The sequence below is a fragment of the Mycoplasmopsis sturni DSM 22021 genome (assembly GCF_000701485.1).
Classification (GTDB): domain Bacteria; phylum Bacillota_I; class Bacilli_A; order Mycoplasmatales; family Metamycoplasmataceae; genus Mycoplasmopsis; species Mycoplasmopsis sturni.
Genome location: NZ_KL370785.1, coordinates 299971 through 357641 on the forward strand (window position 1 = coordinate 299971; position 57671 = coordinate 357641).

The following is a 57671-nucleotide window of genomic DNA, read 5'->3' on the forward strand; positions in this document are numbered from 1 at the left end:
AGCCAAATTTAGATTATGATTGCGATGGCTTTGTTATTAAAATCAATGAAATGCAATACTGAAATAAACTAGGTTTTACTGCAAAGTTCCCCCGCTATGCAATTGCTTTTAAATATGAAACTGAAGAAGCTATTACTAAAGTTATAGGAATTACTGCTGAAGTGGGTCGTACAGGTAAGATTACATATGTTGCTAAACTATCTCCAGTTCAGCTCAATCAAACTACCGTATCTAATGCCACCTTACATAATTATCAATTCATTCAAGATTTAAATTTAAATGTCAATGATGAGGTTAAGGTTATTAAATCTGGAGAAATCATTCCTAAAGTTATTTCGGTAGTGAACAAAAACAGTAATGATATTTTTCCTAAGGTTCTACATTGTCCTTCTTGCAATAGCTTGTTAAAACAATTTAATAATCTTGTTGATCAATTTTGTATCAACGACCAATGTCCCGAAAAAGAAATTCGAAAAATTATTCATTTTGCTTCTCGAGATGCTTTAAATATTGTTGATTTAGGTGAAGAAAATATTAAGCTCTTTTACCAAAATAATTTGGTTAAAAATATCTTAGATATTTACAAACTCAAAGACCAAACACAAGCATTATTAAAATTACCTAAAATCGGACAAAAGAAAGTTCTCAAATTAATAGCAAGTATTGAAAAATCTAAAAACACTACATTAGCCAAGGCTATTTTTGGAATCGGAATCAAAGGAATCGGGATTTCTTTAGCAGAATTATTAACTGATAAAATCCAAAAATTAATGGATTTAACCCAAATTAATCTTGATGATTTAGTTCAAATAAACACCGTTGGTGAAACTCTTATTCAAAATATCAAAGATTTCATTAGCTCTGAAGATAATGTCAATTTGTTGTATCGATTAGACCAAATTCTAAACTACCAAACCAGAAACACAACCAATAAATTAGCTAATTTAAACTTTGTAATCACTGGAACTTTGTCTAAGTCACGTGATTATTTTAAAGAACTAATTATCCAAAACGGGGCCAAAGTTAGTTCGAGCATTTCTAAAAATACATCATATCTTTTAGCTGGTGCTGAAGCTGGAAGTAAGCTAGAAAAGGCTCAAAAAATAGGAGTTCAAGTCCTAAGTGAAGAAGAATTTTGAGAAATGATTAAATAAAAATACACCATAATTGTGGTGTATTTTTTCTTTATTATTAAAGAATTTGTTCTGCATATCATTTTAAGAACTTGAGTCCAAAACCAAAAGAAAGAGGAATTTTAGAATTAATTGTTGTAATGTTTCTTTGAACTGTTTTGTTCAGAATATCAAAGATAGTATTTTGATCTTTAATATCCATATGAGGACCATCAAGAATATCCAAGATATTCTCAGCAAAAAGTTTTTCATCAAGAACTTTATCTATTGTAAATAATAATTGTGAAACATTATTCATTAAATATTTAGTAGTTGCTGATTTTTCTTTATCTCTAATAGCTAATTTGAATACATATGAACCAACGTTAGTGGTACGATCAAAGAAAAAGGTGTAAAACTCATTAATAACTTGTGTTCTTAAATCTAAAATTTGATTTAATAAAGTAATTTCATCTTGAGTAAGCCCCTCACGAGATACAACTGGTGCACTATAGCTTACTGGAATGGTCTTAAATTCTACTTTGGCATGAGTGTTACCTGATTCATCAACACTTTCGCTAACTTGGTAAACTTTAGTAAAAATATTTCAAGTAAGTTGTTCTTTCTTATCTTCAGAGAATTTCGCTTCTTCAGCAGGATTTACTGGAACTTTAGCAAAGAATTGATCAAGAATATCTAAATAAGGAGCGCTTCCTTTGACAGGTTGTAAAATAGGTTGAGCTTCCTCTTTTACAATATTAAGAGCTGTTAAAGCAGCAATAAAAGCATCCTTAACTTTTTTGCTTTCTTCAGTTTCTTGATAGTTTTCTTGATTATAAACTACTAATGATTTTGCGTATTTATCAAATAATTTAAATGATTCAGGAACCTTTAGTTGATACACTTGATCTTTATATAAAAAGTAATTTGAGAATTGAGAAACTTTTTCTTTTAGTTTTGCAAGATTTTCTTCATTTAATTGTTCTTCGCTTACTAATGGAGCTAAAGCAATAATGGCTTCTGAAAAGTTTCCTGATTGTTCAACCATTGAGTCAGCTTTTTCTTTTAATTTTGCATCAGTAGAAATTTTGATTAAAGCACTAGCATATTCATCAAATTGTTTTTGATATTCTTTAATTTTTTCTTCACTAAATTCTGTAGGGGCTACAACACTTTTAAATGATTTTAATTGTTCTGAAAGTTGAGTAAAGGTGGAAGTTCAATTAACTTCAGGTTGAGCCGTTTCTTGATTTTCATTTTCATCTTCTACTGTTTTTAAACGATCCATATACTGACTTGGTACGGTTAAAATTTGGGTAACTAATTCATTATTTTTAACTGACTCTGAGTATTGAAATTCTTTTTTAAGATTATCTTGTTGAGAGTTTTTTTCTTCTTGGGTTGTACATGATGCTAAAGTAGCAATAGCAGCAATACCTAAAGGAGCACCAACTAATGAAAAGATTTTTTTAAGTTTTTTCATCTTAATAAATTCCTTTCTTTCAGTTTTCAACTTCTTTTGGTGTTCCTAAAACGAAGTGATCATCATTAATTTTTACTCATTCTGGTTGGTTTTGAGCATCATATTTATGCATTGCAGGATTATAAACATAACCAATTAAACTTCCTTTGTTTGAGTCAATTGAAGGAACCGCATCAAGAAGTGATTTTGTATATGGGTGTAAAGAGTGATTAATGATTTCTTCTGTTTTACCAATTTCAAGTAAAGTACCTTTATTCATAACTGCAATCCGGTCAGAAATATATTCAACCATACGTAAATCGTGGGCAATAAATAAAATGGTAAGGTTAAGTTTTTCTTTTAATTCATTAAAAATATTAACAACCTGAGCTTGGATCGAAACGTCTAAAGCTGAAATAGGTTCATCAGCTACAAGAAGTTGTGGACGGAGAACAACTGAACGTGAAATCCCAATTCTTTGTTGTTGTCCCCCTGAAAACTCAAGTGGATAACGTCTAAGAACACTATTATCAAGCCCAACACTTTTAAGAACATCTCTTACAAGCGCTTTTTTACACTCACGTTCTGATTTTTGACCTTCTTGATCTCTAAATTCTTTTTCTTTACTTAAAAACGCAACTGCTTCTTCTTGGTTATGAGATTTTAATTTATCAAGAAATTCTTCATAAACAGCTTGGTATCCTTCTTCATTTAATTTACCAATTTTGCTAAAAAGATAATCATAATACTTTTTAGTAAAAACTGTTTTTTTAGCCTCTTGATCAATTAATTTATACGTTTCGATAATGCTATTTTGCTCAATATTGTACATATAAATAATACGAGCATTTTTAGTATTTTCAAGACCTTCTGAAACAACAGATTCAACGTTAATATGTGGATTTAAAGAGTTGGCAGGGTCTTGGAAAATCATTTGCACTTTATTAACCATAAAGTTTTCAAGTTTTTTGTACTCTTCAAGTTTTTTTCCAAATTTTAACCCTCTTTTAAGTTGTTTTTGAGGCAGGGTTTGATCTAAAAGTTTAATTTGACCATATGAATATGGAATTAATCCAACTAAGGCTTTTCCAGTGGTTGACTTACCTGAACCAGATTCACCAACAAGCCCAAGAACTTCACCTTTATAAATATTTAAACTTAAATCCTTAATAGCACGGAATGCTTTAGAACCTGAACCATATGTAACATCGACATTTCTTAAAGATGCTAAAACTTCTTGTCCAGGCTGGGGACGCAACATTTCTTCAGTTCCTTTTAATAAGTAACGAACTGAAGAGTCATTAAGAAAACCATATTTCTTATTATGATTAATAAAAACGGTATTTCCTAGTTGGTCGGTACCAAAATATGGATTATCCGAATTGACAGTAATTTGCGCATTTGCTACGTGATGACCAAATGGATGGTTCACTTTAAAATTTGAACTTGTTTTATTTTTCTTTTCCATGTTCTTTTGCAAATTCCTTTCATAATTTTTGGATAAGTTTTGGTGGTTCATATTTTGGTGCTCTCTCATCTAAAAGAGATGATTTAACACGATGGGTTTCAGAAACTCAGTAAAAATCAGGTTCTTGTACAAAGTCAATATCAAGGGCATAGTCGTTTCTAACCGCAAAAGCATCTCCAACAATATTATTAAGCGATGAAGGAACGCTTCCACGAATAGTTGCTAAACGATCTCCTTTGTTAACATCAGGCATACTTTGAATAAGTCCTCATGTATAAGGGTGTTGAGGATTTTTAAGAATTTCATCTCTTGTTCCTTCTTCGATAATTTGTCCAGCATACATAATTGAAATGTAATCACTAATTGAGGCAACAACCCCAAGGTCGTGGGTAATAAAGACAATTGAAAGTTTAAATTCTTTTTGTAATTCTTTAATAACATCCAGAACAAGTGCTTGAACAGTAGGGTCAAGTGCTGTTGTAGGTTCATCCATGACCAACACTTTTGGTTTTAAAGCTACAATAGCGGCAATAACTACCCGTTGAATCATCCCCCCTGACATTTCATGAGGATAAAGCTTCATAACTGCTTCAGGGTCATTAATTTTGGTTTTTCTTAAAAACTCAATAGCTCTATCATATGCTTCTTTTTTAGTTTTGACAACTTTATTTAAAAGCATACCTTCCATAATTTGTGGCCCAACTTTCATTGTTGGGTTAAGTGTTGACATTGGGTTTTGGAAAACTGCCGAAACAACTCTTCCACGGTATTTTGAACGTTCTCAATCTCTAAGGGTGAAAGTTTCAACATTATTATTATAAAGTTTTACTTCACCAGAATCAATCACTGCATTATCCCCTGTTAGTCCATATAAAAGGGAAGTAAGCACTGATTTACCTGAACCAGATTCACCAATAATTGAGTGAACTTTACCTTCATAAATTTGAATCGACGGTCCACGAAGAACTTTATTTTTTTCTCCTGGACGTGATGGATTTAAGAAACTAAGGTGTAAATCATTAATTTCAGCGGCGATTCTTAATTTGGTTCCATCTTTGAATTCTTTATAAGTTGCCTTTTGATAAAACTTATCCCAGTCAAATCCTTTTCCTTTTTCAAATGAAACATTACTTTGAGTCTTTTTTGGTTTGAATTTTCTTTTAAAAAGCATGTTTCTCCTATCTTTGTCTTCTTAATGCATCTTGTACACTAGCACCAATAAGTTGAACACTAGTAGTAATAAGAACTAAAATACTTGCTGGTACAAATACGTATCTTAAGTAAGTTGGGAAGACTTTTTGACCATCTGAAATAAGGTTTCCAAGTGTAGCAGTATTGTCGATGTTAAGACCAATGAAAGCAAGTGATGTTTCAGAAAGAATAACACCAGGAATGCTAAATACAAGTTGGGTAATTAAAATCGGAATAATAACTGGAACATAGTTTTTAAGGATTTTTCAAGTTGGTGTTCCAAGAACTCTTGAAGCTGCAACTCATTCAAAGTTTCTTGCTCTTTTTACTTGTGCCCGAATTTGGTTTGCCATTCCTGTTCATGAAGTAAATGAAAGGGCAAAAACAATAACTCAGAAACTAGGGTTAATAATAACAGTCATTAAAATTAAAATCAAAATAGTTGGCACAACAGAAATAACTTTAATTACAAAAGTCATGACCCTATCAAAGTAATCAAATTGACCCATGCTAATTCCAATTGTTAGGCCAATAGCTACTTCAATAATGGTAGTAGTGATTGCTAATAAAATAGAATATCTAAGTCCTCATCAAAGTCTTGCTCATAAATCACGACCAAGAGCATCTGTTCCTAAAATATGGAAAACTCCATTTGAATCAGTTTGATTAAAAGTTAAGTTTCTATTTGTAACATCAATTAAGTTCGGATCTAAAGTTGTAAAAGGAATGATTAAAGCAAGTAAAAATAGAACAACTAAAATTCAGAATCCAAAAACACCTCCGGTATTTCTACCAAAACGATTAGCAAACTCTTTAAATGGTTTGGTTTCGGCTCCTAAGTGTTGACTTTCGTTGTATTCAAAGGCGTTACCAATCATTTTTCATGCTTGGTAATTTAATGGTTGTAAGATTGGGTGAGGCGCTAAATCTTTAGTAGCTTCATTAACAGGCCCTAACGAAGTATCTTGTTTTGCACGCATTTTTGCAATTTGGGCATTAGCAGAAGATTTAATACGACTTCATAATGATTCTTGTGATTTATTTTGTTTCATTATTTACCTCTTCTACGGATTCTTGGGTCGATTGCTTCATAAAGAATGTCCCGTGTTGCGTATGATAATATAGTTAAAATTGCAAAAATGATAATTAAGAACAAGATAACGTTATAGTCTTTGGTTTGAATTGCTTGAAGCAAGGTTGCTCCAGATCCAGAAATAAAGAAGATTTGTTCGATAAAGATACTTCCTAAGAACGAACTAAAGATAACAGCTGGAAAGAATGTAGCAATTGGGAAAAGCGAAGGTTTAAGTGCGTGTTTTCAAACAAAACGGTTTTTTGACACCCCTTTAAGATAAGCGAATTTAGCATGCACTGAATTAAGCTCACGGTTAAGTTCTGTTCTAATATATTTAACATAAACAATAATACTTCCAAGCGAAAGCGCAAGTCCAGGCAAAATATATGTTAATAAATTTTTAGAGTCAAAAATATATGGTAAGTTGATTAAACGCCCTAAAAATACAAGGACAAGGGCAAAGATAATTGAAGGAACTGATGAGAAAATTGAAATAATCACCGTTGAAGCATTATCAATAAATTTTCCCGGGTTTTTTCCAACTCAAATTCCAAGTGGGATTCCGATTACAACGGTTAAAACAACACTAAAGATCCCAACATAAAATGAATTTAAGAAACGGTATCCAATTCAATCTGAGATTGCTTTCCCAGGGAAAAGCGATAACGAAACTCCGAAGTTAAAGTGGAATAATCCCACTAAATATCTTCCGAATCTTTCTAAAATTGGTAAGTTTAAACCGTATTTTTCTTCAATGGCTTTTCTTGCGGCCTCATCAAGTCCTGCAGTAATTGAGTTTGAACCAGGTACGGCATTAATTAAGAAGAAAGTAATAGCAATAACTAAAAATCCAATTACAAAAAACTCAAAGAAAATTTTAAATAATTTTCAAAAAGCTCTAATTACCGGTGAATCTACAGCAGTAAGTTTTTGAAAGAATTTCAGTTCGGTTAATCTTTTATTTGAAAAAGATACAACATTTCCTTGGTTAAGGTTATACAGCCTATCTCTACCTGAGTCACTAACATTAACTGTTTGTTTCATCTATCCTCCTATCTTTTTAGGTAACCCTGGTCTTGGTGGGTTAGTAATGTCATATGCATATTGAAGTGAGAATGTAAATAAACTCTCAACTCCACCAATTTTGGTAATTTCTCAGTTGGTATCAACTTCCATAAGCGGAACTAGTGGAGAACCATCACGAACAACTTTTTCAAGTAAAGCAATCATTTGGTAAATTTGATCGGTGTTGTTTCAACCTTGAGCAAATTCACTGTCTGTAAAGTTTCCAGTAAAGAATGCATTTAATCTATCTGTATATTCAGTAATGGTTTCTGAAGAAGATTCCTTAGTTGATTCATTGAATTTAAATTTGTAGTTTTTAAATGATAATTCTACAAATTTTCTTCAGTGCATAAGTTCACGCATTTTGTAATCAAGTAAGTATGAAGTTCTAACTTCATTATCATTATTTGCTAAAAGAGCATCATCTTCAATAGCTCTCATTTGGTTAACGTCTTTAAGGGCATTAATGTTTTCAATAAATTTTGTTTTTTGATCTTCACTAAGGTTTTTTAATTGAGAAATAACTGTAGTAAAGTAATTTCTAGCATCATCAATATCAGGATAAGGTGGAATGAATCCTCGTAATCTTGAAATAGTTTGGTAATTTGCTAGAGCAATTTTATCAGCAAAAGTAAATTGCACTTCTTTTTGAGCAAATGGATCAATTCATTTACTTTCAGGTGTTAAAGTTACACTAATTTCTTGTTCTTGTTGGTTTGAATTTACTACTTTGTCAGTTCAACTTAAGGTATTTATTTCACTAAGACTTGGATCGTTAAATGGTGTTAAACTTCAGTAGTAGAACAAGTAAATATCAGCTAACTTAGCTTCTCTTTGAGTAAGCAAGTTAGGAATACTCATGTTTTCACCAAGAGTTTTAATATAGCTAATCGCTGCATACTCTAATAAAGTTGAAGCGAATTCTTGATTTTGAGCTAACTCTTTTTCAAGTTCACTATTAGTTAATTTTTCTTTTAATAAAGCAGTAAAGTTTTTAAGCTGTCCTATTACAAATTCTGCAACAGTAGAAGGTGTATTAATTTCACTTACTACAAGAGGCCCTTTGTCTTGTTTAGTTTTAAAGACATCATTTTCTTTTAATATTTGCCCAGCTAAATCAGTATATTTTTTAAGCATTGCTGAAGCACTTTGTTGTTTCATGGTTGGTAAAAGTAAGTTAGTAATATATTTAGAATAAACTCATGAACCAACTGGATTATTTTTAAATCCAATACTTTTTTGACTAAGAGCATTAAGTTCATCGGTATTAAAGAATACAGCCACATAATCTTGAGCAGAGTTTCCACCTAATTTATCATAGTTTTGATAAATAATGTCATATTTACCTTGTTCAATAAATGAAGCGAAGGTATTTTCAGGTAAACTCTTGATTTCAACATTAACAAAGTCCTTTGAAATAGTCTGAAGAGTATTTTGTAAATATTGACCTGCTTTTCTTTGTTCATCAGTTGAGTTATTTAAGAATTTTAAAGTTATATTTTTAAGGTTTGGATATTTTGCTTTAAAACGATTTAAATAAAATTCAGCAGTTTTTGGAGCATAAAGTTGGTCATCACGTTGTGTTTTTTCAAATTGATATGATTTTGAAAGGTGAACTGAGTAATCATAGTTTTGTAATGGGTATAAAATACCATTTTTAGCTTCCACTTCTTGGCCATCAAAAAACATTTCTATGTTTACCCCTGTTGGGTTTTTATATTGACCAAAAGCGGTTCATGTATTAACAGGGAATGAGAAATCTCATCCTACAATTCTTAATAAAGCATCACGGTTAACTGAGTAATAAATGAAGTTTCTTAAATCTTCATCTTGTAGGTATCCGCTTCCATTACTTTGATCATCTAAGTTAAAACCAAAAGCAATAGTTCCGTATCCATTATTTTTATGAAGATATTTCTTCAACTCTTTATCTGATCAGTATTTTAAGATTCTATTTGCTGGAATATATGTTTGTGAAATATATCCATCTTCAAAGAAAGTAGCATTAATTGTTTTATCAGTTGAGAAAAGAATTTTGATTTTATTTGAAATGGTATTAGCCGCATCAAAGTAGTCTTCATTTTTAGTCAAAGTAATGAATCCTTGTGGACCAAGCACAACATCTTCCTGAGGATTTTCAATTTTGAAAGGTCCAGTAGTTAAAAATAATTTTGCATCATTTCCGTAAGTATCAATTCCTTGCGCTACTGTTTCAACATATTTTCTATTAATTGGATATAAATTATTAACAACACGGAACATTAAATAACTAATATCAGGTGTTTTGTTTTCATCAAAAATAATGCTAAAGCTATTTTCGTTTTGCGCTAAAGTAGGGATTTTTGATTGATAAGTTTTTTCATCTACTTTTTGATATGGGTTAGCATAAATGTTTTGAATAAAGTATAAGTTCGTATTTAAAGCAACTTGTTTTTTGTAATCTTTCAATTCATTAGCAGACATTTTTGAAGTATCTGCATTTAATAAAGCATTTAATTTCGAAATAACTTTAGGGTCAGTATAAACACGTCCATTAACTACTTCTGTTACATATTTAGCAGGTTGTTCATTTGGATCTTTTTGTTCTTGAGCACGTTGCTTTTCTTTTTCTTCGCGTTCTTTTTCTTCTTGTGATTTGTTTGCTTCAATTTCATCTAAAGTAGATTGTTTGGTTTCCCTAAAAGTTTGACCTGTAATGTTTTCTTCATTTAAAGCAATTTTAAAGTTTGGATGTTGTTTTTTATATTCCATTAACTCTTCATTAGAGTGATCTAATGTGAGTTGTCCTGTATAGAACCCAAAAGATAAGGCTGCTTTTTTAATTCTGTCAACTTCTTCTTGATCTTTATATCCGATAATTTTTTCATTTTTATCATCATAAATTGGGAATTGTGGGGTTCATGGTTCAAAGAATGGATCTTGAATTCAACTACCATCTAAAAGCTGCACGTAATTGTGTCTTCCTCATGGATTTTTGTATGCAATGTTGTATTTAGCAACATAGTCTTTTTGGGCATTAACAAATTCAGCTGAACCGGCAATCCCTCATTTTAAGATCTCATCAAGTTTTTGAGATCCTGTATTAATATCCAAAATATATTCTAAGTAATCACGAATATCTTGTGCAGTAATTGAATCCCCATTTGATCAAACATTATTTCTACCAGAGTTTAATTTTCCGGTAAATGCAGAAATATTATTAGCGTTTTTAGGGTTAGCAAAAAAGAACATAGATGCTTGAGCAGCCCCTCCGGTTCCACTTGGAATCCCAAGACCACCAAGCAACCCTCAATTATCCACGGTATAGAAACTTCCATCAATACCATAACTACCGGTTTCTAATGTTTTAGATGCTGATAATCCATTGTAGACTAAATCAAAATTTGATGAAACAACATTACCGTTACTTACCACAGCTAATCTAAAAGAGCTTGTAGGAATTAAAGTTTTAAGGTTAGATGATGGTCCACTTTTAGTATAACCAACCACAAGTGATGGTAAAACTCTGTCAACAGATTTATATTTAACATAGTTTAAGTTATTAATTGGATCAGTTGCCAAACCAAAATCATAGTTTTTGACATTTTCTTCTTGAACACAACTAAGCGCAGCTAGCGAAAGTGCTGGTGTTAACAAAGCACCAGAAAACAATAATTTTTTAGCTAGTTTTAATTTTTTCACACTGACCTCCTTTATTAGTTATTAACGTTGAATTGGTTTTGAATTTCGATTGTAGCTTTATTTTCTTTAACTACAAGTTCGTTGTTTTCGTATTCTGAATATTCTCTTGTAACTTTAATTGGTGCTTGAGAATTTTCTTTTCCGTTTTCTGAAATTGATGAAACTGGACCTAAATTAAATAAGGAAACATCTTTATCTGATACTTCTTTTTTGTAATATGTATGTCCATCGTTTTGAGCTTTTGTTTTTTCTTCATCAACAACAATTTTTTGTTCTTTTGTAAGAATGATATTTCCATCTTCATCAGCAAAATCAATTGTGTACTTATGTCCTGGTTTAAGAAGTGCATCACGATATTTACCCATTAATGCATAATCACTAATTCATGATGTATATCCTTCATCCTCAACAAAGTGTTTCGAGTTTCCGTCTTTTTGATCGGTTAAGTAGAAAATATTGTTATTTCATTTTAAGAATGAATTTAATTCGGTTTTGAGTGCATTAATTTCATCACTTAACACTTTTGATTCTTTATTGTATTCATTTTGAGAGATTTGAGAATTTGATAATTGATTATTTAAGTTAGCAATTTGTTTTTGTTTTTCAGCAATAAGTGCACGTTTGTTAACAAATTCTAAAATGTTATCTTGAATTCTAACAGGTAATTCGTATTTTTCGCTTTTATCGTTAACATCAGTAAAGACAAGTTTTTTAATTTTACTTGCAAATTCTACTGGCACAAATCCATAAAGCGCAACAGCATCAAGTTCTTTATTTCTAAAGACTCCAGAAAGTGTACGACTACCAACTCCATAGTTTTTAAGTTGTGAAATAAAGAATGCTTTTGGTCTTGAAGTAACTTTTTCACCATTAAAATCTACTGTTCTAATTTGTTTATCTTCTAATTCTAATCCAGTTGTAGAATCATAAAGTTGCATTCCTATTTCTTCTTTTTGTCATCTGTCTTTGAAATATCCATTATTTTGAGTGTTGAATTTTCCAAAGTATGAAGATTCTAAAGTAATTCTAGGAGATGAAAAATTATTAGAATCAAAGGCCAAGATTTGTGAGTCAAGAGCTTTTTGATAATCATTAGCTTGGTTAACCATTTCTAATTTAAGTTCAGCTTCTAGTGAGCTAATTTTAGCTTCGTAAAAATCAGATGTGAAATTTGAATTTTGTTCTTTTAAAATTTTGTATTCAGAATTTCATTTTGATAATTGCTCTTGAAGATTTTGAATTTTTTGATCATATTTATTAAATACTTCTAATCTTGCTTGATCAAGTTTTGTTCCATTTGCTGGTAATAAAAAGACTTTTTCAGCATTATTAATAATGGTTTCTTTTGAAGTTAAACGATCATTTCACACTTGCAATGCAGTAGCATCAACAATAAAGTTAAGTCCTGTATTGGTTTCATTAACATTTGTTAAGTATTTTGGAAGGTTTCCAAAATCTTGTTTACCAGTTACATATGTTGCTTGAACAAAATCTCTAGTGAGTGTTTCTGGTAAGCTGTAAATGTAGTCTGTAAATTTATCTCCAAGTAAACTTTCTGTTTTTGTTTTAAAGTAATTATTTGCATCAGCTGAAGGTTCACCATCTGTGAAGACATCTCTTACAATAGTCTCTAATTGAAGTGGATTTTGTCATGAATAAACACGATAATGATATCCTAATAAACCATTGTAAATATCAAATAAACTCAAGTTATCTTTGGCTTTTTGAGCCATTTCAACTCTAACTTTATTAACTTCCCCTGTGCTTTCTGATGTTTTTTCGTCAGGATATTGTGTTTGAGCTAAATCATCAATGCTTTTTTCAATAATCTTTTTAAATTGTTCAACTGTAAAGTTTCTTTGGGTTTTTCTGAATTTTTCATCGAAAATAAAACTGTTTGATATAGGTTTATTTTCTTGTAAGATTCCGTATTTATCACTAAATATTGCTTCTGATTTATTTAATTCATTTGCTTTGAAATCTTTTACAAACATGAACAATGGCGAAAGTCTAAATCTTCTCATTACCTCATTAGCAAGAGATTGTTCATCTTTAATAAGATCAACTAAATCAATGTTATCTTTTTCGTTTTCTTCAAGAGAAGCTTTAAATTTATCTAAGTTAAATTTAGTTTTAACATATTCAATATCTCAATTAAATAAAACATTGTTTTCTTGAATAACTTTTGTAGCTTTTGTAAAATCAATTGAAGCATAATCTACAAACTCATTTAAGCTATTAAAGGCAGGACCAGATTTAGTGATATCTTTATAGGTCATATCTTGTACTACATCATCTTTAAAAGCACCATATAGTTGGTTAGTTGCCTTATTATCAATTGATGAAGAGAAGAAGTTATATCCTATTCATTTAGGGCTAGTATCTTCGTTTAAATTTCCAGTAAATGCTCTAAATGATGATAAGGCTTCTTTGTTTTTATCACCAACAAAAATCGAAGTTGAAGCAGATGAATAATCTGGTTGATTTGAATTTAGATTTACATTTCTACCTGTTCCAGTAGCAAACCCACTAGCTTGCATAATTAAAGTTGGAAGATCTTGAGGAACACCAGGTGTTAAATTATTATTAGTTCCTACATTTGGTAAAAGATCACTTAGATCAAAACCAACTCTACCAAAGATTTGGTCATTTTTAACAAATGGAGATGTTGAAATTGTTGGAGCAAAGTAACTTGATAATTCTTGTGCTTGTTGATCTGAAGAAATAAATGTAAAAAGTGTACCAACGTTATAGAATGTTCCAATTCCACCTGTAAATCCATTTCCTTTTGCACTACCTCCAAAAGAAGAAACAAGTAATTGGTTCAAGCCTCTAAAAAGATTGTTATCATTTTGTGTTACATATCTTACTGAATATTTTCTTCCTGGTTCATACTGTTGTCCTGATTGACCTGCTGAATAACCGTTTTTAGTAGGATCAAGCGCATCTTCAGCTTTTTTATTTGCCAATCCATCAAAGAATAAACTTGGTGTTCCTGATATTGTTTCAGGACTGATTGATTCTGCAAGAATTTTCTTATCTCCATCGATACTACTTTGGCCGTTATTTCAACCTGATTCATAGTAATGAGTGTTAAATAATCTAAAGATATTGTTTGTAATTTCAGTTACTTGGTTATTTAAATAAGTTAAATCGCTTCCTGTAATTGGTTTGTTAAGTTCTAAATCAATAACAGGTGTTCCATCAGCCTTAAACATTAAATGTTTTGTAATAGTAAGGGCTTTTTTATCTTTATCTCAAGTATATTCAAATAATTTAACTGTTCTTTGTAAATCACTATTTTGTCCAGTGTCTCCAAAGTAATTATCTAGTTGTATAGGATTTCCTAAACCATCTTTAAATTCTTGAATAAGTTTTTCAGCAGTAATATCTTTATATTCTTGAACAGTTTTACCATCTTTGGTTTGAACAGTTTGAAGAACTTTTCCTTCACCAGTAATAAATGGGTTTAAAGTTCCAGAAGGTGTATCGAATGAGTTAGCAATAAATAAATCACCAAGACGGACTTTTCTAAGTCTTGCCGCTTCTTCCATTCCGTCAAAATCTTGAATAAATCTACGCTTTTTGTTTTTAAGTGTGTAGAAAATATCTTTTGATTTTGAACCTCAAATTTCATCATAAGTTTCTCAACCTAAATCTACTAAGTTTGAATCATTAAGATCTTTATTTTCGTAGTATCCAAATTGAATAAATGTTCCACGATCAGAAGGATTTCCAAGGGCATCAACTCTTCTTGCTTTAAGATTGGTTCTTGCTTCAAGGTAGTTATTTAAAGCTGTAAATGAATAATATGAACTATCAATAACCCCTGAACGCACGTTAATTCCACCAACAAGAACAGCGCTATCTTTATCATCAAGAGCTTGCCCTTTTTCAAGAGTATAGTGGTGTCCATATTCGTGAGCACCAACATATTTCAAGAAGTCAGTAGAAATTCCCTCATAATTTTCAATTGTTGTATCTAAAATAAGAGGAACCCCGATTCTAGTATCAGGTGTAATTCCGGTGTATTCACCATCTTCAATGGTATATTCATAAATACCTTGCTCATTAATCTTTTTAACAAGGTGAGGACCTGTTGCTGTTGTTTTTAAGAAAGGATATTTTTCAAGAACAGCATCAATTAACCCATCATAAGCATCTACATAAATTTGGTATTTTCTTGAATCAAGACCTTTAAGCTCTTCTCCTTTTGAATTTTTAAGTCCAAATTCTTCTGGACCAGCTGAAATTGTTCTTGGGACAATTGCTGCTTTGTATCCAATTGCATATTTAAAGTTATTAAATATTTCAAATTGATCTTTTAATTTGTTAAGTTCAGAAACTGATTTACCTTTATTTTTAGGAAGAGATTCTGGATCAATTCTATTTGCATCAAAGGCAAAAATTCTTTCTGATTTGTAGCCTTTGTTATTGGTTGAAATATTTTCAGCAGTAACATATAAAACTTTATTATTAACTTCGAATTTTTTAATTTTGTATTCAATTAATTTTTCTTCATCAAATTGAGCAATTTTAGTTTTAGCTTCAAGTCTACTACTGAAGAATTTTTCAATGTGACGTGATGTATCTTCATATAAGAAAACTTTATTATTAATATATTCGTTAGCATCAAAGAAGTCTAAGAAGTTAACAAATGTTTTTTGAACCATTGCAGCAAGTAATTCCTCTGCGTCAATTTGTCAAGGAGAACTTGCATTTTTATCAAGGACAAAACTTGGAGCATCTTCTAAGTCAAGGTTTTCTCCTTCTGGCATAACTTTAAGAGTCAATTGAGTAATATTGGTATTTGCGTTTTTAGTAGCACCGGCTTGAACGATAGTATATGTTTGAAGTTTATCAAAAGTAAGATTTTTAAAATGATCGCTGTATTGAGCATATTTTGCTTTTAGCTCTTCAAATTGTTCTGAAGTAATATCTTCAGGAACGATTAAATTGGTTTCAAAAGAACCGTATTTATTTTGGCTATCTTTATTTGCTTTTGCAATAAATCCTTTAACTTTTTGATTCTTAAGTTTTCCAGGAAAGACGATTGCATTAAAAGGACTTGTTTCCCCTATTGATGCATCATATCTATTATCTCCAAGAAGAGTAGCGTTTTTTAAAGCAGTTGCAATAGCAATGTTGCTTAAATATTTGTCAACATATTCTTTTGGTTGTTTATCTGTAAAAATATCAATAGAAAGCGAATCTTGTGCATTTCCTGCTCCCCTAATTCCTGATCAAATAGGTGCCGAACCAAAGAAAGCATCTGGGAAGAATTTAATTTCACTAAATTCTTTATGTAAGGTTGAGTGGTTTCCAAGAGTAATTGCATTCCCGTTGTGTTCAACTCCAGGGACAATTCTAAAGTTATCAAGAGTTAATAAATCTGGTCCTCAAGCAACATTGGTGATAAATCATTTTGTAAATTCTACGAATTGTTTTGGTTTTACAGCTACAACATATTCATTGATGAATTTGAAAGATCCGTATCTTACTTCTAAAATAAATGACTCTTTATATTGATCGTAATACTCATTAAAAAAAGTATTAAAATCAACAATTTTGTTATTTTTTTCAGCTTCTTCTAAGCTTTCGGTTCCTCATCAGAATTTAGATCCATCATCTGACATTGAAGCTACTTGCCCAGTTTTAAGTGGGTCCATAATTCAAAGTTGAGGAGTGAGTTCACCATTTTTATAAATTTGCTGGTAATCATTATTGAAAAGCTGCTTGTTAGTAGGAGAAAGCGAACCTTGTACTTCATCTGAGTTATTCGCGTATCCATACATTGCACCAACAGTAATCCCTGAACCAACAGCGATTGTTGATAATGCTAAAATACTTTTCTGCAATAATGATAATTTAAGTTTTTTTCTTTTCATAATTGCCTTTCTATTTAAAAGTCCTCATGTAATTTATGTGGTTAGTGGGTAAGTTAAATATATATAAAATATATATTTTTAAATTTTATCATTTTTTATTTTTTGTTTTAGTCATTAGTGTTGTTTAATTTTTATTAAAAATTATTTTTTGAAATTTTTTGTGCATTTTTTGCAATTTTTCTTAATACATATATGTATGAAAAAATGATGAATAAAATTAAGATATATATTAATAGGCCTTGCAATACTTGGTATAGGTATTGGTGGAACCTCTTACTATTTTTTAAGTACACAAAAGAAAAGTGAATTAAATTCTGAAATTCCAAAAGAAAGCGAAAATCCTAAAGATACAACAGAGAAAAACTTAGAAAATGAAACAATCAATAATCCAAGCAATACAAAAGATGAAAACTCTGTCGTGCTTCATAAAGAAGAAGTTCCTGTTGATAATTCAATGATGATTAAGTTAATTAACACCTTAGAAAATGAATACATTGATTCTCGAAATTCAGTATCAAAAATTATAAAAGAGTTTAAAAATATGAATTATTGATCATGATTGGACAAAAATCATTTCTTTGATTCAATAACTAATAATTATTATTTTGTTGTGTCGTTAGTTCAAAAGCTTTGAAATAAAAATTTAAAAATCAAGAATAAAATAGACAAAAGTTTTGATGATAATAATTTAAAATTTTTAATCTTTGATACAGCAAAATTATTAAGTTCAAAAGCAATACAAATTAGAGATTCTGTTGATATAGTTGCTCAAGAATTAAATATTAAAAATAAAGAATTTTTATCAATTATTAGTGAATGAAAACACTTAATTATTCAATTAAAACAAATAGAAGTTGTAATTTTAGAAACTAAAACTAACGATGAAGTTTTAAAATTGCTCGATAAATTAGTTGACAAAATTATTAAAGTTATGGGGTTTGCTAAATTTTGAGATGAATTAATTGATATGCTAATAATCTGAACACATTTTTATAGCGTTCATAGCAAAGAAAAGCATGATTACTTTAGTAGCAAATCAGAATTAATTAATGAATTTATCAAGAATGAAACTCAAATTCCAGATGTTTACCTTGAAAAAGCAATCAAATTTGAAGAAAATTATGATTTTTTGAAAAATTGAATGACTTCTCACTTATCTTATTTATTAGATACATATGAAATTCATAAGTTAAAATCTAAAATTAAGATGAATGAAAAATTATTGGAAAATACTAATTTATGGGCTTGATTAAAAGAACATATCAGCTCTAAAGCAATTGAACTTTTAAGAGACGAAATAGCAATTCAAAATAAAGATTTTAATTCAGAAATTAATTCTATAAACCTTGAATTAAATGATAAAGAAGAACAAATAGTTTATAAAATGCAAGAATTAAGTCGCCGTTTTAATGGCAGTTAATGATTATTTCTTTCGAATGAGTTCTGCACGACTTAAGGCACCTTTTACTGCACTAAGTTTTCCATAAAAGTCGACTAAATCAAATGGTTGGAATCCTTTTTCTCCATCATCAGCTGCTTTTTTGTAAATTGATAATTTGAAAATTGGATTTGCTTCGCCTTGGTTAGATGATTCTAACTCGCTTAAATTTCTTCTATTTTGATCGTCTCTAATGAAATCATAATAAGACTTCATAGCCTGTAAAAAGGCTGCTTTATTAGCCTCACTAGGCATTGTTGAAGCTTTGCTTTGTGCTAAAACATATGCCTCTTCTAATTTTGTAAATTCATTGTATGTTGAGACAATTTCTTTTTGTAGCTCCGGATCTGTATCTTGTTTTAAACTAGGTGGGAAAATTTTTGCAATACTTGTAAATAATTTATCTTTTAATAAATCATTATATATCCCTTGTGATGCATCGTATAAAGCTTTATCTTTTGTTTTGTAGTATTGACTTACTTGTTTTTCGTTAATTTCGTCTTCACTTTCTTTTAATTGTTGTCTTAAAAGAGCATAAATTTCTTGACCAGGAGCCTTAACATATAAAGCGGCACCTTCTTTTAGTGTATCTTCTAATTTAGTTATACGTCTTTGAGCATCATCAATTGAATCTTGTTCTGGGTACTCATAAGCCATATCTAAATCATCATAAGCATTTTTTCAAAGTTCATTATATTCATTTAAGAATTGCTTTGTTTCTTCTAAAGTAAGAGATTCAATTTTATTATAAGTTTCTTGATATTTATCTCAGGTTGCTTGATACTTTTTCAGTCCTGATATTGTTTTATCATAACTTTCTGCTTGTTCTGGCCCATAAACTCCACCAGCTTCAAGCGCTTTATTAATATAAGGTAAAGATTCTTTTAAAGCATCTAAATATTTTTTAATGAGTTTTTTATTTTCTTCAGCATTATCTGTTGGAACAACTAAACCTTCATCCCCAATTTGAGTTCTTTCTTTATGAACGGCAATAGCTTCTCAAGCTTTATGAGTAATTCATAAATCCATTTTCTCTTGGGCTTCTTTAAGATCTTTTTTAGCTTGGTCAATTTTAGCTTGAATTTTAGCCTTTTCATCTTCTGGCAATGAATCTTGAGAATATTTTAAAATTTCTTGTAATTGAGGATCTTCGATTGAATCAAATCCTGCATCAATGAAGAAGTTATACCCTTTTACAAGCGCTCTTAATTCAAATCAAAAACTATATAAAGCAACCATTTTATCAAATGCTTTCGACAGAGTATCTTCTTCCATGCTTTTTATTTTTGTAATCTTTGAATCATAATATTGTTTTACGTCTTGAAGATTTAGGTTTTTCTTAATCTTATCTTCAACATCATATTTATATGTTGTTCAAATAAATCCTGATTTTTGATCCCCATTTTCATAATATAAAGACTCAATATAACTCTTAATTCTACCTAAATCACTGTTTTTGGTTTTTAAACTTGTACTAATTAAGTTTTCAAGTAATAATTTAGTATCTTCAAAGAAAGTGTAAAATTCTTCTTTTGTTTGATAGTTTAGATATTTAAGGCCATTATCGGTAGGAATAACAAACTTATTAAATTCATCAAGGAATGCCTTGTAGTAGAATGAATTGAATAAATCTGCATATTCTGTATCTTTTTTCTTTTGAATATCATTTCAATATTCTTTAAGACTTTGGAATCTAATTTTTAATAAAGTAATGGTATTTTCATCAATAATTGCATTGTCTAGTGGATTTTGTGGTGATTCTAAAGAATAATTTCTTTCAATAAAACCATTAAATCTTCTTCCTTTTGATGGATCCGATGCTTCTGCTAATGGACTTTTAGCTGTACTATTAACTCAAATTAATGTAAAGTTATTTCTAATTGATGAAAGATAAATTTTTGGTTCACTTGAAGGTTCTGGTATATTTTTCATTTCATCTAAAAATTGAGGTAGAAAGTCATAATAAACAGCAACTTGATCAACAAATGTTTTAGCTTCAGATGAGCGTTTACTAATATTTTCTTTTAGAACTTCTAGTTGTTTTGCAACTAATGTCGAAGGTATTGATTCATGGGTTAAATTTGTTGTAAAAGTTTTTGGGCGTTTATTTAAATATTCTATAGCAGCATCAACACGTTGTATGAAATAACCAAAAAGAACGTCCATAAACTTTTCTGGTTGGGTAGCAAATGGCAAGATTGCTGGATGATTAAGTTGCTCAGAACCTTGAGCTGGAGATGAGTACTCATTTGAAAAATATCCATAATATGTTCCAAATTGACTTAAAGTTAATTCAAGTTCTGCTTGAAGATTTTTGTAAGTATTCTCTGTAACTTCAGTTTCATTAGTTGTTTGTAGTTTATTAGTAATGTTAGTAATGGTATTTCTTACAGAAGAAAGGTATACATGTTTTGGATTTGTTGCACTTAAAGTAGTATTAATATCTCTTAAATAAAGTAAAAATTGCGAAAGAGTAATAATTAAAGCGTCTTTTGGTGAAGCATGTCTTTTAATTGAGTTTGCTGTAATTTTATCGACCAAACGTTGAATTTCTGCTAATTGTTTATTTAAATTTTCAATAATTTTTAAATTGCTATCATTATCGCTATTGGCTTTTTGAATTTGATCTTTTAAACTTTCGAATCTATCAGCTAAATTTCCTGAAAGTTCTCCTCCATTATCCGATCCATCACTTCTTAATCCTAAAATACCTAGAACTTGTTCAAGGTCCTTTTTACTTTCAGAATCACCAGGACGATAAACAGCACTAGAAATAACAGCAATTGCTTTACGGTTTTGTAAATCTTCCAAGAACTTATTTAATTCTAATGCATCGCCTTTATCTTTAATTTCACTAAATTTTTTGTATCCTTCGGCATACCAATTACTTAAAATTGGATCACTTTTATTGATTTCCAATAAGTCATTAATTTTTTCAAGTGCTATATTTCTTGATTGATCTGATTGACTAGTAGCTTGATTGCTACATGCAATAGAAATAATAGAAGCGCTAGTAATTACACCTAAAATCAAAGGCATTTTCTTTTTGATTTTCATAATTATCCTTTCTATAAGAAAAGTACGCAAACAAATTCTTAGTTTTAAGAATCTGTTTGCGTACTTTTATTTTTACTTATTTAAAATTAGATTTTTGCAGCGGCTGCTACTTCTTCGGCAAAGTTGGTTTGAACTTTTTCAATTCCTTCTCCAACTTCAAATCTATAAGCTTTAACAAGTTTGCATCCGTGGTTTGCTAAGTATTTTTCTACAGTTAATCCATCGTCCATAACAAATGGTTGGTGTGATAATACAAATTCTGAAAGTTGTTTATTGTATCATCCTGAAACGATTTTTTCTTGTACACCGGCAGGTTTTGAATCAAATCCAGCTGGTTTTTCAAAACGAGCTTTAATTTCTTCAATTTTTTCTGCAGGCATATCTGATTCTAATGTGAATTCTGGGTTCATTGCTGACACGTGCATTGCAACATTACGAGCAGCTTCTACATTACTTCCTTCAACTTTTACCACAGCAGCAACTTGTTGGTTTGTGTGTACATAAATTCCTAAAACTTGGTTTTCAGTTGCTTGAATGTGTTTAATCCGTCTTAAAGTAATTTTTTCTCCAATAACAGCTGTTGCATCTGTTAAAGCTGCTTCAACTGTATCATTATTAGCAAGAGTAACTTTAAGAGCTTCTTCAAGTGTTTTAGCTCCAGCATTATAAATAGCAGGAGTTAAATCATTAACTAATTTGGTAAACTTTTCATTCTTAACAACAAAGTCAGTTTCTGAGTTTACTTCAATTAAAATTGCATTTTTTTCATCACCATAAGCAGCAACAACTCCTTCGGCTGCAATTCTTCCAGCTTTCTTAGCTGCTTTTACGATTCCATTTTCTTTTAATCATGCAATCGCTTTTTCCATATCATATTCTGTAGCTTCTAGAGCTTTTTTAACATCAACTAAAGCAGAATTTGTTCTTGCTCTAAGTTCTTTAATCATTTCAAGTTTATTAGCCATGATTTCTCCTTTAATTTTTTAGTATTTAATTATTTTAATTATTCAGCTGTTGTTTCTTTTTTAGCTGTTTCAAAAACAATATTTTCATCAGGTTGGTAAGCAAATAATTGTTTTTTCCCTTGTGCTTTAGCAATAGCATCTGCTAAAACGGTCATAATAAGTGAAATTGATTTTGTTGAATCATCGTTAGCTGGGATTCCAAAATCAACTGCATCTGGATTTGCATTTGAGTCAAGAAGTGAGATAACTTTAATTTTACGTTTCTTAGCTTCTAAAACTGCAATTTCATCTTCAATAGGGTCGGCAACAATCATAACTTGAGGTAAAGTTTTCATGTCTTTGATCCCATCAAGGTTTTTGTGAAGTTTTTCAAGTTTTTTGTCAAAATCAAGAGCTTCTTTTTTAGTATATCCTTTGTATCCGTTAGCTTTCTTTTCTTCTAACTCATACATTTTTTTAACGCTTGACATAATGGTTCTATTGTTAGTTAAAGTACCACCAAGTCATCTTTCTGATACGTAGAAAGCTCCAACTCTTTCAGCTGCTGCTTTAACAGCCGCTCTTGCTTGTTTTTTAGTTCCAACAAAAATAAATGAAGCATTTTTTGATGCTAATTTATTTACAAGTGAGTAAGCAAATTCTAAATATTTTTGTGTTTTAACAAGGTCAATAATGTGTGAACCTTTATTTTTCTTGTTAGGTACTAAAAATTCTTTCATTTTTGGATTTCAGTCTTTAGCTTTGTGCCCAAAGTAAGCACCTGCTTCAAGTAATTTTTCTTTTGAAACAATCGGAGTTGATTGTTTAGTTTGTTTTTGTTTCTGTTCCATGTTTTTTCCTTTTAGTTTGTTGTATCAAAATAATTATTTCTAACACCTAGCACCTAAATTATCGTCGGCACACCCAAGTGAATCCATAATTATTGTTAATTTTTATTAATTAATTACGCATATAAAATATAGAAATATACTCAATTATTTTACCACAATTTTTTCTTTTAATTTATTTTTCTTTGAGTTTTTTTCAAGTTTTCTAATCCATTGTTTGCTGCATATAAATTAGCTACAAAATTAACTAAATCATTAGGTTGAAATCCTTTTTGTGTTACTTCGCCTTTTTCATTAGTTACATCTTTATAATAGTCTCCTCAATCAAAGATTGCTCGTGTTGAACCACCACTTGAAGTTCTTAATTTCGCCAATAATTCACGATTATTTGGATCATTAATAAAGGCATAGTATTTTTTCATGGCATCTAAAAATTCAGCTTTTGCAGCTAACTTAGCCTCGGCTACTCCTGGTTTTCAAGCAGCGGTTCTTTGTTTTGAAGCCGAATCAGCTTGTGCTTGCATATAATTTCTTTCTAATTCAGTAAAGGTATCAAGAGCTTTTTGGATCTTCTGTTTCTCTTCACTAGTAATGCTTGAAGAAGTTGGAACATTTAAATCCCAATATCTTTGAGCAATTGCTGATTTTTTAAATTCTTCTGCAAATTTTTGAGTTGAATCATAAGCAACTCCATCACGTCGCTTGTTTGTTTTGGGATCGTTTTGGATATAGTAATTACTTAAAGCATTTTTTTCAATAGCATCTTTATTAAAGGAATAATATCTTCTTGCTAAAGCAGAAACTTCCTGAGCAGGGACATCTTTATAGTAAGATAATTTAACGGGAATAGCTTTTTTGGCTGCATCTGTAGCATCGGCAGCTGCGTTTAATTGCTCAATAGTAGGAATTTCTTGGTTTAATTTTAAGTTTGTTCATACTGAACTAAAAGTTTCATTTCATTCATTAATAAACTCTTTTGATTCTTCTAAAGTAATTTCTTCTTCATTTTGAAGTTTTTTACTAAATTTAGTATTTAGTTGATAAAGTTTTTTCAATTCATCTTGAATTGATTTAATTTGATCCTGATCAGGAGCATTTTTCCCATATATTCTTCCATTATTTGCTTCAGTAAAGGCAAATAAGTATGCATCAGCAAGAACTTTTTTGTAGTTTTTAATTAATTTTTTATTAGCTTCTAAATCATCACTTGGTTGGACAACTTCTGTATGATTAGCATCACTAAAGACATTGTAAATTTTAGAAACGCCTTTGACTACTCAAAAATCATATTTACTATATAACAAAAGATAATTATCAAATTCTTTTTCATATACATTGATTTTTTCTTGGATTTCTTCATCAGTAGGATCTGTTTTTGGATAATTTAAAATACTTTCAATTTCTTTTCAATCTTCTGAACCAGGTTTAAATCCTGCATCGCTAAAGAAATTAGCAGCTGTGATAAATCCATTAACTCTTTCGTAGACCATTTTAAGGAAAAGAAATTTATCATATGCTTCAGCAACTGTTGAATCTGCCATAGTATTTACATTGCTAGTTTCTTTATCATATCAATCCTTAATTTTTTGCAAAATTGGGTTATCCTTAATTTGAGTTTCACCTAATTTTGTTGATACAAGAGTTTGTAATTGCCCTTTAATAAAACCTTTTTCTCTTCAAAGTGCTTGAATTTGGCGTTTAATAGTTGTTAATTGTGTTGATTCTCCATCTTCTTGGTTTGTCGAATCGGTAACAACCTTGTTTTTAAACATTTTAAGTTTTCTTTGGATTTTACTAAAAAGATTATAAAAATCGCTTTCTGTTAATTCTGGCATATAAGCAACGTTATTTTTATCAATAGTTTTATACTCATTAAATGCATCTAATAATTTTCCGTAAAATGCTGAGTTAAATAATGGCGCTACCGCTTCATCTTTTTCAAATTCACTTAATTTATCTTGTAATTCGCTAGCAGCTTCTTTAATATCATTTAATCTTGAATCAGTAATTTCACCTCTAATTGGATTTTCAATTCAATAAGCATTTGGTAAAGCCACAAAATCATTGAGTTGAGAATTTCCATCTGGTCTTGAGTACCCTAATGATAGATATACTTTTCCATTATAACTAGTAGGAAGAAGAAACACAGCTGGTTCAGAAACTCTTGGGAATTGTTCAATTTCAAAGAAACGAATCATTGCATTATATGAGTTTATTTGGTCTAATAAATTTTGACTTTGTGTTATAGCTTGTTCTAATTGATCTTTGATAGCCCCAAGTCCTTTAAGATATTCTGATTTTGCGACATTATTTCTTGATTGATATTGAGCATCTGTTGCTTTTTCTAATGCATCAATAGCTGCATTAACTAATTCTAGTCTTCATTTTAATAAAATATCCATGTATTCTTGTTTTGGGCTTTGATCTGGCAAGATTGGACTTAAATTATCATGTTCTATTGAAAAAAATGAAAGAAGATTATTTCAAGTTCTTAAAGTTGAATCTAAAATATTTTGCAATTCTAGAACATTATTTTTTGTTAAGTTGGTTGTTTCAAGTTGTTTAATTGAGTTTTGATAACGAGTTATTACATTATTTTTTACCGTATCAAGTGTGCTATTATGTGCAGCATTTTCTGGTTTTTCTAAAATAGAAACAATTTTTTGTGCATATAAAAGAAGTTTTTGTTGTAAATCTAAAACAGCTTCTTTTGGTGAGTAATAACGGGCAAGAAGAAGAGCAGAAATTTTATCTACAAGAGCTTGTAAATCATTAATTTTACCTTCTAATTTGGTTAAATTTTGAAGTTCGTTGACATTCTTTTGTAAATTTTTAACTACCCCAGGTAGTCCGCCTTGAATTTCTACTTCATTATCTTGATTTGAATTTTGATCATTTAAACCCAAAAGACTACCAATTTTATTAATTTCCTCAGATATATTGGTTTCACTTTTACGATATACATCTGAAGATAAGAGTAAAACCATTTTTTGAGTTTCAAGGTTTTCTTTTAATTTTTGAACCATCGAATCAATATTTTGCCCTTGATCTTGAAGTTCTTTTAATTGCGCGTATTCTTCATATCCCTTTTTGTATCAGTTGCTTAAAACCGGGTTGCTTTGTTCATTGTCAAGTAAATTTCTAATAGTTTCTATGTTATTATTTTTGTTATTTTTTTGTTCTTCGGTAGAACCTTGTGAAACACAAGAAACTAGCGAAAGTGGAACTAATGGAGTTAGTAACAATAATTTAGAAAGTTTCTTCATATATTCCTTTCAAAATAAAAAGTGCATAGAACTATGCACTTTTTTAGTTATTTAATCAAATTTCTTAAAAAATCACTTAAAAAGTTAGCATGTTTTTCTGTTTTAAAAAAGTATTCTTGTAGTTAGCAATCTTATTGAAAAGTGAAACTGCAATAATGTTCATTTTAAAAATAGGCATAGCAAAAATAGCAACTGTCATTTTAGCAGTTGCTTCATAACCATGATTGAAATTCAATTTCTGGTTCATTTTTTGCTCCTTTGGTGAATCATCATTATGAATTATATATAAAAAACTTTTTTGGATTTAAAATTCAATTAAAATAAATTTCAAAAATAAATCAATAAAAAAGCGCATTTTTTGCGCTTAAAATAACTTTTTTTGAATATTTTAAATTAAAGTGAAATTTTTTTGTGCCCAAAGAAAATAAAAAATATCTAACAAGAGATATTTTAAATCAATCAATTACGCTTGAAAATTTGGCATTGCTTCTTTATTTTTATAAACATCCTCAAATGTTTTATAAAGTTGAAATCCATATAAAGCAAGGGAAATACATTGTCAAATTAATCCACCGATTAATTCAGGGGTTGATCCATATTTAACCATACTTAAAATTCAAAAAGTAATTCATGCAAGGTTATTAACTTCAAAAAGGGCAAACATCATCGGAGAAACCCCTTTTCAATTTTTTGTCTTAATTGAAGTATAAAGTTGTGGAGCAAATGAAAAAGTCGTAAATCCAGGTGCAACTAAAGAAAATACTACATTAGCCTGCGCTGAAATTCTCATTGTTGGAATTTTGTAATAAAGAATTGTAAAAATGATTCCGACAATTCAAGTAGCAATTACTCCGGCAGCAGCCCCTAATCTTTTAATTAAAAATTTTGGGTCATTATTAGGTTTGAATTTATAGTGGTAAAGAAGGTAAGTCATAACTCCATTAAGAAGAAGCGAAATACCATCAGCAATAACAATGTTTTGTAATTTTCAAGGGTTGGATTGTTCAGTTAAGACACCAAAAAGGCATCAAAGAAGAATTCCTAAGTGGAAAATTCAAAAAGAATAAAAATTAACTTTTTTTGTTTCTTTTTCTCTTAGAAGCTTATAAAGTTGCGGAATTGATAACGAAATCGTAATCACAACCGTGGCTCAACTGAATATTTCTAAAAATGTTTCTAACATACCTTTATAATTTTACCAATTTCAAGTAAAATTTTAAGTTTTTAAATTTAAGCGGTAAAATTGAAATATGTTTGATAATATTGCTGCTATTTCATCAGGAATGCATATGAACCAACCAATTTCAATTGTGCGTTTATCTGGTCCTGATGCTGTTGAAATAATTAAAAAAATTTATAAAGGTAAAATTGGAAGCGATCATCAGATTACTTACGGACACATTTGAGATTTTGCTAACAACCAAGTAATAGATGAAGTGCTTGTGATGTGATTTGTCGGCTCTAACAAGGACGGGAAAATTGTTTATAACAATTATGTTGGAGAGCCCTTAATTGAAATTAATTGTCATGGCGGAATTGTTGTAACTAATTTAATTTTGGAATTACTACTCAAAAACGGTGCTCGTTTAGCTGAACCAGGTGAATTTACTAAACGTGCTTTTTTAAATGGGAAAATGGATTTAGTTAAAGCAAATGCTATTCATGATTTAATTTTTGCACAAACCTCTTTACAAGCAAAAGGAGCGATTAACAAATTCAACGGAAAAACTTCAACATTAATTGATAATTTAACCAATGAAATTTCCTATACCATTGGTCTATGCGAAGTTAATATCGACTACCCTGAATATCTTGATCCAATTTACACATCTGCAACGGCAACCCAAGAAAGGATTCTTAAACGCTTAAAAGAACACGTAAATGCTTTAAATGAAATTGTTCAAGTCTCAGAAAGTGCTCGTTATATTTTTGAAGGTGTTAAAGTTGCTTTGGTTGGAAAACCCAATGTTGGAAAAAGTTCACTTTTAAATGCTTTACTTGCAGAAGATAAGGCTATTGTTACTGATATTGCTGGAACTACAAGAGATATCATCGAAGCATCTTACCAAATTAAAGGCATGCTCTTTAAATTGGTTGATACAGCCGGAATTCGCAAGACTAACGAAAAAATCGAAAGTTTAGGAATCGAAAAATCATTCCAGCAAATTGAACAAGCTGATTTAGTAGTTCACTTATTAGATCCAAATCAACCTTGAGATGACTTTGACTCTCAAATTCAAAATTTAGCTAATCAAAAAAATAAAATTTACTTACAAGTGATGAACAAGAGCGACTTAACAAATGAACGCCCTTTTGAAAATGCACTAACTGTTTCAGCCAAAGAAAACAAAATTGATCAACTTGAGGAAGCCCTAGTTAAAAATTTTGAACACATTAATTTATTAGACGAAAAAATCATTGCTAACACAAGGCAACTATCACTAATTAAGCAAGCACAAGAATTAATTCAAAATGCTTATGAACAAATGCAACTAGGTTTAACATATGATGTAATTATTATTGATTTATACGCAGCTTGAGACGCACTAAAAAATGTGACCGGAGATGCTAATCGAGAGGATTTATTAGACGATATGTTCAGCACATTCTGTTTAGGGAAGTAAATATGGGAAAAAAGAGAAATAAATTTGTCGACGCACACAATCATTTAACACAGGAATTTTATCCAGAATGAGTAATTGATGAAATTATCGATCAAGCTCAATTGCATAATATTGAATTTATGATTGTTAATGGAAGTTCACGAAAAAGAAATTTAGAAGTAATTGAATTAGCTAAAAAGCATTCAATTGTTAAAGCCGCTATCGGTATTCATCCTGAAGATTTGCAACACGAAGATGATTATAAATTAGTTGAGGAATTAATTTGCCCAGAAATTGTGGGAATTGGGGAAATTGGCCTTGATTATTACTACCAAGAAGGGCCAAACCGAGAATTGCAACTTAAAGCTTTAGAAAATCAGTTAAAGCTAGCGCAAAAACACAATTTACCAGTAGTAATGCACATTCGTGATAAAGAAGGATCTTGAGAAGCATATCAAGATGCCTTTGACTTATTAAGTAAATATAAAGTAAGATCAATGCTTCATACTTTTGCTGGTAATTTAGAATGAGCTCAAAAATTTATGCAATTGGATACTTATTTTTCATTTAGTGGAGTTGTAACATTTGGAAGTTCAGAAGAAACTAGAAAAGTAATTGACTTCTTGCCAGTTGAAAGAATTTTAACCGAAACAGATGCTCCATATTTACGTGTACACCCATATTCAGGACAAAAAAATGAACCTAATACCGTTTTATTTGTTGCATATTATATTGCTGGATTAAAAAAAATAGGGATGGATAAATTTGTAGATAGAGTCAATCGTAATTTAAGGAATTTGTTTAAACTATAATGAAGAAAGAAATTTATGCCAAAAAACATTTTGGACAAAATTTTTTAAATGACCAAAATGTTTTAAACAAAATTATTAATGTTTTTGATTTTACTAATTGTAATGTTTTAGAAATAGGTCCTGGTAGAGGTGCTCTTACTAAAAAATTGGTAGAAAAAGCCAAAAATGTTTTGTGTTACGAAATTGACTTAGATATGGTTAAAATCTTAGAAAAAGAATTTCTAAATCAAGAAAATATTCAAATTATTCATCAAGATTTTCTAGAAGCTAATTTAACTAATTTACCTAAATCTTACTTAATCGCAAACATCCCCTATTACATTACTACTGACATTTTGTTTAAAATTTTTGACCATAAAGATAAGTTTGATGGTGTACTTTTGATGGTACAAAAAGAAGTTGCTCAAAGAATGGCCGCAGCTAAAAATACCTCCGAATACTCTAAATTATCTGTTTCATGTCAATACTTAGCTCAAACAAAATTAGAATTTGTCGTTAAAGCATCAAGTTTCAATCCGGCTCCCAAGGTCGATTCGGCCATTATTTCCTTAAAATTTCACGATAATATCTCAATTGAAGATTGAAAATTAATTAAAGACTTTTTTAAATTAGTATTTTCAAATCGAAGAAAAAAACTCAGCTTTGCTTTATCTAGTTATTATTCTAAAAATCAAATTCAACAAGCTTATCAAAATTTAAATCTTCCAGAAAATATTAGAATTCAACAATTAGATATTAAGCAAATTGTTGATTTATTTGAACAATTAAAAATGTAAAAAATGACACATATTTGTGTCTTTTTTTATTTCATTTATAAAAGATTCAAAACAATTGCAAAAGATTTTAACATGGTAGAAAAATTAATCTTGATTTTGTTCTAAACAAAGATCTTTTTTACTTTTAGTTATAAATTTTTCTTTAAGTAGAAATTTTTTAATAATAAAATAGACTCCTAAAAACCGAGATCTTGTGATTTTTTTAAAAAATGTTTTCATATTTACCAGTTAAAAAATTGGTTTTTAGGTAAAGGCTGTCTTTATTAAAAATTAAAAGAGTATAATTTATATGCATTCATGCTTATTAAAGTTCAATGCGATGATATTAATAAAAATAAATACGATTCAAAATAAGATTTTAGAAAGGAAAAAAATTCAGTTTTAAAATGAATGATATTTTAAAAACATTACAATTAACATTATCCGAAACTGGTTTTTGAGGTGCTGTTATTTCCACCATTGTGATTATCGGTATCGGTTATGTATTAACAAAAGCAAAAATCATCAAACCTGAATGAAAAGGCTCTTTGAACTCTATTGTTTTAAAAATTGCCCTTCCTGCTTTAGCTATTTCAGGATTTATGAAAAACATAACAATTGGACAGCTTCAAGAGCAGGGAATTATCCTTGGGGTATCATTTGCTTTTTATGTTTTATTATGTGTAGTAGCCTTCTTGTTCACTACATATGGTTCTCATTTAATTCCAAACAGATTTAAAGTAAATATTGATGGAACTGTAGCTCAAAGTGAATCAAGAGCTTTAGTAACATGAATGATGCTTATTTTCGGAAGTATCACATTCTTTGGTCTTCCAATTATCAATGCTGTTTCTCCAAAAGGAATTCTTTCAGCAAATATTTGAACTATTCCATATAGAATTTTTCTTTACTCATACTGTTTTATGGTTATGGCAGGGCTAAAATTTGACCGCAATAATATTACAAAATCACTCAAAACCGCATTTATGAACCCTATTGTTATTGCAACGTTTGTAGGTATTGTCTTATGAATGACGCAATTAATTCCTGGGGCTAACCTATTTGGTAAAAACTTTACTAAAGGCTCAAATGGATGATTTAATTTATCAGTAACAATGCCATATTTATACACACCAATTAGTACATTAGGTAGATTGGCAAGTCCACTTGTATGAATTTCAATTGGTATTACCCTAGCTGTTTCAAATATCAAAAAAGCAGTTTCTTCGCCTGCAGTATGAATTTTTTCAGCACTTAAGCTTATTGCAATTCCACTTGTTGTCTTCTTAATATTTTTAGGATTAAACCGTGGAGGGTTAGTATCTATAGATAGCGCTATTGCTATGGTTATCTTTGCAGCCACCCCTCCAGCAACTGTTGTAATTGCATATGCAATGCAGTATAAACGACACGAGGAATATGCAGTTCAATGTTCCGCACTTACTACTTTATTAGCGGTTGTTGCAATTCCATTGTGAATTATTATTTGTAAATTAGCATTTGTCTAATTAGGAGAAAATATGAAAGTTATTTGTTTTGGTGTTCGTGATGTAGAAAAACCAATTTTTGAAAAATTTAACAAAAACTATAATTACGAACTTGAGCTTCGTTCAGAATCTTTGACCCCTGAAAATGTTGAAATTATCAAAGGATATGACGCTATTATTTGCCGCGCTAGTGACAAAGTTAATCGAGAAGTATTAACTAAAGCCAAGGAATACGGTATTAATTATGTTTTAACAAGAACTGTCGGTGTAGATCATATGGACCTAGAAGCAATGCACGAGCTAGGAATCCAAGGAGCAAGAGTTCCTAGTTATTCACCAACAGCTATTTCTGAATTAGCCGTTTCAATGGCTTTAACACTATCAAGAAGAAGTGTTTATTTTGCATCAAAAGCAGCTTTACAATACAATTATCAAATTCTTCCTGAAGGTTTTGCCAAAGAAATGAAAAACTCTGTTGTAGGAATCATTGGTACAGGTAGAATTGGTTTAGAAAGCGCAAAAATGTTTAAAGGGCTAGGGGCTAAAGTTTTAGGTTTTGACCCATATCCAAACCCTAATGCAAATGGAGTTATTGAATATGTTACCCTTGAAGAACTTTTGGCACACTCTGATATAGTTTCTATTCACATGCCTTATATTAAAGGTAAAAATGATAAAATGATCAATGCTGAATTTATTTCTAAAATGAAAAATCAATCAATTTTAGTTAACACAGCAAGAGGACAATTACAAGAAGAAAAAGCTATTTTAGATGGTCTTAAAAGCGGGAAATTATATGCAGCAGCTCTTGATGTATTTTACGATGAGAAACTTTATTTTGGCAAAAAACTAACTCAAATCCAAGACCCTGTTGTCAAAGAATTAATAGATATGTTCCCAAGAGTAATGACTACACCTCATATCGGAAGTTATACTGATGAAGCAGTAGCCAACATGGTTGAAATTTCATACCAAAACTTAAAAGATTTATCTTCTAACATTGAATCTAAAAATAAAATTTAATGATCTTGAAAACAAAAACAACTCATTTAGAGTTGTTTTTTTATGATTGTTAAGAAAATTAACCAAAAATCCTATAAAACTTTAGGTTAGTGAAGGTGTTTTGGTAATTTATTTTTGTTTTCTTGTATAAAGTTTGATTTTGTATAAGTAAACTTTTAAATTATCAAAAAAGTTAACAATAAAAAAGAACACAATAACAACACTCAAGCTATAAACAAATGATTGTCAAAGTTCAATTGTTTGCCCAAATAAATGAATTGGATTATTACGTAAGACAATATCAAATGGTCCATCTTGCAACATAATAACACGAATAATGTTACCTGCTTGAGTCGAAGGAAAGATTGAAGCAAATTCTTGAATTCAAACAGGAAGCGATTGTAAAGGAATGTATGCTCCAATAAAAAAACCACCAATACTTGAAAAGACAGCTGAAATTAAGCTAAAAATATTATAGCTCTTAACTTTTGATAATAAAGTTGTAAAAATAAGGGAATTAATCAAACATGAATAAAGTAATACCACTAATAATTTAACTGAACGTATAAAATCAATAGTAGCTACACTTTTTGCAGTTGTTTGATTTTTTATTTGCTCGACAACTTGATGAATTTGAGTTTGAATATTTTGAATTTGCATTGCCAAACTTAAATTATCGCTTCCTTTTGCTGTGTTTTGCAATGTTTCTAATTGAGATTCTAAGCCAGCTAAATAATTATAAAGATAATTAACATTTGTAGGATTTTCTACATAAAAACTCCCACGAATGCCTAAATAAGCCATATAAAATAAGAAAACAATTAATGTTTGTAAAAAGTTTACAGAAATATTAAAACTAAAATAACTAAGCTTAATTGAATATTTCCGAATCGGAGCAACCTCAAAATCATTGACTGTTCCACGTTCATTATCAACAACAGTTACATTAGAAAGCGATAAAGCATTGGTAAATGTTGCCATAAGTAGTAAACCAACCCCCAGGAAGATATCCTGCATCACCCCTCTTTGCTGTTCACTAAAACCTTCAAGGTTACCAAAGATGGTTTTTCCAAATAAAATAAAGACAATAAAAACAATAATTGGTCCCATGAAAGTGAAGACAAGTCTTGTCTTTTCGTTGTAAAAGAGTTTAAAATGTCTCTTATATAAAACTCATGTCGAAATTAATGAATTAGTTTTTTGAACTTTATTGCGATTCATTTTTCTCTCCTTTTGTTACTTTTAGAAATACTTCATCCATATCACCTTTAAAAATTTCAATTGTTTCAAAAATATTAATATACTGATTCAAAAACTCTTTGGCTTGATCATAGTGTTGAAACTCTAATTCATAATACGAATTATCAACTAATTTAAATTTAACTGATTCTTTTTCAAAAATACTTTCAAATGTTTTATTTTCACTACTATAAACTTTAATTCTAGCAGGAGCGTATTTGTATTTTAGTTCAGCAGGCGTACCTGAAGCAAGAATTTTACCTTTAGAAATAATAATTGCTCGATTGCAATTATTTGCTTCTTCCATATAGTGGGTTGTTAAAATAATTGTTAATTGTCTTTGTATTTGAATTTTTTCAAGAATTTCTCATACTAATTTTCTGGAGTTAGGGTCTAACCCGGTAGTTGGTTCATCTAAAAATAAAATTGATGGTTTATGAATTAGAGCCCTTGCAATATCAACTCTTCTTTTTTGACCCCCTGAAAGAGAACCATATTTTTGATGTTGAAAATCCTTTAGTTCAAATTCCTCAATAATTTGAGCTACTACCTCTTTAATTTTTTGCCCTTTAAAATTTGATTGGTATAGTTGTGCTCTAAAATATAAGTTATCATAAACACTTAATTTAGTATCCATAATTGAATTTTGGAACACAATACCAATCTGGCTACGAATAAGATCGACATTAGAAAAACAATCTACACCATTAATTGTAATGCTTCCTGCATCAGCATTGAGTAATCCTAAAATAATATTTAAAGTTGTGCTTTTTCCAGCTCCATTAACACCTAAGAATCCAAATAATTCTCCTTTACGAACTGAAAGCGAAAGATTATCAACAGCAACTTTTTTACCAAATTTTTTTGTTAAATTTTTAATTTCAAGAATATTTTCTTTTGAAATAACAACATTATTTTTTGTCGATGTATTGTTCATTTAAAACTCCTATGTAAGGTAAATTACGAAACTTTTCTTGATAATCCAAACCAAAACCAACTAAAAAAGCATCAGGTACATCAAATCCATAAAAATCTGCTTTTAGATTTGTTTTACGTTTGAATTCTTTATTCATTAATGTCAAAATTTTAAGGCTTTTAGGCGATCTAGCTAATAATAGTTCTTTAATTTTATTTAAAGTAATTCCACTATCAATAATATCTTCAACAATGAGTACATCTTTATCTTGAATATCTTGACTTAGATCCATAATAATTTTAACTGAACCTGAAGAAGCATGACTTCCAGCATAGCTAGAAGCAGTCATAAAGTCAATTTGGTGATCCACTTCAACACTTTTAATAAGTTGTGCCAAAAATGGAACAGAACCTTTTAAAAGACCAACTAAAATCAAATCTTGTGAATTTTTATAATTTTCATTAACTCAATCAGCGCATTCACGAATTTTTTCCTCGATAAATTCTTGCGAAAAAAGGATTTTATCGATTCGATAATCTTTCTTCATTTTAAGATCTCCTTGCTTTATATTCTTCGATTAAACTTAAAGCTTGTTGGTAAACTTCCTCTTCATTTTTGTCATTAGTATCAATAATTTTGTACTCAATTCCAAGATTTTTAGCAACTTCAATAAAAGTATCTTTATAAACTGAATGCAATTCTTTAAAATAAGCTTCGTTAAGTTCGTAGTTATTAATTTCAACATCACGTCCACGTTTAAATAAACGATTTTTAAAATTTTCAAAACTTACATCTAAAAAGATAGTAAATTCAGGCAATTCTTCTGAACTAATCATTTCCTTAAAAAGCGCCTTATAAGCCTTGAAAGATTTTTTGGGTAAGTTTTTAAGGTTTACTTGAGCAAAAACATAGTGTTCAGCACTAAAGCGGTCTAAAAACATAATATCTTGATTAGGATCTAAGTTTAATTGTTTAAATTTATCACGTAATTTAGTCACTTGAGCTGTATGATTTTCAACAACATAAACTTGAAAACTCACATCAATATTGGGTTTTTGTTCGTAAAATCAACTTAAATAAGTATTAAAAACTGTATCATCTTCCTCATACTCATTTAAAAGTAACGAATTAGGAAAATGAGATACTAATTTTTTAGATAAAGTACTCTTTCCGCTACTAATCATTCCCGAAATACCTATTAACATTTTGACTCCTTCATTTTCTAAATATATAAATAAAAAACTAGATTTGAGCTAGTTTTTAATTTTCATGGATCACACTTAAAATTTCAACAGAGAATTTTTGCTGTGCATCAACTTCAACAACTTCACCAGCTTTACGACCTAAAATAGCGGTAGCAAGTGGGCTTTTGTTTGAAATTTTATCTTCAAATGGGTTAGCATCATGAGTCCCCATGATTGTAATAGTTTTAATTTGACCTGAATCAACGAAACGGATTGATACAGAAGAACCAATTGAAATAACTCCTGTAGTATCACTTTCGATAATTTCAGCACGGTCAATAATTTGTTCAAGTTCGTTAATTCTTCCTTCTACAGCACCTTGTCTATCTCTAGCTGCGTCATATTCAGCGTTTTCTGAAAGGTCCCCTTGAGCACGAGCTTCTTTTAAAGCTTGTTGAACTGCTGGACGCTCGAAATTAACTAATTGTTCATACTCTTTTTTGTATTTTTCTAATGTTTCTCTAGATAAAAAAATTTTTTCGTTGTTATTAGCCATAATTCTCCTTAAATTTATTTAATTATACTATAGTATTTTTCTTGCTTTCTTGCTTTTTGACTAGATATAAAAATTTGCTTTCAACATAGGAAATTTCCATTGGATAGTTATGTTCTTGCATTTTTTTAACAAAACTTTTAATTTCTTTGTTTTTATATTTAGTAAGTAAAATCATCATCATTGATCTTTCACTCATAAAATGTCAATATTTCTCGTAAATTTCCATTAATGAAAAATCATTTTCAAAAACAACTACAAAATCTATTGTTTCCATGTTATAAGGTAAAAGATGTACATTGGTAAAATCATCTGGATATTTAGCAGCTAAAGCATTTTGAGTATTTTGGTCAAAATATTCGCTTAGATAATATGTTTTACGTTTAGTTTTTTGAGCAATAGAATTAAGTAAGAATAAATCTGATTTATCAACCACTAAAATATTTTGAAAATCATTAGTAAAAACGGTATTAATTGCCGCCTCAACATCATAAGGTTTGTAATTATTTTTAACTTCATTTTTAAGTGCAAAGCTTAAATGTCCAATATCATCTCTAAGCTTTGATAATTCCAAATAAGTTTCTTGTTGTGTTTGTTCAATAATTCTTTGTCTAAGAGCTTTTGCTTTTTTACGTAAAATCACATTAGCTACAATAGCAAGAATAACCACTACAATAACCGAACAACCTAGTACTATTTTTAACCAAAGTGCCATTATTCTCCCTTTTTAATTATTGTTCATTTATCTTTATGATAATCCAAATACTCTTGCAAAATAAATTGTGCTGCTAACTTATCCTTATGAGCTTTTCTTTTTTGTCTTGTTAAACCCGCTAAAATAAGAACATCGTGAGCTTTTTGAGTTGTGTATTGCTCGTTAATGAGCATAATCGGAATATCAAAATGTTTCTCTAAAAGAGTTTTAAAATTTTCAACCATAAGTGCTCTTTGGCCCTTATTGCCGCTGATTGTTAAAGGATAACCTAAAACAAAACCATCAATGTTATATTCTTGTAAATAACTTTGAATTTTTCTAATTGCTGCCTCAAAATCATTTTCAGCAAATTTGAAATTTTCAAGCGAGCTTGCAATAATTTCATCCTCATCTGTGATTGCGAATCCACAAGATTTAGTTCCTAAATCTAAACCTAATTTTCTCATGATATCTTTTCTAGTTTTTCAACAAGTAAATCTTGATTAATAATTTGGTTAACTTTCCCCATAGACATAATGTTATTTCCACCACCACGTCCGTCAAATGCTTTAAAAAGTTGTTGCGCAATTGCATTAGAATTAAAGGCTTTTGAAGCAACAACAAGCATTTTACTTTCTTTATCAAAAGCTAAAACAAGAGCATCTGGATATTTTTCTCTAACCGTTGAAGCTAAGACTTTAATTTGATTAACAGGTACTTCCACAAGATACACCAAATTCCCTTGAATATTAACAGGTTGTAATTGGTCATAATTAATTTCAAGATTTTCATTTTGAGCTTTAATAAGTTTTTTAGTATCTTCTTTGATTTGTTCTAAAAGTTCTTTGAGATAGCTAACCTGATCTTCAAGATTATTTTCTTGCTTAATTTCAACTCTGTATTGAGGATTAAGTGTTTGGTTTTTCTCGATTGCTTTAGCCACCAATTCGCTAAGTTGGTCTTTTTCTTCTTCTAAATATTGGTTAATAATAGCATTTGATGAAATTGCTTTAATTCTAAATACCCCTGCAGCTTTTTTCTCAACCGAAACAATTTTGAAGTTTTCAAGCATTCCTGAGTGCTCTAAGTGGGTACCACCACATAAATCCGCAGTAATTCCTTCAAAATTAACAATTCTAACCTTTTTAGGGTCCATATATTCACCTTCTTCAAGAGTCATAATTGCACCCATTTCTTTTGCTTGGTCAGTAGTCATAACTAAATATTGTCTTTGGACATCTTTACTAATGTATTCTTTGACAAGGTTCTCAATTTGTTTAATTTCCTCAGCTGAAGGTTTAATATCAGCAGGGAAGTCAAAAGTTAACCTTGCAGCGTTATTATCGCTTCCTAATTGAACAATTTGAGGCCCTAAAATAGTTCTTAAGGCACAAAATAATAAGTGGGTTCCTGAGTGATTTCTTTTTAACCCAAGGCGATTTTGTTTATCGACAAAACATTCAATAGGATCATAATTATTAATGGCTCCTTCAACTTTATGAATGTGATTTCCAAATTTATCTTTAAACACGTTTAGGATTTTAATTTTTGAACCATTTTGTAGCATAAATCCTTCGTCATGCTTTTGACCACCGCTAGTGGCATAAAATGGTGTTTCTTCTAAAATCACATAAGAAATGCCATCATTTTCACTAATTTCATTTTCCGAATCAAGTAATTTTAAAACTTTTGAAGTGTATTCTTCAAAATCATATCCAACAAATTGATCGATTTTACCTTTGATTAAGGCAAGTGAGTTAATAACTTTGTCCATTCCGGCTTTTTTAGCTCCTCGAGAAGCCTCTGAATGTTGTATTTTTGCTTCTTGAAAGCTTGCCATATCAACGGTGATATTTTTTTCGGCTAAAATTTCTTCAGTTAATTCAATTGGGAATCCATAGGTTTCAAATAATTTAAAAGCAACATCACCTGGGAAGATTTTTGTATCTGAGCTAAGATATTCTTCAAGTAATTTTCTTCCGCTTTCAATTGTTTTTGAGAAAGCTACTTCTTCATCAAGAATGACTTTGGCAATTCTTTGGAGATCAAAATCAAAAGGTAAAGTATCTGCTATAACTTTAACAAGTTTGTGTAAAAAGAGTTCTTCATTAACTTTTAATTGCATCCCTTTATGCACTGAACGACGAATTAAGCGACGTAATATGTATCCACGACCAACGTTTGAAGGTTTTGCACCATCATTAATAGCATTAACTACTGTTCTCATGTGATCAGCAATAACTTTGAAGTAAGTATTAATTAAAGTTTGCTCTGGATCTTTTGTGAAGTAATTATTAATGTCGTATCGAAATTCTGTAAATTTCTCAATTTCATGAATAATAGGTAAAAATAAGTCTGTATCAAAGTTAGTAGGAGCATCTTGCATAATCGAAACAATTCTTTCAAGTCCAGCCCCAGTATCAATGTTTTTTTGTTTAAGTTCACTATAATTTCCTTCGCCGTCGGAATTATATGTAGAAAAAACAATGTTTCAAATTTCAATATAACGATCATTTTCAAGATCTTGTTGTAGCAATTCAATTCCCCGCGAATCATATTTTTGCCCACGATCGTAAAAAATTTCAGTATTTGGTCCGCATGGTCCACTTCCCACTTCTCAAAAGTTAGTGTCTTTAGTTCCAGGAATTAAATGATCTTCAGAAACTCCATGTGACATTCAAAGTTCCTTAGTTTCAAGATCTTCGTAATAATAAGTAAAATAAAGTTTTTCAAGAGGCATTTTTAAGTCATTTAATAAAAAGTCAATAGCAAAGGCAATTGCTTCTTTTTTAAAATAATCTCCAATTGAAAAGTTTCCTAGCATTTCAAAAAAAGTATGGTGTCTAGCTGTTACACCAACATTTTCAATATCGTTAGTACGAATAGCTTTTTGTGAATTAACTAATCTCTTTGCCGGTGGCACTTTTTTTCCTGAGAAATAGTCTTTTAAAGTTGCTACTCCAGAGTTAATTCAAAGTAAAGAAGGATCGTTTTGTGGAATTAAACTTTTTGAAGGAACTAGAAAATGCCCTTGTCTTTGAAAATAATTAATTCATAAATTTCTAATATCACTTGATTTCATAAATACCTCTAAATATATGCGATCTTTTGATCGTCATTGAATAATTCTTCAATAATTGCTCCCCCAATACATTTATCTCCATCATAGAAGACAACTTGTTGTCCTGGTGTCACCGCTTGAGATTTTTGTGGATAATAAACCCTAACAAAGTTATTATCCATGATTTTGATAGTTACCGGAATATCTTGTTGACGATATCTAAACTTAGCTGTTAAATTATTAGGATTGTAATTAGTGTTGTTTAAATTCAAATTACTTGCAATTAAATTATTTGACTCAAGTCAATGTGGTTGCGATAAAGGGGCTACATAAAGAATATTTTTTTTGACATCATGTCCGCAAACATAGTAAGGTTCTTTCATTCCGCCTAAATTCAATCCTTTTCTTTGTCCAATAGTGTAATAAAAACAACCAACATGTTTTCCAACTATTTTGCCAGTTGTAATATCGACTGTATCACCATCATTTGCTGGAATATAATTTTGTAAAAACTCACCGAAACGACGTTCTCCAATAAAGCAAATACCAGTTGAATCTTTTTTAGTTGCTGTAATTAAATTTAATTGAGTAGCAATTTCACGGATTTCTTCTTTGTGTAAGTCTGCTAGGGGCATGATTACTTTTTCTAACTGAGAATGACTAAGTTGAGCTAAAAAGTAAGTTTGGTCTTTATTTTGGTCTTTAGCACGATATAAATGCCCATCTTTTACTTTTGCATAATGACCCATAGCAATGTAATCTGCACCTAATTCATTAAAAGCATAATCAGCAAAAGCTTTAAACTTAATGTACTTGTTACATAAGATATCAGGATTAGGTGTTCTTCCTTTTTGATACTCATCAATAAGATTTTGGAACACTTCGTTATAGTATTGTTCAACAAAATCCACACGATGCAATTTAATCCCTAATGAATTAGCAACATGTAAAGCATCTTGGTAATCTTGTTCTTGTGGACAAATATCTTGTGAAATATCATTGTTTCCTAAAATATCATTGTTTGCAAAACTATCTCAGTTTCTCATAAAAAGACCTTCAACATCATAGCCTTGTTTCTTAAGTAAATAAGCAGCTACAGATGAATCCACTCCGCCAGACATTCCAATAATAACTTTTTTTGCCATAAAACTCCTAATAATATAAATTTATTTATATTATTATATTCTTTTTTAACTTTTTGCTTCCTTAAATTTCCAAAATAATCACTCTCACTAAGAACCAAAGTTATTGCGCCTCTTTTAGATGAGAATAATAATTTTAGTATAATTAAAACAACTTTAAGCTTAAAAATGTCTTAAAAAATGAACTTATTAAAAGGAAGTAAAAATGGGTTTTTTTAAAAATTTAGTAAATAAAGTTTTTTCAAAAAAAACTATTTCTATAGAAGAAAAACAAGAATTACTTGAAGAACAGAAAATCAAAGAATTTGAAAAATCCGGAAAATTCGAAAAATACGAAACCGGAATGAACTCAGCAAGTAATTTTGGAAAGAAGCTATTAGAATTACAAAATCGTTATACTAAAATTGACGAAGAATTCTTCGAAGAGCTTGAAGAATTACTTATTATGGCTGACATCAATTCGCAATTAGTATATTTAATGATTGAAAAAATTAAAAGAGAAGTCAAAACAAATCAAATTGATAATCCTAAATTAATTGGTGAAATTGTAGCTGATCAAATGTTTGTTATTTATACTAATAATTCCGTGGTTGATACTCAATTAAATTACCAAGACAATCGCCTTAATGTCTTTATTTTTGTTGGCGTTAACGGTAGTGGAAAAACTACTTCAATTGCAAAAATCGCGAATAAATACGCTTCGCAAGGTAAAAAAGTTCTAATTGCTGCTGCAGATACTTTTAGAGCCGGAGCTGTCAATCAGTTAGGTATTTGAGCTCAACGCATAGGTGTGGAAATTGTTAAGCCTGATAAAGAAGGTGCGGATCCTTCTTCAGTAGTTTATAAAGCAATGGAAAAAGCAACTCAGGAAAACTATGATTTATTAGTTATTGATACAGCCGGCAGATTACAAAATAAAGTCAACTTAATGAATGAATTAAATAAAATGGTTTCAATTATTCAAAGATTTGAACCATCGGCACCTCATGAATCATTGCTTGTTTTAGATGCAACCACGGGACAAAATGGACTTTCGCAAGCAAAAGCTTTTAAAGAAGTGGCTAATTTGACCGGAATTATCCTAACTAAAATGGACGGTACTTCAAAAGGCGGAATTGTTCTTTCGATTAAAGATGAATATGATTTAAATGTTAAATATCTAGGTTTAGGTGAAAGACTAGATGACTTACAAGAATTTGATTTAGATATGTTTATTTACCAAATGACAAAGGATTTAATTGATGTCCAAAACCACTAAAAAAGATCTTGATAAGATGACTCATTATATTAATTTATACGCAAAATTTGGTTTCATGCTAACAAAAGTACAGCAACAAGCCTTTGAACTTTACTTTAACAAAGATTTATCTTATGCTGAAGTTGCCGAAATTTTAGCCACTAGCCGTTCAGGGGCTTATGATGCTGTTAATAAAGCCGTTAAAAAACTTGAAAAAATTCAACAACAAAAAGAAATATAAAAAACTCGAATTAAATCGAGTTTTTTATATTAAATTATTAAATGTAAATTAACTTTGAGTACTTGAAGTTGTAGATGTAGTAGTACTTGATGAAGTGTCTTCTGCTGGTTGAGTAGGTTCTGTTTCTGGTTCTGCTTTTGCTTCTGTTTCAGTAGCAGAATCTTGAGTACCTTCTGGTTGAGTAGTAGCTGGTTGTTCTTCTGTATTTGTAGAAGCGCCATCTTCTTTAGCTGGCTCTGAAGTTTGAGCTTCTTTTTCAGGAGTTGTTTGTGATCCTTCAGTGCTTGCTGCATCTGTTCCTTCGCTTGCAGCAGGTTTAGATTCTTCTTTTTCTTCAGTCTTAGCTTCTTCACCGGTTGATTCATCAGTATCTTTAGAACCTTCTGTTACTCCTTCAGAAGAATTTGCTTCTGAATTTTCTTCTACAGAATCAGTTCCATATCCACCTGAGTTTGATTCAACAAGTTCTCATTTTTTATCAAGTTTATCTTTTTTTGCTTTTACAGCGTCATATGCTTCTTGAAGTTTTGGTAATTCTTCATTAACTTTTGTAGTGTAAGTAGATTCTTCACTTTTTTCTTCAAGAAGTTTTTCAGCTTTGCTAAGTTCGTCTTTTAATTTATTATAAGATTCAGTTACATCTTCGCTTGGTACACGTGAGTTTTTGTAAATATTTGTAGTAACTTCTTTTTCTTGTTTGTCTTCACCTTGTACTTTTTCTTTTCTATCTTTAGCATCAATTTCTTCAATAATGTATTTTGATTCTGAAACTAATGTTTCAAGTTTTTGAACGGCTAAAATATTATCTCATTTTGCTGTTGTTCCGTATCCTGAAACATAAAATTCTTTACGTGATTCAAAATTTACACCATCTAAGGTTTCGCTAAGTACCACTTCAAAAGCAATTGAACCTTTTGCAAAATACTCAGCATTTTGTTTTTCTTGTGGTAAAGGTGAAATTTTTAATGTTAAGGTTTTAAGGTAATCTGCATAGTGATCTGGAGCAACTGGATAAACTTGGTCTCCGCTAGCTTCATATGGATTGCTATCTTTGTACTTATCATTTAAAATAAAGTACAATTGGCTTGTTAAATCAGTTAGTTTGGCATTAGTTGAAACAACTTGTCTTTGCTTAATGTTTTCAGCTGTTTCAGCTTTTTCTGTTGATGTATCAGCTTCAGTAGTTACAACTTCTTTAGATTCTTTTGCTTGAGTACTGCAAGCAGCAGCGATACTAACAGGAGCTACAACACTTAAACCAAAAGCAACAGATAATAAATTTAATTTTTTCTTCATAATGTTTCCTTAAAAAATTCTAAATAAATAAACACAATATAAAATTATTTATTTTACGATTTTACGATAAATATTTCTAATATTATAACACAATTCCTAATTTGTAAATCCTACTTAGGCTTTACATTGCGCTTGTGCATCGATGTCATCAATTCTTTGTTGGTGTCTTCCGCCTTCATATTGAGTCTTAATATACTCATCAACCATTTTTTTAGCATCATCAAGTGAGATTTGACGTCCACCAAAAACTAAAACATTTGCATTATTATGTTGTTTAGCTAAATGCGCATCCTCAACAGAAGTGACTCTAGCTGCTCTAATGTGCTCATGACGGTTTAAGGCATAAGAAATTCCTAAACCTGTCCCACAAACCCCAATTGAAAAAGCAGGTTCGTGTGAATTTACATAGTTAGCTAATTCATGTCCTTGAATAGCGTAACTTACAGGAAATTTGTCAGTCGAAGGACCTAAATCCACCGCTTCATATCCTAATGACTCAATGTAATTTTTAAGTCCTTCTTTAAGTTCAAATCCAGCATGATCACTAGCAAATGCAACAACTTTTTTCATAAATTCTCCTTATTTCACAATGACATTTTTAATATTATCTTTATTATAAAACTTTTTACTTGTTTAACTTGTAAAAAATAACTAAAATAACTTTTTTTCATGCATTATACTTCCTAATTTTTAAGATATAAATGATGGAAACTCAATTTGACTCACGTGATTGTTCATTATATGTTTTTAAGTACTTTTATGAACATTTTTATAACCAAACATTAGACATTAATGATTTAAAAAACAATATAACTTACAAAGATAATGGCATTGCACTAAGTGATTTAAAAGATTTTATTCAAAGCTATAAATTAACTCTCAATGCTTATCATTGTGATTTTATGCAATTAAAAAATTTAGAAGCAAACTCTTTTCCAATTGGATCTATTGTCAAGAATTTACAAAATCAACATATGGTTGTAATTTTATCGTTAACTGATGAACGAATCCAAATATATGACCCTTTAAAAGGAAACATCAATTTAACTCACCAAGAATTTGAGTCAAAATTTCTAGGAATATTAGTTACCTTTGAAAAACAAGATATTGTGCAACCTTTCTCACAAATTCCAAAAGAAGTTAAAACTTCATTTAAACTTCCATTAAATTTATTGCTCTATCAAATATATTATTTTTGCGCCTTAATTTTGGAACTATTAGTTTTTGTTTCGATTCCTTTTTTAAATAAATTTGTAATTTCTGAGATTATCCCAAATCAAAGCCTTACTAATATCATTATCATTAGTTTTGTCTTTGTTTGAATAATTTTAATTGAATCGTTATTTAAACATATAATCACGAAAATTCTTAACCATAAGTTGGCTAATGTATCAATAAAAATTAAAGAAAAATTAATTATAAATTTTAAGCAAACTAATTATCAAGAATTGCAACAAATTACTTCTAGTGAATTTGTTACTCGTTTATTTGCCTTAGATTCATATTTAGAATTTAAGACTTATTTTATTTGCGACATTATCATTAATATTATTTTCTTTGGAATTGGTTTATTTTTACTTTACAAAATTAACCTTACATTGTTGATTGTAATTCTTATTTACGCTGCTACTTTGCTCATTATTATATTTTCAACTAAGGATAAGCTTGTCCAAATTGACAAAAAAGTTACTTATGATGGGATAAATTTAAATAATTGATATCAAGAATTAATTGACTATCAAAAACATTTTGTCAACACTTCTTTAAACGAAAAAATATCTCAAAAAGTTGTAAAAATACAAGAAGATTATTATCAAAATAATTTAATTAATCACAATTTTATTTTTGGTGTTTTCAATTTTAAAAATGCCCTTGAAATTCTAGGACCTGTGTTTATCTTAATTTTTGGAACAATCGAAATTTGGAATGATAATTTAAACCTCTATAATCTAATCTTTTTTATTACTGGAACTAATATTTTATTAAGACCTTTAAAGAATCTTTTGCCTTTAGTTCAACAATGAAATAACTTTCAAAAAAACAAAATCTTACTTAATTTTTTTAATTGAGAAAGTTTTGAGCCTACAAAAACAAAACAAAATGACAAAATAAGAAAAATTGAGTTCTCTTATCTTTCATTTGCTTATTCTAAAAGCGACAAGAATATCTTAAATATTCGAAAAATGGTTATAGATCAAAACTTAATTATTTTAGGCAAAAATGGTTGCGGCAAAACAACCTTAGCAGGTATTCTTAGCGGAAATTTAAAGCCTCAAGATGGAATTATAAAAATTAATAATATTGAGGTTAATCTGTTTCAAGATTTGAATTTAAAAGGCAGAATTGGTTATTTTGGTAATAATATTCCCTTAAATAAAACATCGGTTTTAGAATTCTTAGAAATTGAGAATAATGAACGTTTTTGAGAATTTATAGATAATATTGAACTGAATTTTACTGGAATGAGAGAAATCATGCTCAGAGTTCATAACTCAGAGGTTGCTTCGTTATCTTCGGGCGAAAAACAGTTGTTGTTTTTTCTAAAGATTCTCTTAAACGATTATGAGCTATTAATTTTAGATGAAGCATTTGATAATTTAAGTGAAACTAATTTTGTTTTTGTGCAAAAAAATTTAAACAAATGAATAAAAAATAATCTAACAATAGAAATTAGCCATAATAATCGATATATCTTCCCAGAAAGCAAGGTAATTGAACTTGAACAAAATTACACAGAAATTTAAATGAGAAATTACACTATCGTTAGTTTTATTTTTTTATTTCATGATAATAATTTACTTACTTTTTTATATTAGAACTACAAAGTTCTCATCAGCCTGATTATTATTAGAAAATGACAAATTAATTTTGCAGCCTCACAATAAAAGTTTATTTACAAAAGGAGAAGTTTTAATTCAAGCTACCATCAACAATCAATTGCTATCCTTTAACGGAATAATCATCCAAAATGAAACATTAGAAGTAGTAAATAAAGATTTATTAAACATTTTAAAAACTAATAAATTAAACATAATTCAAATTAATTTTTCTCAAGAAGAAATAAGGCTATTTAACTACATTTTTGAAGGTCTTTTTATCAAATAATTTATAATTAAATCATGTTCAAAAATCAAAATGAAATTTCCTTTACTAACTCAACTCGAAACAAAATTGACTTTCGAAAAGAGATGGATGCAATTGTTCAAAATTTTGCCGAATATTTTGGAATTCAAAAACCTATTCTAGTTGATGTCAAAATTGTATCTAAACGAAAAATCAAGGAATTAAATAAACAATATCGTAATAAAGATTACGTAACAGATATTTTGTCATTCCACTTTGGAGATGAGGATTTGTATGAACAAATGCCTTTCTTGCATCTTGGTGAATTAATCATTTGCTATGACAAAATGTTAGAACAATCTCAAGAATTTAATCATAGTATTAAAAGAGAGTATTGTTATTTATTTACTCATGGTTTAGTTCATTTAGCAGGATATGACCATGAAGAAGAAAACGAGCGCATCGAAATGAATCAAATTGTAGATGCAATTTTTGAACCACTGAAAATTACAAGAGAATCGGAGTAAAAATGGATATTCTAAAACTTAAAGAACTATTAAAAAAAGCATATGCGCCATACTCTAACTTTCAAGTCGCTGCTTGTGCTATTGACGAGGAAGGCAATGAATTTTACGGTGTAAATGTTGAAAATGCTGCTTACCCTTCAGGATTATGTGCCGAAAGAAGTGCTCTTTTTGGTTCAATAGCATATGGTGGAAAAGTAGGAAAATTTAAAGAAATTCATATCATAAGTAAAAAAGAAGGAATTATTAGTCCTTGCGCAGGATGCCGCCAAGTTTTTGTAGAATTAATGAAAAGTGATGCTAAAGTTTATCAATATTCAAATGATACTAAACAAGTTAGAGTTAATACCGTTGAAGAATTAGTTCCTTTTAGCGTCAAAGAAAGTGATATTAAATAGTGAAAATTTGCTTTGCTACAATTGTAGGGCGTCCTAACGTTGGTAAAAGCTCCTTGCTAAATGCAATTATTGGTTATAACGTTGCAATAGTAACTGATACTGTGCAAACTACAAGAGATCAAATCACTGGAATATACAGTGATGAAGATTATCAAATTATTTTTACCGACACACCTGGAATTCATAAACCTGAAAATAAGCTCGGAGAATTCCTAAATAAAGCAGCTTATAGCACTATTAAAGATATTGACGTACTTCTTTTCCTTAGTCCTGCAGATGAAGAACTTGGATCAGGTGATAAAATGATTCTAGAGCGCATTGAATCAGTGAAAAACAAAATTGCCGTAATTACTAAGGTTGATAAAATTAAAAAACAACCAGAAAAAATTCTAGAAAAAATTAATCAACTTCAAGAATATAATTTTAGTCACATTGTCTCAACTGATGTTAATAATTTAAATTCAATTGATGCGCTAATAGATTTAATTAAAACTTATACCTATGAAGGACCAGAACAATATGATCCTGAATATGTCACTGATAAGTCAATGCGTTTTTTAGCCAAAGAAATTATCCGGGAATCGGCAATAAATGCTCTCTATGAAGAATTGCCTCATTCAATTTCGGTAGAAGTTAATGAATTTATCGAAGAGGAAGATATAATCGAAATTGATGCTATTATTTATGTTAAGAAAGCCTCACAAAAAGGAATGGTAATCGGAAAAGGGGCATCTAAAATTAAAGAAATCGGAAAAAATGCTCGTTATAAAATGATGCATCAATTTAATTCTAAGGTCATTTTACGCTTGAAAGTTAAAGTTGCAAATAAATGAAATAATGACGAAAAGCAACTAGCTAAATTTGGATATAAAATATAAACCTCCATTTACGGAGGTTTTTTAGTATAGAAAAAGCACTACTTAGTAGTGCTTCAGTGATTTATAAATTAAATATTTATTATTTTTTCTTACGTTTGAATAAAGCAACTGCTATACCCGCTACTACAAGTAATAAGCTAGCTCCTCCAACAATTAGTCATTCTCAATATGTTGGTTTAGGATCGTTTGCATTATCACGACGAATTTTTCATGCTTCACTTAGGTATTCTTCTGCATTAGTTACAGCACCTTCAACATCATATGCTACTTTTTCAACTTGAACATCACTCATTGTAGCTTTGTTTTTGTCTGTTTGATCTAAAATTGATTTTGCATCTGTTAATGATTGCCCTAAATAAGCAACTAAGTTTTCTGGTAATTCATTTGCTTTTTCATTTTTAAGTTGAGTTGATTTTTCTGAGAAATTATTGTATTTTTCTCTTAAAAGCCCCATGGCTTTATCTAATTCATCAACTTTTTTGAAGAAGTTAATTTTTGGTTGAGGATCTTCCGATGCTTCTGCTTTAACAGATTCAACTTCACTTGCTAAAACCTCTTTTTGAGCATCTGTTAAGTTTTCTGCTTGTTGGATTTTATCAGAATACTCTTTTAATTCTGTTGCTTTTGCTTGTAAAGAAGCAAGATTTGTTTTAAATTCTTCAAGTGTTTTTTCAGCAGCTTCTACACCAGAACCATTGTTTGCTAACATTTCTTTAGCTGCATTAACATCATCTCCATATGCTAGTGGCGCAATAGAATTAAATTGAGTTTGTAATTGTTCACGATCACTTGATGAAAGAACTGGGTTTTCAACTAATTCTTTAACTTTTGCTTGAAGTTTTTCTAGATTTTCATTTGCTGTGAGTAATTCTTTTGCTTTGGTTTCGTATTCCTTAGCTTTCTCAACAGTTTTATCAAGATTAAGAATTTCATCTCTTTGTTCATCGGTTAATTCAGCAGGGTTAGTGATTGAAGCTTTAAGTTTTTCATAGTATTTTTTAGCTGATGCACTTACTGCAGGTGCTTCTTGTTTAACGGTTTTATCCCCACTTGTTTGGTGTCAAGTTACATCAATACCGTTAATTAAAATGTTTAAAAGATCATAAACACCTGTTTTGTAATCTTTTTGGAATCCTTCAACAACCTTTAATACTTCCTCATCTGTTTTAAGAACTTTGGCCTCTTCAATATCAGCTTTAAGTTGTTCAGTTAAAATTGCTCTTCTTGCTTTTAAATCTTCTTTTCAAGTTTGAATTGAATCTAAGTAAGCTTGTTCTTTATTTGTTTCTTTTTCTTCTACTGGTTGCGCTTGTTCTTCGTCTTGTTTAGGTTGTTCTGCTTCAGCTTGATCTTCTGCTTGTTTTTCTTCAGCAGGAGCTGGTTGAGTTTGAGCATCTTCAGGTTTAGCTTCTGTTTCTTCTTTTGCAGTTTCATCTACTGCAGGTGATTTTTCTTCTTCTGTTGATGAATCAATTTCATCTGTTTGTTGTCCTGTACTCTTTTTAGAATCATCACTAACTTCTTTTTCATCTTGAGCTTCTTTTTCTGGTAAAGGCTTTGTTAGACCAACATAATAAGATGAATTTTCTAATTGAGCAGCAAATTGAACATTTGTAAGAGAAGCTAATTCTTTCATAGCTTCTGCTAATTTAGTAGTCTTATCTGAAAGTTCTTGAAGCTTAGCTGTTTTTTGTTCTTCGTTTTCCGCTTTTTTAACTTCTTCTAATTCTTTTTTAAGTAAATCGTATTGTTTAGTTGACAAGAAAGCAGTTGAACCATCAAGTTTAGTTTTTTTCTCTACATATTTTAAAGATTCAAGAGTAGATGTATATTGTTCTTCAGCAACTTGATATGCAGATTTGTTCTCTGTTTGATCATTTTCGGTTGAATTTTGAGCACCTTCTTCTGCTGAAATAGCAACAACAGGTAAAATAGTTGCTACAACAGGTGCTACAACAAGTAGTTTGTTTCTTAATTTTTTCATAAATTCCTTTGTTATAACTATCTAAAAAATTTGTAGTTAGTAGTTAAAAAAATAATAAATTTATTTTATATTTTATAACTTAAATTATAGAACATTTTTATAAAAAAGTAAGTAAATAAAAGACAAGAAACCAAAAGATTTCTTGTCGGTCACATTTGTGAAATGGTGCGAACGAATGGACTTGAACCATCGACCTCACGATTATCAGTCGTGTGCTCTAACCAGCTGAGCTACGCTCGCGTATGTGTACCTATTATACTACATTTTTTTACAATAGGTACAAAATTATTAAAAAATAAATTAACGTTTTGAGAATTGTCTTGCACGACGTGCTTTTCTAAGACCTGGTTTTTTACGTTCTTTAGCACGAGCATCACGGGTTAACATTCCTGCTTTTTTAAGAACTGCACGGTAATCTACGCTTGCTTCTAATAAAGCTCTTGCAATACCTAATCTAATTGCACCTGCTTGTCCACTAAGTCCACCACCTGCAACATTAACTGAAACATCAAATTGTCCTTGTGTTTCTGTTAAAACAAAAGGTTGGTTAGCATCTTGTAAATAAATATCTGATGTTAAGTATTCTCTAGCATCACGTTTGTTAATAACAAATTTACCTGATCCGGGTTTAATAATAACACGAGCAACAGAAGATTTTCTTCTTCCGAGTCCACGGTATGAAAGTTCTTGAGCCATAATTATCTAACCTCTAATCTTTCTGGGTTTTGCGCTTGGTGTTTGTGTTCTGCACCAGCATAAATAAATACGTTACGACGTTGTTTGTTACCTAATTTTGTGTGTGGTAACATTCCGTGAATTGCTTTTTCAACAAGAGCAGTAGGTTTTTTAGCTCTTAATTTAGCAGCTGTAATACTCTTAAGTCCACCTGGGTATCCTGAGTGTGAGTAATATACTTTATTTTGTTCTTTTTTAGCAGTTAAAATGATTTTATCAGCGTTAATAATAACAACATTATCTCCCATATCTGCATGTGGAGTAAATGATGGTTTTGTTTTCCCTCTAAGCACTGAAGCAACAAATGATGCTAAACGCCCTAAAACTTGACCTTCTGCATCAACAACATATCATTTTTTGTTAGCTTGTTGTGTATTAATAATTGTTGTTTGTCTCATAGGTTCCTCCTTCGTTAATTTATTATGAAATTTATCCGGTTTTATAAATTGCTTTCTAATTATAACACTAAAGAAAAAAAAGAGAATTATTTTTTATACAATCATAATCGAAAAAAACAAAAACATCTATCACAAATCAAAAGTCCTTTTTTAATAATTAGCGATAATACAAAAATATTTTTGACCTAAAAATCCTAAAGATAGCTAAATCTAATTAAAATATGTTGTTTTGTAATTTATAAATATTATTATTTATAAATCTAGATAATATATACAGAATAAAAATAAAAATAAAATCTATTGATTTAAATTTAAAAGCATTTTTAAATTTAATTAGTTATTTATCTATTTATAATAATATGAAAAATAATTATTAAAAATATTTTTGCAATCATTCATGATTAAATCAATAAAAAATAAGGTTCATTCTTCAAAATATAGTTAAAGCCAAAAATAGTAAGAATATTCAAAAAAGAAAAAATAAAAAATTCTGCCTTTGCATAAAGGTTAAATAAAATATCAAAACGAATAGATTTAATAAGTAAAAAATAAAAAAGGTTTAAAAGTTCACAAAATCAATAAAGAGAAACTATAAAATAAACCGCCCTTGAAATGTCGGTTTATTTTATAACAATTGAATTACTAATTTATCAACAAACTGAAATTCATTTTTTGTTTTAATTCTTAAATTATTTATTTGTAAAAGCTTTATTTCATTTTAATTTGTGATAACAAATAAATAGCAGCTGTTTCTGCTCTTAAAATTCTACTACCTAAAGATACTAATTGGACATCTTGTTCTTGCGCCAAAGCAATTTCCTCTTCAGAAAAACCGCCTTCAGGTCCAACTAAAAACAAAACATCATGATCAATTTTGTTTTCTAATTGAAGTGATGTATTGATTTTTTCATGAGCAAGAAATTTTTGATTAATATTTAGAGATAAAACTTCTTCAAAGGTATGAATTCGCTCAAACGATGGAACTTTATTTCTAAATGATTGTTCAGCGGCATTTTGCAAAATACTTCTAAAGCGCTCTATTTTCTTTTCAAATTTATATTTAACTAAATCTCCGTCACAATATCTTGTATGCATTGGAATAATTTTTGTAACACCTAATTCAGTTGCTTTTTGCAATAGTCATTCAAATCGGTCTAGTTTGATAATTGACATTGCTAAAACAACTTCAAAATCTTGTTCATGGTTTCCCGGAAGCTTTTCTATTATTTTTGCTAAATTATTTTCTTGCATGCAAAGATAAAATTCTTGTTCATAAACACAAATAAAAGGTTTGTTTTTTGTTCTAATTACTTTAAGGTGATTTAGTGTTTCTTTAGATAGCACAAAATAGTTATCTTTTTTTTCAAAAACAAAAAAGCGATTCACTAATACTCCATTGCTTCTTCATATTCTTCTAAAGTTCCTCTAAATAAGAAACTTTCTTGTGGCGATTTAAGTTCTAAAATAACATCAGCACATTGATTAACAAATGCTCTATTATATGTGGTAAAAATTGCACCACCTTTATATGATTTTACTCCTTCAATAACTGAATCAATACTCTCTGCATCTAAATGATCAAGTGGCTGATCTAAGATAATGAAATTACTTTCTAAAAGCATCATTCTTGAAAACATTAAACGGGCTTTTTCTCCACCACTTGTTACATTAACTTTTTTAAAGACAGAGTCATTTGAAAAAAGCATTCTTCCTAAAAAACCTCTCATTCTTTGGTCAGAAACGTCTCTTGTTTCTTCGGTTGAGTTTTCAAGTGGTCACTTAGAAATTCATTCTAAAATTGTCATATCAGAATTGAAGTATTTAGCATTATCATTTGGGAAAAAACTTGTTTTAATTGTTTGACCTCATTCAACGGTTCCTGATGTAGGTTCTAATTCACCTGCTAAAATTTCCAAAAGTTTTGTTTTAGCAATGTCATCTTCACCAATAACAACCATTTTTTCGCCAGGTCTTAGTGTGAAATTAAGATTTTCAAATAAAGTTTGTCCTTTGTCATTTACATAAGTTAGGTTTTCAACAGTGACAATTTGTTTTCCGTGGTCACGATTCATGTCTCAACGAACAAAAGGATATTTTCTATTTGATGGTTTAATTTCATCAAGTTGAATTTTTTCAAGCGATTTCTTTCTTGAAGTAGCTTGTTTTGATTTTGAAGCGTTAGCACTAAAACGAGCAATGAATTCTTTAAGTTTCTCGATTTGAGCTTCTTTTTTCATGTTTGATTGCTTCATCATTTCACGAGCTAATTCAGATGATTGTTTTCAGAAACTGTAATTTCCGGTGTAAATCTTAGCTTCGTTGTAATCAATATCAACAATATGAGTACAAATTGAATCAAGAAAGTCACTATCGTGCGATACAACAATAACAACATTAGGATAATCAATTAAAAAGTTCTCAAGTCATTTAATACTTCTAAGGTCAAGGTGGTTAGTTGGTTCGTCCATAATTAAAATATCAGGATTTCCAAAAAGTGCCTTAGCAAGAAGGACCTTGATTTTTTGGTTGGCAGTTAAATCTTTCATTAAGACATGTCATTTTTCCTTTGGAATTGACAAGTTTGATAAAAGTTCTTGCGCATCATTTTCTGCGGTTCAGCCACCTAGTTCTCCAAATTTTTCTTCAAGTTCAGCAGCTTTTTCATAATCTTCCATAGTTGCATTAGGATTCGCGTAGATTGCATCTTTTTCTTCTTTAATTTGATATAAATCAGTATTACCCATAATGACAACATCAGTAACTACTAAATCATCATAAGCATTATGATCTTGTGAAAGTACAGAAATTCTTTTTTGCTTCTCAATTAAAATATTTCCGCTAGTAGCCTCAATTTGTCCAGAAAGGATTTTTAAAAATGTTGACTTACCTGCTCCATTAGCTCCAATAATTCCATAAGTATTGCCTTCAGTAAATTTTAAATTAACCCCTTCAAAAAGTTTTTTATCGCTAAAAATCTTGCTTAAATTTTGTACTTCAACCATAATTTCTCCTTTATTTTGTTAATGTTGATACTAAATTGACTAGATTTAAAAATTATTTTTATTATATACAAAAAAGTTTTAAAAATTCTAAAAAGCAAATAAAAAGCCTGATAAACAGACTTGTTTTTTTGACACAAGTTTTTCACTCGATGTCGGCTCTTTTGAAATTATATCATAAATTAATATTGATTTGGTAACTGAAAGGAAAAATCTAATTGAAATTATCTTATTGTAAAAGTCAAGAATTTTCTTCAAATAAAAAAATAAAAAGTCTTTAAATTAGACTTTTTATTTAGGTAAATTATTCAGATTCAATATTTTTCTTCTTAGGTGGTCTTCCTCTTCTTTTTGGAGTTGAGTTGATCTCAATTGAATCACTTTTATTTTTGCTTTTTATAGTTTTAGATTTAGATGATGTTTCTAAAGAATCTGATTTCTTTGAGCTTGATTTTCTAGTTTTTGTAGTAGTTGTTTTGGATGATTTACTTTGCTTTGGTTTATCTGTTGTCTTTGTTTTTTTAGTTTTTGGTTGTTTGGCTAATGAAACTTTTGTTTCTTCATTAGAATTTGTTTTGCCTTGGGTATCACTTTGATTGATAGTATTATCCCCTGATATATTTTCCTTTTTATCATTTGAATTGAATTCTTCACTTGAAGATGTTGAGTCATTTAATGCTTGATTAACCAAAACATTTTCAAAAACAATTGCTGATTGTAAATTTTCCATTAATTCTTCTAATGATTTATTTTCTGGTTGAAATTCCATTGCTTTTTTACTTAACTCTTCGAGTATTTTTGCGTTTTTACGCTCAAGTTCAAAAATTTCATCAAAAGAATCATCAGCGACAAATTCTTCATCATCTGTCGCAATATTTAAGGTATTCTCAATTTGATTTTGCGGATTTTTAATTTCTTCAATATCACTTAATTTTGTTGATTCGATGTTTTCCTGAACTTCTTCGTGCACATTGGTTCTTTGAATAACGGCATTATAAATTGAAATAGCTTCAGCTTCTCTTTCTTCAACACTTCTGTAAATATCATGACTTAAGTTACGTAAAATCTCCATAAAGGTAGGATCTTGACGCATTTCTTTTGTAATAAGAGATTTGGCACCTAAACGGTTTGAGAAAATTGAAAGCATAACATCAAAAGCTATATTTTCAATCATAGCATCAAACATTTTAGTACCTTCTTCAGTATAAATTTGATAAGGGTTTTTTTGCGAATATTGCACTAAGTTAACATTTGAACGTAACTTTTCCATTCGGTTAATATGTCTTGTTCATTTTTGATCTAAAATGTTTAAAATTATATCTTTTTCAAGTGAGTGAATTTCTTCAATTGAAACAATTTTAAGCGCGTTTTCTGTTCACTTATCTAATGCTTGAATAATGACATTAGAAATATATTTAGGAAGTTCTTTTTCATAAACCTTGCTAATTTCTTCTAGCGAAAATTCAAAAGCAATTAAATTACCTACATTTTCATTAAGGAACTTAACCAATTCTTTGTAGTTGTAGTTACCTTTTGATTTATAAGCTTCAAAGTTAACAATTGAATTAGTAGTGTGTTTGATCATTCTTTTGACAATAAATTCTGGATCATCTGAAGCAAGAATTAAGTCTCTTTGTGAGTAAATTAAATCTCTTTGTTGACGAATAACATCATCATAATTAAGTACTGATTTTCTAGAATCGTAATTAAATCCTTCAATTTTTCTCTGAGCTTGCTTGAAAGCAAAACGCAATTGCTTTGTAGTAATTGCTTTTCCTTTAGAATCTGCATAGGCTTCTTTAAAAGCTTCATAATTAGCAAACCTTTGCATTAGAGGATCATCAATTGAAACATAAAATTTACTGGTTCCTACATCACCTTGACGTCCGCTCCGTCCCCTAAGCTGGTTGTCAATTCTTCGAGATTCGGCGCGATCAGTTCCGATAACATAAAGACCACCTAATTCAATAGCTTC

Annotated in this window: 44 protein-coding genes and 1 tRNA gene (2 of these 45 only partly in view); 14 read left to right on the forward strand and 31 right to left on the reverse strand. The window is 29.7% G+C overall.

Features of this window, described 5'->3' with window-relative positions; translation table 4 throughout:
- Positions 1-1154: the 3' portion of an NAD-dependent DNA ligase LigA gene (gene ligA, locus Q349_RS02745; RefSeq protein ID WP_036464837.1), read on the forward strand. Its footprint begins 1048 nt before the window's first position; only the last 1154 of its 2202 coding nucleotides appear in the window; its start codon lies off the left edge, out of view; its stop codon occupies positions 1152-1154.
- 37 nt (positions 1155-1191) lie between these two features.
- On the opposite strand, the gene Q349_RS02750 is transcribed toward ligA, so the two are convergent.
- The 7 genes from Q349_RS02750 to Q349_RS02780 all read right to left on the reverse strand — a co-directional run bounded on the left by Q349_RS02750 (position 1192) and on the right by Q349_RS02780 (position 16942).
- Positions 1192-2595, reverse strand: coding sequence for a hypothetical protein (locus tag Q349_RS02750; RefSeq protein ID WP_036464839.1), 1404 nt, complete (start codon positions 2593-2595; stop codon positions 1192-1194).
- Between the two features lies 1 nt (position 2596).
- Positions 2597-4111, reverse strand: a complete 1515-nt coding sequence (locus Q349_RS02755; RefSeq protein WP_408633460.1) for an ABC transporter ATP-binding protein — start codon at positions 4109-4111, stop codon at positions 2597-2599.
- Complete coding sequence (locus Q349_RS02760) at positions 4026-5213, reverse strand: ABC transporter ATP-binding protein (RefSeq protein ID WP_051616790.1); 1188 nt, start codon at positions 5211-5213, stop codon at positions 4026-4028. The genes Q349_RS02755 and Q349_RS02760 overlap by 86 nt, the downstream gene beginning before the upstream one ends.
- 7 nt (positions 5214-5220) lie before the next feature.
- Positions 5221-6213, reverse strand: coding sequence for an ABC transporter permease (locus Q349_RS02765; protein ID WP_036465035.1), 993 nt, complete (start codon positions 6211-6213; stop codon positions 5221-5223).
- Between the two features lie 71 nt (positions 6214-6284).
- Positions 6285-7352 (reverse strand): ABC transporter permease, encoded by a 1068-nt coding sequence (locus tag Q349_RS02770; RefSeq protein ID WP_036464841.1) that lies wholly within the window; start codon positions 7350-7352, stop codon positions 6285-6287.
- Complete coding sequence (locus Q349_RS03325) at positions 7353-11054, reverse strand: periplasmic substrate-binding domain-containing protein (protein ID WP_051616792.1); 3702 nt, start codon at positions 11052-11054, stop codon at positions 7353-7355.
- 14 nt (positions 11055-11068) lie between these two features.
- Positions 11069-16942: a PDxFFG protein gene (locus Q349_RS02780; protein WP_036464842.1), complete on the reverse strand. Its 5874-nt coding sequence runs from the start codon at positions 16940-16942 to the stop codon at positions 11069-11071.
- Between the two features lie 196 nt (positions 16943-17138).
- On the opposite strand from Q349_RS02780, the gene Q349_RS02785 reads away from it, so the two are divergent.
- A complete protein-coding gene (locus Q349_RS02785; RefSeq protein ID WP_036464844.1) occupies positions 17139-18362 on the forward strand; it encodes a hypothetical protein in 1224 nt (407 codons plus the stop codon).
- Positions 18363-18365: 3 nt separating this feature from the next.
- On the opposite strand, the gene Q349_RS02790 is transcribed toward Q349_RS02785, so the two are convergent.
- The 6 genes from Q349_RS02790 to Q349_RS02810 all read right to left on the reverse strand — a co-directional run bounded on the left by Q349_RS02790 (position 18366) and on the right by Q349_RS02810 (position 27678).
- Positions 18366-21437, reverse strand: a complete 3072-nt coding sequence (locus Q349_RS02790) for a hypothetical protein (RefSeq protein ID WP_036464846.1) — start codon at positions 21435-21437, stop codon at positions 18366-18368.
- Positions 21438-21523: 86 nt separating this feature from the next.
- Entirely contained in the window at positions 21524-22405 is an 882-nt protein-coding gene (tsf, locus tag Q349_RS02795) for a translation elongation factor Ts (RefSeq protein ID WP_156932528.1), read from the reverse strand.
- Between the two features lie 35 nt (positions 22406-22440).
- Positions 22441-23232: a 30S ribosomal protein S2 gene (gene rpsB, locus Q349_RS02800; RefSeq protein WP_051616794.1), complete on the reverse strand. Its 792-nt coding sequence runs from the start codon at positions 23230-23232 to the stop codon at positions 22441-22443.
- Between the two features lie 167 nt (positions 23233-23399).
- Positions 23400-26495: a hypothetical protein gene (locus tag Q349_RS02805; protein WP_036464850.1), complete on the reverse strand. Its 3096-nt coding sequence runs from the start codon at positions 26493-26495 to the stop codon at positions 23400-23402.
- 76 nt (positions 26496-26571) lie between these two features.
- Positions 26572-26742: a hypothetical protein gene (locus Q349_RS03400; RefSeq protein WP_156932529.1), complete on the reverse strand. Its 171-nt coding sequence runs from the start codon at positions 26740-26742 to the stop codon at positions 26572-26574.
- A 216-nt stretch (positions 26743-26958) separates the two neighbouring features.
- Complete coding sequence (locus Q349_RS02810; protein WP_036464852.1) at positions 26959-27678, reverse strand: PQ-loop domain-containing transporter; 720 nt, start codon at positions 27676-27678, stop codon at positions 26959-26961.
- A gap of 67 nt (positions 27679-27745) precedes the next feature.
- On the opposite strand from Q349_RS02810, the gene mnmE reads away from it, so the two are divergent.
- From mnmE to Q349_RS02835, 5 genes are all read left to right on the forward strand, one after another.
- Positions 27746-29119, forward strand: a complete 1374-nt coding sequence (gene mnmE / locus Q349_RS02815; RefSeq protein ID WP_036464853.1) for a tRNA uridine-5-carboxymethylaminomethyl(34) synthesis GTPase MnmE — start codon at positions 27746-27748, stop codon at positions 29117-29119.
- A 2-nt stretch (positions 29120-29121) separates the two neighbouring features.
- The gene (locus Q349_RS02820; RefSeq protein WP_036464854.1) at positions 29122-29910 is read left to right on the forward strand and encodes a TatD family hydrolase; all 789 of its coding nucleotides are present in this window, start codon (positions 29122-29124) and stop codon (positions 29908-29910) included.
- Positions 29910-30686 (forward strand): 16S rRNA (adenine(1518)-N(6)/adenine(1519)-N(6))-dimethyltransferase RsmA, encoded by a 777-nt coding sequence (rsmA, locus tag Q349_RS02825; RefSeq protein ID WP_036464855.1) that lies wholly within the window; start codon positions 29910-29912, stop codon positions 30684-30686. The genes Q349_RS02820 and rsmA overlap by 1 nt, the downstream gene beginning before the upstream one ends.
- A 386-nt stretch (positions 30687-31072) precedes the next feature.
- Positions 31073-32173 (forward strand): AEC family transporter, encoded by a 1101-nt coding sequence (locus Q349_RS02830; RefSeq protein ID WP_036464856.1) that lies wholly within the window; start codon positions 31073-31075, stop codon positions 32171-32173.
- A gap of 12 nt (positions 32174-32185) precedes the next feature.
- The gene (locus tag Q349_RS02835) at positions 32186-33175 is read left to right on the forward strand and encodes an NAD(P)-dependent oxidoreductase (RefSeq protein WP_036464857.1); all 990 of its coding nucleotides are present in this window, start codon (positions 32186-32188) and stop codon (positions 33173-33175) included.
- A 108-nt stretch (positions 33176-33283) separates the two neighbouring features.
- Here Q349_RS02835 and Q349_RS02840 read toward each other — a convergent pair whose 3' ends face one another.
- Genes Q349_RS02840 through mnmA form a run of 9 tightly spaced genes read right to left on the reverse strand, consistent with a single transcriptional unit; the run spans position 33284 to position 41946 of the window.
- Positions 33284-34375, reverse strand: a complete 1092-nt coding sequence (locus Q349_RS02840; protein WP_036464858.1) for an ABC transporter permease — start codon at positions 34373-34375, stop codon at positions 33284-33286.
- The gene (locus Q349_RS02845) at positions 34362-35330 is read right to left on the reverse strand and encodes an ABC transporter ATP-binding protein (protein WP_036464859.1); all 969 of its coding nucleotides are present in this window, start codon (positions 35328-35330) and stop codon (positions 34362-34364) included. Before Q349_RS02845 ends, Q349_RS02840 begins: the two co-directional genes overlap by 14 nt.
- Positions 35305-35856 carry a hypoxanthine phosphoribosyltransferase gene (hpt, locus tag Q349_RS02850; RefSeq protein ID WP_036464861.1) on the reverse strand — a complete coding sequence of 184 codons (552 nt, stop codon included), beginning with the start codon at positions 35854-35856 and terminating at the stop codon, positions 35305-35307. Before hpt ends, Q349_RS02845 begins: the two co-directional genes overlap by 26 nt.
- A gap of 1 nt (position 35857) precedes the next feature.
- A complete protein-coding gene (locus Q349_RS02855; protein ID WP_036464862.1) occupies positions 35858-36514 on the reverse strand; it encodes a deoxynucleoside kinase in 657 nt (218 codons plus the stop codon).
- A gap of 55 nt (positions 36515-36569) precedes the next feature.
- Positions 36570-37049, reverse strand: a complete 480-nt coding sequence (gene greA, locus Q349_RS02860; protein ID WP_036464864.1) for a transcription elongation factor GreA — start codon at positions 37047-37049, stop codon at positions 36570-36572.
- Positions 37050-37071: 22 nt separating this feature from the next.
- Positions 37072-37761 carry a BC85_0335 family putative methyltransferase gene (locus Q349_RS02865; protein ID WP_036464865.1) on the reverse strand — a complete coding sequence of 230 codons (690 nt, stop codon included), beginning with the start codon at positions 37759-37761 and terminating at the stop codon, positions 37072-37074.
- Positions 37761-38207, reverse strand: a complete 447-nt coding sequence (gene ruvX, locus Q349_RS02870; RefSeq protein WP_036464866.1) for a Holliday junction resolvase RuvX — start codon at positions 38205-38207, stop codon at positions 37761-37763. The genes Q349_RS02865 and ruvX overlap by 1 nt, the downstream gene beginning before the upstream one ends.
- Positions 38195-40822 (reverse strand): alanine--tRNA ligase, encoded by a 2628-nt coding sequence (gene alaS, locus Q349_RS02875; protein ID WP_036464867.1) that lies wholly within the window; start codon positions 40820-40822, stop codon positions 38195-38197. Before alaS ends, ruvX begins: the two co-directional genes overlap by 13 nt.
- A gap of 8 nt (positions 40823-40830) precedes the next feature.
- Positions 40831-41946 carry a tRNA 2-thiouridine(34) synthase MnmA gene (mnmA, locus tag Q349_RS02880; protein WP_036464869.1) on the reverse strand — a complete coding sequence of 372 codons (1116 nt, stop codon included), beginning with the start codon at positions 41944-41946 and terminating at the stop codon, positions 40831-40833.
- 202 nt (positions 41947-42148) lie between these two features.
- Between mnmA and ftsY the strand changes: the two genes are divergently transcribed.
- Both ftsY and Q349_RS02890 read left to right on the forward strand, forming a co-directional pair.
- On the forward strand, positions 42149-43201 hold the full coding sequence (gene ftsY / locus Q349_RS02885; protein WP_036464871.1) for a signal recognition particle-docking protein FtsY: 1053 nt from the start codon (positions 42149-42151) through the stop codon (positions 43199-43201).
- Positions 43185-43421, forward strand: a complete 237-nt coding sequence (locus tag Q349_RS02890) for a sigma factor-like helix-turn-helix DNA-binding protein (protein ID WP_036464872.1) — start codon at positions 43185-43187, stop codon at positions 43419-43421. The genes ftsY and Q349_RS02890 overlap by 17 nt, the downstream gene beginning before the upstream one ends.
- Positions 43422-43469: 48 nt before the next feature.
- Here Q349_RS02890 and Q349_RS02895 read toward each other — a convergent pair whose 3' ends face one another.
- Positions 43470-44717, reverse strand: a complete 1248-nt coding sequence (locus tag Q349_RS02895) for a prolipoprotein diacylglyceryl transferase (protein WP_036464874.1) — start codon at positions 44715-44717, stop codon at positions 43470-43472.
- A 114-nt stretch (positions 44718-44831) separates the two neighbouring features.
- A complete protein-coding gene (locus Q349_RS02900) occupies positions 44832-45287 on the reverse strand; it encodes an RpiB/LacA/LacB family sugar-phosphate isomerase (protein ID WP_036464876.1) in 456 nt (151 codons plus the stop codon).
- Between the two features lie 131 nt (positions 45288-45418).
- Here Q349_RS02900 and Q349_RS02905 point away from each other — a divergent pair, with 131 nt between their 5' ends.
- Genes Q349_RS02905 through era form a run of 5 tightly spaced genes read left to right on the forward strand, consistent with a single transcriptional unit; the run spans position 45419 to position 49580 of the window.
- A complete protein-coding gene (locus tag Q349_RS02905) occupies positions 45419-47461 on the forward strand; it encodes an Mbov_0121 family peptidase domain-containing ABC transporter (RefSeq protein ID WP_036464883.1) in 2043 nt (680 codons plus the stop codon).
- Positions 47462-47501: 40 nt separating this feature from the next.
- Entirely contained in the window at positions 47502-47822 is a 321-nt protein-coding gene (locus tag Q349_RS02910; RefSeq protein WP_156932530.1) for a hypothetical protein, read from the forward strand.
- A gap of 14 nt (positions 47823-47836) precedes the next feature.
- A complete protein-coding gene (ybeY, locus tag Q349_RS02915) occupies positions 47837-48307 on the forward strand; it encodes an rRNA maturation RNase YbeY (protein WP_036464887.1) in 471 nt (156 codons plus the stop codon).
- A 2-nt stretch (positions 48308-48309) separates the two neighbouring features.
- Positions 48310-48702 carry a cytidine deaminase gene (gene cdd, locus Q349_RS02920; protein WP_036464889.1) on the forward strand — a complete coding sequence of 131 codons (393 nt, stop codon included), beginning with the start codon at positions 48310-48312 and terminating at the stop codon, positions 48700-48702.
- Entirely contained in the window at positions 48702-49580 is an 879-nt protein-coding gene (gene era / locus Q349_RS02925) for a GTPase Era (RefSeq protein WP_036464891.1), read from the forward strand. The genes cdd and era overlap by 1 nt, the downstream gene beginning before the upstream one ends.
- Positions 49581-49659: 79 nt before the next feature.
- On the opposite strand, the gene Q349_RS02930 is transcribed toward era, so the two are convergent.
- The 7 genes from Q349_RS02930 to secA form a co-directional block, all read right to left on the reverse strand.
- Entirely contained in the window at positions 49660-51564 is a 1905-nt protein-coding gene (locus Q349_RS02930; protein ID WP_036464893.1) for a hypothetical protein, read from the reverse strand.
- A 163-nt stretch (positions 51565-51727) separates the two neighbouring features.
- A tRNA-Ile gene (locus Q349_RS02935) sits at positions 51728-51804 on the reverse strand.
- Positions 51805-51864: 60 nt separating this feature from the next.
- On the reverse strand, positions 51865-52260 hold the full coding sequence (gene rpsI, locus Q349_RS02940) for a 30S ribosomal protein S9 (RefSeq protein ID WP_036464894.1): 396 nt from the start codon (positions 52258-52260) through the stop codon (positions 51865-51867).
- 2 nt (positions 52261-52262) lie between these two features.
- Positions 52263-52697, reverse strand: coding sequence for a 50S ribosomal protein L13 (rplM, locus tag Q349_RS02945; protein ID WP_036464895.1), 435 nt, complete (start codon positions 52695-52697; stop codon positions 52263-52265).
- 708 nt (positions 52698-53405) lie between these two features.
- A complete protein-coding gene (locus Q349_RS02950) occupies positions 53406-54083 on the reverse strand; it encodes a 16S rRNA (uracil(1498)-N(3))-methyltransferase (protein WP_036464896.1) in 678 nt (225 codons plus the stop codon).
- Positions 54083-55699 (reverse strand): ABC-F family ATP-binding cassette domain-containing protein, encoded by a 1617-nt coding sequence (locus Q349_RS02955; protein ID WP_036464897.1) that lies wholly within the window; start codon positions 55697-55699, stop codon positions 54083-54085. Before Q349_RS02955 ends, Q349_RS02950 begins: the two co-directional genes overlap by 1 nt.
- A gap of 301 nt (positions 55700-56000) precedes the next feature.
- Positions 56001-57671 carry the 3' portion of a preprotein translocase subunit SecA gene (gene secA, locus Q349_RS02960; protein ID WP_084270855.1) on the reverse strand. It continues 1485 nt past the right edge of the window, so 1671 of the gene's 3156 nt are visible here — the last part of the coding sequence; its start codon lies beyond the right edge, outside the window; it ends in the stop codon at positions 56001-56003.